Annotated in this window: 54 protein-coding genes (1 of these 54 only partly in view); 21 read left to right on the forward strand and 33 right to left on the reverse strand. The window is 72.2% G+C overall.

Going from position 1 to position 55,617, the window contains the following annotated elements; translation table 11 throughout:
* Positions 1-541 precede the first annotated feature (541 nt).
* The 9 genes from proC to ACIQZN_RS31715 all read right to left on the reverse strand — a co-directional run bounded on the left by proC (position 542) and on the right by ACIQZN_RS31715 (position 9,038).
* A complete protein-coding gene (proC, locus tag ACIQZN_RS31675; RefSeq protein ID WP_330312540.1) occupies positions 542-1,351 on the reverse strand; it encodes a pyrroline-5-carboxylate reductase in 810 nt (269 codons plus the stop codon).
* A 74-nt stretch (positions 1,352-1,425) separates the two neighbouring features.
* Positions 1,426-2,181 carry an ABC transporter permease gene (locus ACIQZN_RS31680; RefSeq protein WP_404001312.1) on the reverse strand — a complete coding sequence of 252 codons (756 nt, stop codon included), beginning with the start codon at positions 2,179-2,181 and terminating at the stop codon, positions 1,426-1,428.
* A complete protein-coding gene (locus tag ACIQZN_RS31685; protein WP_404001315.1) occupies positions 2,178-2,945 on the reverse strand; it encodes an ABC transporter ATP-binding protein in 768 nt (255 codons plus the stop codon). Before ACIQZN_RS31685 ends, ACIQZN_RS31680 begins: the two co-directional genes overlap by 4 nt.
* A 61-nt stretch (positions 2,946-3,006) precedes the next feature.
* Positions 3,007-3,795, reverse strand: coding sequence for a class I SAM-dependent methyltransferase (locus tag ACIQZN_RS31690; RefSeq protein WP_404001318.1), 789 nt, complete (start codon positions 3,793-3,795; stop codon positions 3,007-3,009).
* A 31-nt stretch (positions 3,796-3,826) separates the two neighbouring features.
* Complete coding sequence (locus ACIQZN_RS31695; protein WP_404001321.1) at positions 3,827-4,369, reverse strand: hypothetical protein; 543 nt, start codon at positions 4,367-4,369, stop codon at positions 3,827-3,829.
* A gap of 70 nt (positions 4,370-4,439) precedes the next feature.
* Positions 4,440-6,293: a dihydroxy-acid dehydratase gene (gene ilvD, locus ACIQZN_RS31700; RefSeq protein ID WP_404001324.1), complete on the reverse strand. Its 1,854-nt coding sequence runs from the start codon at positions 6,291-6,293 to the stop codon at positions 4,440-4,442.
* 264 nt (positions 6,294-6,557) lie between these two features.
* Positions 6,558-7,181 (reverse strand): TetR family transcriptional regulator, encoded by a 624-nt coding sequence (locus ACIQZN_RS31705; RefSeq protein ID WP_404001326.1) that lies wholly within the window; start codon positions 7,179-7,181, stop codon positions 6,558-6,560.
* Positions 7,178-7,993 carry a sugar phosphate isomerase/epimerase family protein gene (locus ACIQZN_RS31710; protein ID WP_404001574.1) on the reverse strand — a complete coding sequence of 272 codons (816 nt, stop codon included), beginning with the start codon at positions 7,991-7,993 and terminating at the stop codon, positions 7,178-7,180. The genes ACIQZN_RS31705 and ACIQZN_RS31710 overlap by 4 nt, the downstream gene beginning before the upstream one ends.
* A gap of 94 nt (positions 7,994-8,087) precedes the next feature.
* Complete coding sequence (locus tag ACIQZN_RS31715; protein WP_404001328.1) at positions 8,088-9,038, reverse strand: Ppx/GppA family phosphatase; 951 nt, start codon at positions 9,036-9,038, stop codon at positions 8,088-8,090.
* Positions 9,039-9,339: 301 nt separating this feature from the next.
* Here ACIQZN_RS31715 and ACIQZN_RS31720 point away from each other — a divergent pair, with 301 nt between their 5' ends.
* A complete protein-coding gene (locus tag ACIQZN_RS31720; protein WP_404001577.1) occupies positions 9,340-10,113 on the forward strand; it encodes a hypothetical protein in 774 nt (257 codons plus the stop codon).
* A 28-nt stretch (positions 10,114-10,141) separates the two neighbouring features.
* Here ACIQZN_RS31720 and ACIQZN_RS31725 read toward each other — a convergent pair whose 3' ends face one another.
* Entirely contained in the window at positions 10,142-12,001 is a 1,860-nt protein-coding gene (locus tag ACIQZN_RS31725) for a hypothetical protein (RefSeq protein ID WP_404001331.1), read from the reverse strand.
* A gap of 134 nt (positions 12,002-12,135) precedes the next feature.
* On the opposite strand from ACIQZN_RS31725, the gene radA reads away from it, so the two are divergent.
* Positions 12,136-13,548 carry a DNA repair protein RadA gene (gene radA, locus ACIQZN_RS31730; protein WP_404001334.1) on the forward strand — a complete coding sequence of 471 codons (1,413 nt, stop codon included), beginning with the start codon at positions 12,136-12,138 and terminating at the stop codon, positions 13,546-13,548.
* A gap of 125 nt (positions 13,549-13,673) precedes the next feature.
* Entirely contained in the window at positions 13,674-14,798 is a 1,125-nt protein-coding gene (disA, locus tag ACIQZN_RS31735; protein ID WP_404001337.1) for a DNA integrity scanning diadenylate cyclase DisA, read from the forward strand.
* 25 nt (positions 14,799-14,823) lie between these two features.
* Here the strand turns inward: disA and ACIQZN_RS31740 are convergent, their stop codons facing one another.
* Positions 14,824-15,591 (reverse strand): hypothetical protein, encoded by a 768-nt coding sequence (locus ACIQZN_RS31740; RefSeq protein ID WP_404001580.1) that lies wholly within the window; start codon positions 15,589-15,591, stop codon positions 14,824-14,826.
* A gap of 333 nt (positions 15,592-15,924) precedes the next feature.
* On the opposite strand from ACIQZN_RS31740, the gene ACIQZN_RS31745 reads away from it, so the two are divergent.
* The 5 genes from ACIQZN_RS31745 (at position 15,925) to cseC (ending at position 20,448) form a co-directional block, all read left to right on the forward strand.
* On the forward strand, positions 15,925-16,827 hold the full coding sequence (locus ACIQZN_RS31745; protein ID WP_404001340.1) for an A/G-specific adenine glycosylase: 903 nt from the start codon (positions 15,925-15,927) through the stop codon (positions 16,825-16,827).
* Between the two features lie 307 nt (positions 16,828-17,134).
* Positions 17,135-17,683 (forward strand): SigE family RNA polymerase sigma factor, encoded by a 549-nt coding sequence (locus ACIQZN_RS31750; protein ID WP_391265009.1) that lies wholly within the window; start codon positions 17,135-17,137, stop codon positions 17,681-17,683.
* A complete protein-coding gene (locus ACIQZN_RS31755) occupies positions 17,671-18,396 on the forward strand; it encodes a hypothetical protein (RefSeq protein WP_404001343.1) in 726 nt (241 codons plus the stop codon). Before ACIQZN_RS31750 ends, ACIQZN_RS31755 begins: the two co-directional genes overlap by 13 nt.
* Before the next feature lie 10 nt (positions 18,397-18,406).
* Positions 18,407-19,111 (forward strand): two-component system response regulator CseB, encoded by a 705-nt coding sequence (gene cseB, locus ACIQZN_RS31760; protein ID WP_404001346.1) that lies wholly within the window; start codon positions 18,407-18,409, stop codon positions 19,109-19,111.
* On the forward strand, positions 19,108-20,448 hold the full coding sequence (cseC, locus tag ACIQZN_RS31765; RefSeq protein ID WP_404001349.1) for a two-component system sensor histidine kinase CseC: 1,341 nt from the start codon (positions 19,108-19,110) through the stop codon (positions 20,446-20,448). Before cseB ends, cseC begins: the two co-directional genes overlap by 4 nt.
* A 59-nt stretch (positions 20,449-20,507) precedes the next feature.
* Here the strand turns inward: cseC and ACIQZN_RS31770 are convergent, their stop codons facing one another.
* The gene (locus tag ACIQZN_RS31770; RefSeq protein ID WP_404001352.1) at positions 20,508-22,091 is read right to left on the reverse strand and encodes an MDR family MFS transporter; all 1,584 of its coding nucleotides are present in this window, start codon (positions 22,089-22,091) and stop codon (positions 20,508-20,510) included.
* Positions 22,092-22,212: 121 nt separating this feature from the next.
* Between ACIQZN_RS31770 and ACIQZN_RS31775 the strand changes: the two genes are divergently transcribed.
* Positions 22,213-22,797, forward strand: coding sequence for a TetR/AcrR family transcriptional regulator (locus ACIQZN_RS31775; RefSeq protein WP_404001355.1), 585 nt, complete (start codon positions 22,213-22,215; stop codon positions 22,795-22,797).
* Between the two features lie 45 nt (positions 22,798-22,842).
* Here the strand turns inward: ACIQZN_RS31775 and ACIQZN_RS31780 are convergent, their stop codons facing one another.
* The 3 genes from ACIQZN_RS31780 to ACIQZN_RS31790 all read right to left on the reverse strand — a co-directional run bounded on the left by ACIQZN_RS31780 (position 22,843) and on the right by ACIQZN_RS31790 (position 27,996).
* The gene (locus ACIQZN_RS31780) at positions 22,843-23,568 is read right to left on the reverse strand and encodes a M23 family metallopeptidase (protein WP_404001359.1); all 726 of its coding nucleotides are present in this window, start codon (positions 23,566-23,568) and stop codon (positions 22,843-22,845) included.
* Positions 23,569-23,985: 417 nt separating this feature from the next.
* Positions 23,986-25,179, reverse strand: a complete 1,194-nt coding sequence (locus tag ACIQZN_RS31785) for a PQQ-binding-like beta-propeller repeat protein (protein ID WP_404001583.1) — start codon at positions 25,177-25,179, stop codon at positions 23,986-23,988.
* A gap of 291 nt (positions 25,180-25,470) precedes the next feature.
* Entirely contained in the window at positions 25,471-27,996 is a 2,526-nt protein-coding gene (locus ACIQZN_RS31790) for an ATP-dependent Clp protease ATP-binding subunit (RefSeq protein WP_404001362.1), read from the reverse strand.
* Positions 27,997-28,438: 442 nt separating this feature from the next.
* On the opposite strand from ACIQZN_RS31790, the gene ACIQZN_RS31795 reads away from it, so the two are divergent.
* On the forward strand, positions 28,439-29,059 hold the full coding sequence (locus ACIQZN_RS31795; protein ID WP_404001365.1) for an SCO3374 family protein: 621 nt from the start codon (positions 28,439-28,441) through the stop codon (positions 29,057-29,059).
* Here the strand turns inward: ACIQZN_RS31795 and ACIQZN_RS31800 are convergent.
* The 10 genes from ACIQZN_RS31800 to ACIQZN_RS31845 form a co-directional block, all read right to left on the reverse strand.
* Positions 29,038-29,373, reverse strand: coding sequence for an Lsr2 family protein (locus ACIQZN_RS31800; RefSeq protein WP_018102272.1), 336 nt, complete (start codon positions 29,371-29,373; stop codon positions 29,038-29,040). The two genes, ACIQZN_RS31795 and ACIQZN_RS31800, sit on opposite strands and share 22 nt — an antisense overlap.
* 156 nt (positions 29,374-29,529) lie before the next feature.
* Positions 29,530-30,087 (reverse strand): amino-acid N-acetyltransferase, encoded by a 558-nt coding sequence (locus ACIQZN_RS31805; protein WP_404001368.1) that lies wholly within the window; start codon positions 30,085-30,087, stop codon positions 29,530-29,532.
* A gap of 9 nt (positions 30,088-30,096) precedes the next feature.
* Entirely contained in the window at positions 30,097-30,549 is a 453-nt protein-coding gene (locus tag ACIQZN_RS31810; protein ID WP_404001371.1) for a BlaI/MecI/CopY family transcriptional regulator, read from the reverse strand.
* A 121-nt stretch (positions 30,550-30,670) separates the two neighbouring features.
* Positions 30,671-30,850 (reverse strand): hypothetical protein, encoded by a 180-nt coding sequence (locus ACIQZN_RS31815; RefSeq protein ID WP_018102269.1) that lies wholly within the window; start codon positions 30,848-30,850, stop codon positions 30,671-30,673.
* Positions 30,851-30,904: 54 nt separating this feature from the next.
* The gene (locus ACIQZN_RS31820; RefSeq protein ID WP_404001586.1) at positions 30,905-31,477 is read right to left on the reverse strand and encodes a hypothetical protein; all 573 of its coding nucleotides are present in this window, start codon (positions 31,475-31,477) and stop codon (positions 30,905-30,907) included.
* A gap of 137 nt (positions 31,478-31,614) precedes the next feature.
* Positions 31,615-32,412 carry a type III pantothenate kinase gene (locus ACIQZN_RS31825; RefSeq protein ID WP_018102267.1) on the reverse strand — a complete coding sequence of 266 codons (798 nt, stop codon included), beginning with the start codon at positions 32,410-32,412 and terminating at the stop codon, positions 31,615-31,617.
* Positions 32,412-33,443, reverse strand: coding sequence for a carboxylating nicotinate-nucleotide diphosphorylase (nadC, locus tag ACIQZN_RS31830; RefSeq protein ID WP_404001375.1), 1,032 nt, complete (start codon positions 33,441-33,443; stop codon positions 32,412-32,414). Before nadC ends, ACIQZN_RS31825 begins: the two co-directional genes overlap by 1 nt.
* A 2-nt stretch (positions 33,444-33,445) precedes the next feature.
* Positions 33,446-35,176, reverse strand: a complete 1,731-nt coding sequence (locus tag ACIQZN_RS31835; RefSeq protein WP_404001378.1) for an L-aspartate oxidase — start codon at positions 35,174-35,176, stop codon at positions 33,446-33,448.
* Entirely contained in the window at positions 35,173-36,186 is a 1,014-nt protein-coding gene (gene panC / locus ACIQZN_RS31840) for a pantoate--beta-alanine ligase (protein ID WP_404001381.1), read from the reverse strand. Before panC ends, ACIQZN_RS31835 begins: the two co-directional genes overlap by 4 nt.
* Positions 36,186-37,148, reverse strand: coding sequence for a Rossmann-like and DUF2520 domain-containing protein (locus ACIQZN_RS31845; protein WP_404001384.1), 963 nt, complete (start codon positions 37,146-37,148; stop codon positions 36,186-36,188). Before ACIQZN_RS31845 ends, panC begins: the two co-directional genes overlap by 1 nt.
* 167 nt (positions 37,149-37,315) lie before the next feature.
* Between ACIQZN_RS31845 and ACIQZN_RS31850 the strand changes: the two genes are divergently transcribed.
* Together ACIQZN_RS31850 and ACIQZN_RS31855 are read left to right on the forward strand one after the other, a co-directional pair.
* Positions 37,316-38,512: a threonine aldolase family protein gene (locus tag ACIQZN_RS31850; RefSeq protein ID WP_404001387.1), complete on the forward strand. Its 1,197-nt coding sequence runs from the start codon at positions 37,316-37,318 to the stop codon at positions 38,510-38,512.
* Positions 38,509-39,627 carry a DUF5937 family protein gene (locus ACIQZN_RS31855; protein ID WP_404001390.1) on the forward strand — a complete coding sequence of 373 codons (1,119 nt, stop codon included), beginning with the start codon at positions 38,509-38,511 and terminating at the stop codon, positions 39,625-39,627. Before ACIQZN_RS31850 ends, ACIQZN_RS31855 begins: the two co-directional genes overlap by 4 nt.
* A gap of 5 nt (positions 39,628-39,632) precedes the next feature.
* Here the strand turns inward: ACIQZN_RS31855 and ACIQZN_RS31860 are convergent, their stop codons facing one another.
* Both ACIQZN_RS31860 and ACIQZN_RS31865 read right to left on the reverse strand, forming a co-directional pair.
* Positions 39,633-40,307: a response regulator gene (locus ACIQZN_RS31860; protein WP_404001393.1), complete on the reverse strand. Its 675-nt coding sequence runs from the start codon at positions 40,305-40,307 to the stop codon at positions 39,633-39,635.
* A 24-nt stretch (positions 40,308-40,331) separates the two neighbouring features.
* A complete protein-coding gene (locus ACIQZN_RS31865) occupies positions 40,332-41,549 on the reverse strand; it encodes a sensor histidine kinase (RefSeq protein WP_404001396.1) in 1,218 nt (405 codons plus the stop codon).
* Positions 41,550-41,643: 94 nt separating this feature from the next.
* Here ACIQZN_RS31865 and ACIQZN_RS31870 point away from each other — a divergent pair, with 94 nt between their 5' ends.
* Positions 41,644-42,612: an SAM-dependent methyltransferase gene (locus tag ACIQZN_RS31870; protein ID WP_404001400.1), complete on the forward strand. Its 969-nt coding sequence runs from the start codon at positions 41,644-41,646 to the stop codon at positions 42,610-42,612.
* Positions 42,613-42,685: 73 nt separating this feature from the next.
* Positions 42,686-43,828, forward strand: coding sequence for an NADH-quinone oxidoreductase subunit D (locus ACIQZN_RS31875; RefSeq protein ID WP_404001403.1), 1,143 nt, complete (start codon positions 42,686-42,688; stop codon positions 43,826-43,828).
* Positions 43,829-43,860: 32 nt separating this feature from the next.
* Here ACIQZN_RS31875 and ACIQZN_RS31880 read toward each other — a convergent pair whose 3' ends face one another.
* The 4 genes from ACIQZN_RS31880 to ACIQZN_RS31895 all read right to left on the reverse strand — a co-directional run bounded on the left by ACIQZN_RS31880 (position 43,861) and on the right by ACIQZN_RS31895 (position 47,397).
* Positions 43,861-44,721 carry a hypothetical protein gene (locus tag ACIQZN_RS31880; RefSeq protein ID WP_404001589.1) on the reverse strand — a complete coding sequence of 287 codons (861 nt, stop codon included), beginning with the start codon at positions 44,719-44,721 and terminating at the stop codon, positions 43,861-43,863.
* 230 nt (positions 44,722-44,951) lie between these two features.
* Positions 44,952-45,929, reverse strand: a complete 978-nt coding sequence (locus ACIQZN_RS31885) for an ABC transporter substrate-binding protein (RefSeq protein ID WP_404001406.1) — start codon at positions 45,927-45,929, stop codon at positions 44,952-44,954.
* Between the two features lie 84 nt (positions 45,930-46,013).
* On the reverse strand, positions 46,014-46,688 hold the full coding sequence (locus ACIQZN_RS31890; RefSeq protein ID WP_164628367.1) for an ABC transporter permease: 675 nt from the start codon (positions 46,686-46,688) through the stop codon (positions 46,014-46,016).
* A 1-nt stretch (position 46,689) separates the two neighbouring features.
* The gene (locus tag ACIQZN_RS31895) at positions 46,690-47,397 is read right to left on the reverse strand and encodes an ABC transporter permease (RefSeq protein ID WP_404001410.1); all 708 of its coding nucleotides are present in this window, start codon (positions 47,395-47,397) and stop codon (positions 46,690-46,692) included.
* Between the two features lie 131 nt (positions 47,398-47,528).
* Between ACIQZN_RS31895 and ACIQZN_RS31900 the strand changes: the two genes are divergently transcribed.
* On the forward strand, positions 47,529-48,716 hold the full coding sequence (locus ACIQZN_RS31900; RefSeq protein ID WP_404001413.1) for a betaine/proline/choline family ABC transporter ATP-binding protein: 1,188 nt from the start codon (positions 47,529-47,531) through the stop codon (positions 48,714-48,716).
* A gap of 15 nt (positions 48,717-48,731) precedes the next feature.
* Here the strand turns inward: ACIQZN_RS31900 and ACIQZN_RS31905 are convergent, their stop codons facing one another.
* Positions 48,732-49,853 (reverse strand): alpha/beta hydrolase, encoded by a 1,122-nt coding sequence (locus tag ACIQZN_RS31905; RefSeq protein ID WP_404001416.1) that lies wholly within the window; start codon positions 49,851-49,853, stop codon positions 48,732-48,734.
* A gap of 140 nt (positions 49,854-49,993) precedes the next feature.
* Between ACIQZN_RS31905 and ACIQZN_RS31910 the strand changes: the two genes are divergently transcribed.
* The 6 genes from ACIQZN_RS31910 to ACIQZN_RS31935 all read left to right on the forward strand — a co-directional run bounded on the left by ACIQZN_RS31910 (position 49,994) and on the right by ACIQZN_RS31935 (position 55,193).
* Complete coding sequence (locus tag ACIQZN_RS31910) at positions 49,994-51,823, forward strand: phosphatidylglycerol lysyltransferase domain-containing protein (RefSeq protein WP_404001419.1); 1,830 nt, start codon at positions 49,994-49,996, stop codon at positions 51,821-51,823.
* Positions 51,824-52,125: 302 nt separating this feature from the next.
* Complete coding sequence (gene folP, locus ACIQZN_RS31915; protein WP_404001592.1) at positions 52,126-52,923, forward strand: dihydropteroate synthase; 798 nt, start codon at positions 52,126-52,128, stop codon at positions 52,921-52,923.
* Positions 52,924-52,982: 59 nt separating this feature from the next.
* Entirely contained in the window at positions 52,983-53,462 is a 480-nt protein-coding gene (locus ACIQZN_RS31920; RefSeq protein ID WP_404001595.1) for a nuclear transport factor 2 family protein, read from the forward strand.
* A 210-nt stretch (positions 53,463-53,672) separates the two neighbouring features.
* Positions 53,673-54,032, forward strand: coding sequence for a dihydroneopterin aldolase (folB, locus tag ACIQZN_RS31925; RefSeq protein WP_073966343.1), 360 nt, complete (start codon positions 53,673-53,675; stop codon positions 54,030-54,032).
* Positions 54,029-54,640, forward strand: coding sequence for a 2-amino-4-hydroxy-6-hydroxymethyldihydropteridine diphosphokinase (folK, locus tag ACIQZN_RS31930; RefSeq protein WP_026171402.1), 612 nt, complete (start codon positions 54,029-54,031; stop codon positions 54,638-54,640). The genes folB and folK overlap by 4 nt, the downstream gene beginning before the upstream one ends.
* 67 nt (positions 54,641-54,707) lie before the next feature.
* Complete coding sequence (locus ACIQZN_RS31935; protein ID WP_404001423.1) at positions 54,708-55,193, forward strand: DUF3180 domain-containing protein; 486 nt, start codon at positions 54,708-54,710, stop codon at positions 55,191-55,193.
* A gap of 21 nt (positions 55,194-55,214) precedes the next feature.
* On the opposite strand, the gene ACIQZN_RS31940 is transcribed toward ACIQZN_RS31935, so the two are convergent.
* A protein-coding gene (locus ACIQZN_RS31940) for a hypothetical protein (protein ID WP_404001426.1) crosses the window boundary here: on the reverse strand, positions 55,215-55,617 show its final stretch. The gene runs 497 nt beyond the window's last position; only the last 403 of its 900 coding nucleotides appear in the window; its start codon lies off the right edge, out of view — the gene reads right to left on this strand; its stop codon occupies positions 55,215-55,217.

The raw sequence follows: 55,617 nt of genomic DNA on the forward strand, positions 1-55,617 counted from the left end.
TGCCGAAGCAGGCCGGGGTATCAACATATCTGGCGTTGACTTTTGGCACGCTGTTGAGTTCTCAAGGAACGGACGCTTCCTTTGTACTCACCCTCTCGGGCTTTCCTCCGGGCGCTTCCCTTCGTTCTTGCGTTTCCGACTCTATCAGACTCTTTCGTGTCCGATTCCCGGTCGAAGCGGGTTTCGCTTTCCAGTTCTTCGCTTTCGCGTTTCCCTTTCCGGCGAGTCCGACTCTATCAGATCCTTTCGGGCCTGATTCCCAGTCAGCGGGCTTGTCCTCCGGGCCGTTGGGCCCTTCCGACGAGTGAGACATTAGCGGAATCCTGGGCCCCGACGCTAATCGGGGTCACGTTCCTTCGAACGCGGATTCCTCATTTCGCATAAGCGCACGCCGAGACATGCGACAGCTGTCGCGTGCTCGTTGTGGTTCTTGCGGAATGGCTGTCCGGGGACCGACCGGGGTCGGCGCTCACGTCGGACAACTCGGAGCACACTACGGATGCCCGGGGGTCGTGTCAACCCCCGGCTCCGCAGGGGTAGGTCAGCCGTTGCCGGAGGCCAGTGCGCGGCTGCGGTCGCGGGCGGCTTCGAGGGCGGCGATGAGGGCCGCGCGTACGCCGTGGTTCTCCAGCTCGCGGATGGCGCTGATCGTGGTGCCGGCCGGGCTGGTGACGGCCTCGCGGAGCTTGACCGGGTGCTCGCCGCTGTCCCGGAGCATCACGGCGGCGCCGATCGCGGCCTGGACGATGAGGTCATGGGCCTGGGCGCGCGGCAGGCCGAGCAGGATGCCGGCGTCCGTCATAGCCTCGACCAGGAAGTAGAAGTACGCCGGGCCCGAGCCGGAGAGGGCGGTGGCCGCGTCCTGCTGGGACTCCGGGACGCGCAGTGTCTTGCCGACGCCCTTGAAGATGGCGTCCGTCGAGGCGAGGTGGTCCCCCGTGGCGTGGCTGCCCCCCGAGATGACGGACATGCCCTCGTCCACCAGGACGGGGGTGTTCGGCATGACGCGGACGACCGGGGTTCCGGCGGTGAGGCGGTCCTCGATGAACGCGGTCGTGATGCCGGCCGCCGCGCTGATGACCAGGCGGTCCGCGGTGAGGTGCGGGGCCAGCTCGTCCAGGAGGCGGCCCATGTCCTGGGGCTTGACCGCGAGGATCAGGATGTCGGCGCGCTTGGCGGCCTCCGCGTTGGTGACGGCGTCCACGCCGTAGCGGTCGCGGAGTTCGGCGGCCCGGTCCGAGCGGCGGGTGGTGACCAGCAGGTTCGACGGGCGCCAGCCGGCCCGGATCATCCCGCTGAGCAGGGCCTCGCCGATCTTGCCGGTACCGAGGACTGCAACTGTCTGGGTCATGCCGTTCACCCTCCGGGCGGTGCTCGATGTGCGCGGTGCTCAGTGCTCGTCGGCGCCATCTTCGCACCGCCCCGTCAGGCGGTGCGGCGGCGGAGGGTGGCCGCGCCGAGGCCCAGAACCAGCAGCGCGCAGCCCGCCACGACGAGGAGGTCGCGCACGAAGTCCCCGGTGACGTCGGTGTGGTCAAGGACCTCGTTCATCCCGTCCACGGCGTACGACATCGGCAGCACGTCCGAGATCGCTTCGAGGAACGGCGCCATCTGGTTGCGCGGGATGAAGAGACCGCAGAGGAGCAGCTGCGGGAAGATCACCGCGGGCATGAACTGCACGGCCTGGAACTCGGAGGCCGCGAACGCCGAGACGAACAGGCCGAGTGCCGTGCCGAGCAGCGCGTCGAGCAGGGCGACCAGGAGCAGCAGCCACGGCGATCCCATGACGTCCAGGCCGAGGGCCCACACCGACAGGCCGGTGGCCAGGAGCGACTGGAGGACGGCGACGGCGCCGAAGGCGAGCGCGTAACCCGCGATGAGGTCGCCCTTGCCGAGCGGCATCGAGAGCAGGCGCTCCAGGGTGCCGGAGGTGCGTTCGCGCAGGGTGGCGATCGAGGTCACCAGGAACATCGTGATCAGCGGGAAGATCCCGAGCAGTGAGGCGCCGATCGAGTCGAAGGTCTGCGGGCTGCCGTCGAAGACGTACCGCAGCAGCGTGATCAGGAGGACCGGGATCAGCAGGAGCAGCGCGACCGTACGGGGGTCGTGGGCGAGCTGGCGCAGGACGCGGGCGGCGGTGGCGAGGGTACGGGCCGGGGTCAGGGGGGCCGTGGTGCTCATCGGGCGTTCTCCTTGCGGTGGGCGGCCGCGTCGACCAGGTGGAGGAAGGCCGCTTCGACGGTGTCGGTGCCGGCGGCGGTGCGCAGGGCGTCCGGGGTGTCGTCGGCGAGGATCTCGCCCTCGCGCATGAGGAGGAGGCGGTGGCAGCGCTCGGCCTCGTCCATGACGTGGGAGGAGATGAGGAGCGCGGTGCCTTGTTCGGCGGCGAGGGAGTGGAAGAGCTGCCACAGGTCGCGGCGCAGGACCGGGTCGAGGCCGACGGTCGGTTCGTCCAGGACGAGCAGGTCGGGGGTGCCGAGGAGGGCGACGGCGAGCGAGACGCGGGTGCGCTGGCCGCCGGAGAGGTTGCCGGCGAGGGCGTCCTCGTGGCTGGTCAGGTCGACCTCGGTGAGCGCGCGGGTGACGGCCTCGTGGCGGGCGTCGCGGTGGGCGCGTCCGGGCTGGAGGACCGCCGCGAAGTAATCGAGGTTCTGGCGGACGGTGAGGTCGGTGTAGACGGAGGGCGCCTGGGTGACGTACCCGACGCGTGGGCGGAGGGAGGGGTGTCCTGCGGGGCTGCCGAGGACCCGGAGGGTGCCGGTGACCTTGGCCTGGGTGCCGACGACGGCACGCATGAGGGTGGATTTGCCGCAGCCGGAGGGGCCGAGGAGGCCGGTGATCCTGCCGGGTTCGACGGTGAAGTCGAGGCCCTTGAGGACCGTGCGGCTGCCTCGTTGGACGGTGAGGCCACGGGCCTCGACGGCGACGCCCGAAGAATTCATCATGTGATGAATATTGGCTCCGGCGGGGCATCGCCGTCAAGGGACGGGGCGGGGAGGGCGCGGCTCAGCGCACGGCCGCGTGGAGCTCCACGACGTACGCCTCCTCCACCATGCCGTCCGGGAACTCCGCCAGGAGCCGGTCGCGCTCCTCGGCGAGGAAGCCCCGGGCCGGCCCGTCGTCGATGGTCAGGAACGCGGAGTGGCTGCCGAGGTTGTCGAGGTGGGTGGCGAGGGGGACGCGCCGGGTCCACGGAACGCGGCGGTACGTGAAGTCGAGGTCCGGCGGCAGGCCGCGGTCGTGGTCGGCCGGGCCGTGGGCGCCGCGGCCCAGCTCCTCCGGCCCGGCCTCGAAGAACCGCAGCAGCCGTTCCTCCTGGGCGCCGATCCACGGGACCGTGCGGTCGGAGACGTTCCACCAGAGGGCGAGCACGCCGCCCGGCCGCAGGACGCGCCGGACCTCGGCGGCCGCGCGGACGTGGTCGGTCCAGTGCCAGGACTGGGCGTACGTGATCAGGTCGGCCGAGGCGGTCGCGAAGGGGAGCCGGTTGCCGTCGCCCTGGACGAGCGGGACGTCCGGGAGGTCCCGGCGCAGTTGGGCGGCCATGCCGGGCCCGGGTTCGACGGCGACGACGCGGGCGCCCCGGTCGAGGAGGCGGCGGGTCGAGATACCGGTGCCCGCGCCCACGTCCAGGGCGCGGGCTCCTCGCAGGGGGCGGCCCGCGATGTCCTCGACGGCGTCGAACAGCGCGTCCGGGTAGCTGGGGCGGGCGGCGGCGTACTGGGCGGCGGCCCGGTCGAAGGAGAGGGCGCGCGTGGGGCCCGGGACGGCGTCCGGTGAGTGTGTCGTGGTCATGGGGCCATCGTGCCCGGTGGCCCCGGACGCGTCAGCCGCGGCGGCCCTTCTTCTTGCGGGCGGCCGGGTTGCCGGTGCGGGAGGCGCGGCGCTTCGCGTACCGGGCGACGGCCTCCTCGTACTCCGTGCGCCGCAGCTTCTCGCCGGGCGCCTCGGTGAACGTACGGAAGAAGTACGCGAGCAGCGAGCCGATGAAGCCGATGGCCTTCAGGCCGCGCAGGTTCTCCTCGCGGGCCGGGTCGGCGGGGCGGCTGCTGAAGCCCTCCCAGGTCTTGCGGAAGGCGATCGCGCTGCAGATGGCGAACATCGCGACGACCAGCACGCCGACGAAGCCGCCGACGTCGGCGATCTCCAGGCCCTGGTACGCGAACCGCAGGACGAAGCAGGCGGCGGCTGCCGCGAGGAGGGAGCCGACGGCAGCTCCGGCGCGGCGCAGACCGTAGTGGCCGTCGTGGGCGACCCAGGTGGTGCCGAAGAAGCGGAGGGGCTCGGGCTGCGGGCCCTGCGGGGTGCCGGCCACGGGCTCGGACGGGCCGGGGGCCGCGCCTTCGGGGGTCTCGCTGTTCTCGCTCACGGGGACGATTATCCCGCAGGTTCGGGAGCGGCCGGGGGGCCGTGCGTGCGGCCCCCCGGTACTGCCTGGGTCAGCCCAGCTTCGAGACGTCGCGGACGGCGCCGCGGTCGGCACTGGTCGCCATCGCGGCGTACGCGCGGAGGGCGGCCGAGACCTTGCGGTCGCGGTTCTTCGGGGCGTACACGCCGTTCAGTGCCTCGCGGCGGGCGGCCAGCTCCTCGTCGGGGACCAAGAGGTCGATCGAGCGGTTCGGGATGTCGATCCGGATCCGGTCGCCGTCCTCGACGAGCGCGATCGCGCCGCCGGAGGCCGCCTCGGGCGAGGCGTGGCCGATGGACAGGCCCGACGTGCCGCCGGAGAAGCGGCCGTCCGTGATCAGGGCGCAGGTCTTGCCGAGGCCGCGGCCCTTCAGATACGAGGTCGGGTAGAGCATCTCCTGCATGCCGGGGCCGCCCTTGGGGCCCTCGTAGCGGATGACGACGACGTCGCCCTCGTTGACCTGCTGGGTGAGGATCTTCTGGACGGCGTCCTCCTGCGACTCGCAGACGACGGCCGGGCCCTCGAAGGTCCAGATGGACTCGTCGACACCCGCCGTCTTCACGACGCAGCCGTCCACGGCCAGATTGCCGCGCAGGACCGCGAGGCCGCCGTCCTTGGAGTAGGCGTGCTCCACGGAGCGGATGCAGCCGCCCTCGGCGTCCTCGTCCAGGCTGTCCCAGCGCTCGGACTGGGAGAACGCCTCCGCCGAGCGGACGCAGCCGGGAGCGGCGTGCCACAGCTCGACCGCCTCCGGCGCCGGGGACCCGCCGCGCACGTCCCAGGTCTTCAGCCAGTCGTCCAGCGACGGGCTGTGCACGGAGTGCACGTCCTCGTTGAGCAGGCCCCCGCGGTGCAGTTCGCCGAGGAGGGCCGGGATGCCGCCGGCGCGGTGCACGTCCTCCATGTAGTACGTGCGGTCCTTGCCGACGTTGGGGGCGACCTTGGCCAGGCACGGGACGCGGCGCGACAGGGCGTCCATCTCGGTCAGGCCGTAGGGGACGCCCGCCTCCTGGGCGGCGGCCAGGAGGTGCAGGATCGTGTTGGTGGAGCCGCCCATCGCGATGTCGAGCGCCATGGCGTTCCCGAAGGCGGCGGCCGTGGCGATGTTGCGGGGCAGGACCGATTCGTCGTCCTGCTCGTAGTAGCGGCGGGTCAGGTCCAGCACCGTGCGGGCGGCGTCCTCGTAGAGCGCCTTGCGTGCGGTGTGGGTGGCCAGGACCGATCCGTTGCCGGGGAGGGAGAGGCCGATGGCCTCGGTCAGGCAGTTCATCGAGTTGGCGGTGAACATGCCGGAACAGGATCCGCAGGTGGGACAGGCGTTCTCCTCGATGCGGAGGATGTCCTCGTCGGAGATCTTGTCGTTGACCGCCTCCGACATCGCGTCGACCAGGTCGAGCGTGCGCACCGTGCCGTCGACCAGCGTGGCGCGGCCCGACTCCATCGGCCCGCCGGAGACGAAGACGGTCGGGATGTTCAGGCGCAGGGCCGCGTTGAGCATGCCCGGGGTGATCTTGTCGCAGTTGGAGATGCAGATCAGGGCGTCGGCGCAGTGCGCCTCGACCATGTACTCCACGCTGTCCGCGATGAGGTCGCGGGAGGGGAGGCTGTAGAGCATGCCGCCGTGGCCCATGGCGATGCCGTCGTCGACGGCGATCGTGTTGAACTCGCGCGGGATGCCTCCGGCGGCGACGACCGCCTCGCTGACGATCCGGCCGACGGGGGCCAGGTGGGTGTGGCCCGGCACGAACTCCGTGAAGCTGTTGGCGACGGCGATGATCGGCTTGCGGCCGATGTCCGCGCCGGGTACCCCGGAGGCGCGCATAAGGGCGCGGGCGCCCGCCATGTTGCGGCCGTGGGTGACTGTGCGGGACCTCAGCGTGGGCATCGTCTTTTCGCTCCTTCTGCGTTGAAGACTGCTCTCGAGCGTACGCCGTTGGTGCCAGGATGTGGACCGGGCGTCCGCTATGCGGAAGCGTTGGGGGGCGGGGGGCGCCTGCGGCGGGCCTGTTCCCCTACCCGCCCCTTCCCGAAACCGGGGCTCCGCCCCGGACCCCGCGCCTCAAACGCCGGCGGGGCTTACAGGTAAGCCCCTGCGGCGATTGAGCAGCGGGGGTTCGGGGGCGGCGCCCCCGACCACGGAGGCGCGGGCTTACGCGGACGGCTCCGCCAGATACCGCTGGAGTGTCGGGGCCACCATCGCGACGATCTTCTCCGGCGGAGCGGACGCCAGTGGCTCGGCCTTCAGTACGTACCGCACGATCGCGATCCCCACCATGTGCGAAGCCGCAAGCTCCGCCCGGAACGTCGCGTCCGGGATGTCCAGGCTCGCCGCCACACGCTCCAGCAGGCGGCGGAGCACGAAGCTCCGGAGGACCTTCGCGGCGGCCTCGTGGGTGAGGGCGGAGCGGAGGACCGCCAGGAGGGGGGCCCGGGTCGTCGGGTTCTCCCAGATGCCGATGAAGGCGCGGGCCAGGCGTTCGCCCACGTCGTCGGGGTCGCCTTCGAGCACGGCCGGGACGAGCAGGGCCGGCTCGAAGGACAGCTCGATCGCGGCGGCGAAGACCTCGTCCTTCGTACCGAAGTAGTGGTGGACCAGCGCGGAGTCGACGCCGGCCGCCCGCGCGATGCCCCGGACCGAGGTCTTGTCGTACCCGCGCTCGGCGAACTCCGTGCGGGCGGCCTCCAGGATGCGGGTGCGCGCGTCCGGGCCGGTGTCCGACGCGGCGCGGGCGGGGCGGCCCCGACGCCTGGGGCCCGGTGCGTCGGGGGTCATGGGCGGGGGGCGTGCTCGGTGGACGCGGCGAGGTGGAGCCGGGTGAAGGCGAGCGCCTCGGCGAGGTCGGCCTCGCGTTCGGCGGTGGACATCGCGCGGCGGGTGTTGACCTCGATGACCACGTGCCCGTCGAAGCCGGAACCGGCCAGCCGCTCAAGGAGTTCCGCGCAGGGCTGGTCGCCCCGGCCGGGCACCAGGTGCTCGTCCTTGTTGGAACCCTTGCCGTCGGCCAGGTGGACGTGGGCCAGCCGGTCGCCCATCCGGTCCACCATCGCCAGGCCGTCCGTGCGCGCGGTGGCGGTGTGCGACAGGTCCACCGTGAAGTGCCGGTAGTCGTCGTTGGTGACGTCCCAGTCGGGGGCGTACGCGAGCATCTCGCGGTCCCGGTAGCGCCACGGGTACATGTTCTCGACGGCGAACCGGACGTCCGTCTCGTCGGCCATCCGCCAGATTCCGCTGACGAAGTCACGGGCGTAATTCCGCTGCCACCGGAACGGCGGGTGCACGACGACCGTCGACGCGCCCAGCTTCTCGGCGGCGGCGCGTGCCCGCTGGAGCTTGACCCACGGATCGGTCGACCAGACCCGCTGGGTGATCAGCAGACACGGCGCGTGGACGGCGAGTATCGGCACCTGGTGGTAGTCGGAGAGCCGGCGCAGCGCCTCGATGTCCTGGCTGACCGGGTCGGTCCAGACCATGACCTCGACGCCGTCGTAGCCGAGGCGCGCGGCGATCTCGAAGGCCGTCGCCGTCGACTCCGGATAGACCGAGGCCGTCGACAGGGCGACCTTCGCATCCGGGACGCGCACCACTGGTTCTGCCACGCAGACAGCGTACGGGCAGTGCCGCGCCCCGCCGAGGGAGAGCGGCGGAAAGTGACCAGGGCCGCACCACCGGCCGCCCCGCTCAGTCCAGCGCCGCTTCCCCGTCCGAGGGCAGGTGGTCCAGGCGGCGCAGGATCACGCCCTCACGCAGCGCCCACGGGCAGATCTCCAGCTCGTCCACGTCGAGCAGGTCCATCGCGCCCTCCGCGACGAGCGCCCCGGCCAGCAGCTGCGCGGCCCGGCCCTCGGACACGCCGGGCAGGGTCCCGCGCTCCTCGGCGGTCATCGCGGCCAGCTTCGGCACCCACTCCTCCAGCGCCTTGCGGCTGAGGGTGCGCGGCACGTACTGGCCCTCGGCGGAGCGCGCCGCGCCCGCGATCCTGGCGAGCTGCTTGAACGTCTTGGAGGTCGCCACCACGTGGTCCGGGCGGCCGATCCGGGCGAAGTCGCCGACGCTGCGGGCGATGCGCGCCCGTACGTGCCGGCGCAGCGCCTTGACCTCGGCCGGGTCCGGCGGGTCGCCCGGCAGCCAGCCGGCGGTGAGGCGTCCGGCGCCCAGCGGCAGCGAGACCGCGGCGGCCGGTTCCTCGTCCATGCCGTACGCGATCTCCAGGGAACCGCCGCCGATGTCGAGGACCAGCAGCTTGCCCGCCGACCAGCCGTACCAGCGGCGGGCGGCGAGGAAGGTGAGCCGCGCCTCCTCCGTACCGCTGAGGACCGCGAGGTCGACGCCCGTCTCCTCCCGTACCCGCTCCAGCACCTGGTCGGCGTTGCTCGCGTCGCGTACCGCGGAGGTGGCGAAGGCGAGGACGTCCTCGCAGCCCTTGTCCTCGGCGGCTTCGAGCGCGCCCGCGATGGTCCCGACCAGCCGGTCCACGCCGAGCGGGCCGATCGCGCCGTCCTCGTCGAGGAGTTCGGCGAGGCGCAGCTCGGCCTTGTGCGAGTGCGCGGGCAGCGGGCGGGCGCCGGGGTGGGCGTCCACCACCAGCAGATGAACCGTGTTCGACCCCACGTCGAGGACTCCGAGTCTCATGCAGGGCACGCTACTGCCGGTGGCGGACTCAGGCCGACCGTCAACTGGAGGGCGGCGTCGCGGGGCTGGGCACGCACATCTGCGGCGTTGTCGTCAATCACCATGGCTCCGCCATGCCTCAATCCTCCGCCTTGCAGCTGCACGCGCCCAGCCCCGCTCCTTGACCCGCCCTCCAGTTGACGGTCGGCCTTACTCTGGGCCCGTGCCAAAGACGAAAAAGGCGAAGCCGGGCAAAGCCACGAAGAAGCGGGACATCGAGGCCGAGACCCCGCAGGACATCAAGCACGTCGAGAAGGTGGAGATGCACACGCCGGCGGCAGAGCCGGATCCCTCCGACGAGACGGAGCTGGACTTCGCGCGCGCCTGGGTGGAGTTCCCCGACCCCGCCGACGACGAGCAGGTCTTCCGCTGCGATCTGACCTGGCTGACGTCCCGGTGGACGTGCATCTTCGGCAGCGGCTGCCAGGGCATCCAAGCGGGCCGCGCCGACGACGGCTGCTGCACGCTGGGCGCCCATTTCTCGGATGAGGACGACGAGAAGCGCGTGGCCGGTCATGTCGCGCGCCTCACTCCGGAGCTGTGGCAGTTCCACGACGTGGGTACGGAGACGGGCTGGACCCAGACCGACGACGACGGGGACCGCCAGACGCGGCGCTGGCAGGGCTCGTGCATCTTCCAGAACCGGCCGGGCTTTGCCGCAGGGGCGGGCTGCTCGCTGCACATCCTGGCGCTGCGTGAGGGCCGGGAGCCGCTGGAGACCAAGCCGGACGTGTGCTGGCAGCTGCCCGTACGGCGTACGTACGAGTGGATCGACCGGCCCGACGACACCCGGGTGCTCCAGGTGTCGATCGGTGAGTACGACCGGCGGGGCTGGGGCCCGGGCGGCCACGACCTGCACTGGTGGTGCACGTCGGCGACCTCGGCGCACGGGGCCGGTGAGCCGGTGTACGTGTCGTACCGGCCGGAACTCATCGAGCTGATGGGCAAGGAGGCGTACGCCACGCTGACCGAGCTCTGCGAGCAGCGGCTCGCCTCGCTGCTGCCGATGGCCCCGCACCCGGCGGACCCGGCGTAGGGCCTTCTCTTCGGACCGGGCCGCACGGTCAGTCCGCGCGGGGCGGGGTGCTCGGGCCCTTCGGCGGGGCGGGCGGTCCGGAGGAGGAGTCGGCCGGGTCCGGGGTCGGGCTCGGGTCGGACTCCGTCGGCGTCGGTGTCGGCGTGGGGTCGGTGGGGTCCGGCGTCGGCGTGGACGGGTCCGGCGTGGACGGGTCCGGCGTGGACGGGTCCGGGTCCGGCGGGGTGGTCCTCGGCGGGGCCGGGCGCGGGTGCAGACCGCGCGGCGAGGCGCCGGGGGTGGGCGCCTTGGCCCCGTAGCCGTGCAGCGCGACGACCGCGCCCGAGGGGGCGAGGGTGAGGTGCGCGGTCCAGGGTCCTGCGGGCTGCCGCGCGTGGTCCACGAGGGCGCGGATCGTGACGCTGCCGCCGGCCGGGAGCTTCCCGGAGGTACGGCTCAGGCTCACCCAGGACCGGTCGGTGGCGGCGGACCAGGAGACCGGTCCGGCCTTCGACGCGGTGAGGGTGATCAGGGTGGCGGAGCCGGCGGTGCCGGTCCGCACGGTGAGCCGGCCCCCGCCGTGCGCGCCGGGCTCGCCGGAGGGGTCGGCGCCCTTGCTGATGATCTCCGCGGAGACCTCGGGCAGGGAGTCCTTGCCGGTGAAGCGGGAACCGGCGTCCGGGCGGGCGTTGCCCGCGTTCTCGTAGTCGTCGTAGGGGGCCTGCGCCGCACCGGTCCCGTTGTCGGCGGCGCTGACCGCCGGGCCCTCGCGGCCCTCGCCGGTCAGGGGCGCGCCCCGGTAGGCGGACCACAGGGCGATGACCGGGGCGGCGACCACGGTGGCGACGACCGTCGTCGTCATGACCCGGGAGCGCAGCCGGTCGCGGCGGGCCGCGTGGTCCTTGGGGTCCATGGGGAAGCCGGTGCGGTCGAAGCGTGGTGTGGCGGACCGATTCTTCTGGTGTTTCTGCGCGTGCAGCATGGCCACGTACGCGGACGGCCTCGGGGCCTCCACGACCGGCAGCACGGCGGCCGGGGTCACCGTCTTCCCGGGCCACGGCCCCTCGGCCCCGGCGCGCTCGGCGGCGCGGCGGCAGCGCGGGCAGTCGTCCACGTGCCGGACGAGCTCGCGGCGGAGCGTGGGCGAGAGGAGCGCGCGGTGGTCGCCGGTGAGCCGGCCGGCCGTGGGGCAGTTGCCCGTCTCCACGACGGCGAGGGCGGCCCGGGTGCGCTCGACCTCGCAGGCGGCGCCCGCCAGCAGCTCGCGGGCGGCCGTGCGGTCGAGGCCGAGGACGGCGGCGACGGCGCGCGGGGTCAGTCCGTGCCGGACGGCGAGCTCCAGGGCCTCGCGCTGCTCCGGTGTGGTGCCCGCGGCCTCGGGCCAGGCCAGCTGGGCCAGCTCCCGGCGGTGCGCCTCGGCGACGGGGGCGCTTTCGGGCGGGGCGGGCGCGGTCGCGGCGGTGTGCGGGGCCGGCGACGGCGCGGTGCGGCCCGCGCGGCGGGCGGGGCGGGCGGCCGCCGGGGCGTGGCGGTCCTCGTCGGCGGGCCTGCGGTGCGGGGGGCGGGCGGGGTCGGGGCGGCGGTGGGCGCGGCGGCCCTGCTTCTGCTCGGTGAGCCGGCGCAGACAGGTCCACCTGGCCAGGGCGTACAGCCAGGTTTTACGTTCCTCCTCGCCGGCCGGGCAGCGGGAGCCCTGCCGTTCGGCCAGGGCCAGGACGCCGCCCAGCGCCTCGGTGGCGGCGTCGTGGTCGCAGAGGACGGAGAGGCAGTAGGTGAAGAGGCCGTCGAGATGCGGCTCGTAGCGGGCGGGCGGCTTCTTCGGGGCGGCGTGCGAGGAGTGGGGCGCGCGATGCTGTCCCCGGTGCGCGCCGGGGGTGTTCGTCGGAGTCTCCAGCCTGCTGCTCGTCACCTTGCGACCGTAGGCGTGGCGCCTCACCCGCTCGCGCCGCTTGAGTAGATTTAACCCTTACGGGTGAACGTATGGCGCGATAAGGGGCGGGCGTTCCCGGCCGCGCTGTCAGACCCCACCGATACGGTGGCGCCATGGCTGCCCGTACGAAATCCGCGAAGGACCGGCCGTCCTACCGCTGCACCGAATGCGGCTGGACCACCGCGAAGTGGCTCGGGCGCTGCCCCGAGTGCCAGGCGTGGGGGACGGTCGAGGAGTTCGGCGGCGCCCCCGCCGTCCGGACCACGGCCGCGGGGCGGGTCTCCACCGCCGCGCTGCCCATCGGCCAGGTGGACAGCCGGCAGGCCACCGCCCGGCCGACCGGGGTGAGCGAGCTGGACCGGGTGCTGGGCGGCGGTCTGGTGCCCGGGGCCGTCGTGCTGCTCGCGGGCGAGCCGGGCGTCGGGAAGTCCACGCTGCTGCTCGACGTCGCGGCGAAGGCGGCGACCGACGAGCACCGGACGCTGTATGTGACGGGTGAGGAGTCCGCGTCCCAGGTCCGGATGCGGGCCGACCGCATCCATGCGATCAGTGACCACCTGTATCTGGCGGCGGAGACCGATCTGTCGGCGGTCCTCGCCCACCTCGACGCGGTCAAGCCCTCGCTGCTGATCCTGGACTCGGTGCAGACCGTGGCCTCGCCGGAGATCGAGGGCGCGCCGGGCGGGATGGCGCAGGTCCGCGAGGTGGCGGGGGCGCTGATCCGGGCCTCCAAGGAGCGCGGGATGTCGACGCTGCTCGTGGGCCATGTCACCAAGGACGGCGCGATCGCCGGGCCCAGGCTCCTGGAGCACCTGGTGGACGTGGTGCTGTCCTTCGAGGGCGACCGCCATGCCCGGCTGCGTCTGGTGCGCGGCATCAAGAACCGGTACGGGGCGACCGACGAGGTCGGCTGCTTCGAGCTGCACGACGAGGGGATCACCGGCCTCGCCGATCCGTCCGGCCTGTTCCTCACGCGGCGCGACGAGCCGGTGCCGGGCACCTGCCTGACCGTGACGCTGGAGGGCAAGCGGCCCCTGGTCGCGGAGGTGCAGGCGCTGACGGTGGACTCGCAGATCCCGTCGCCCCGGCGGACCACGTCGGGCCTGGAGACCTCCCGGGTTTCGATGATGCTCGCGGTCCTGGAGCAGCGCGGCCGGATCAGCGCGCTGGGCAAGCGGGACATCTACAGCGCGACGGTGGGCGGGGTGAAGCTGACCGAGCCGGCCGCCGACCTGGCGATCGCGCTGGCGCTGGCGAGTGCGGCGAGCGACACACCGCTGCCGAAGAACCTGGTGGCGATCGGCGAGGTGGGGCTCGCGGGCGAGGTCAGACGGGTCACGGGGGTGCAGCGCCGGCTGGCCGAGGCGCACCGGCTGGGGTTCACGCACGCCCTGGTCCCGACCGATCCGGGCAAGGTCCCGGCCGGTATGAAGGTGACGGAAGTGGCCGACATGGGCGACGCGCTCAGGGCACTCCCGCGCCGGACCCGCGCACAGGCCCCCCGGGAGGACGACGCACGCCGGTAGACTTTGCCCTGGTCTCGCCCGTCCGTACGAACGGTACGAGGGACGTAGGGTCCTTCGATGGAATTGGGCCTGCTCCGTAGCGACAGGCCACGAGGGCACCGCAGACCTGTGACCGGAGGAGTGCAGTGGCAGCCAGCGACCGGGCAGCATCGCCCGGAAAGTCCGGCCAAACCACGGGCAACGAGGCGCTGATCCGCGCCTCGTTGAGCGCCGTCGCGCCCGGAATGGCCCTGCGGGACGGCCTGGAGCGCATTCTCCGCGGCAACACCGGGGGGCTGATCGTGCTCGGCATGGACAAGACCGTCGAGTCGATGTGCACGGGCGGCTTCGTGCTGGACGTGGAGTTCACCGCGACCCGGCTGCGGGAGCTGGCCAAGCTGGACGGCGCCCTGATCCTCGACAAGGACATGACCAAGATCCTGCGCGCCGGTGTGCAGCTGGTCCCGGACGCGTCGATCCCCACCGAGGAGACCGGCACCCGGCACCGCACGGCGGACCGGGTCTCCAAGCAGTGCAATTTCCCGGTCGTCTCGGTCTCCCAGTCGATGCGCCTGATCGCGCTGTACGTGAACGGGGAGCGGCGGGTCCTGGAGGAGTCGGCGGCGATCCTGTCCCGCGCCAACCAGGCCCTCGCCACGCTGGAGCGGTACAAGCTGCGGCTGGACGAGGTCGCCGGGACGCTCTCCGCGCTGGAGATCGAGGACCTGGTGACCGTCCGGGACGTGACGGCGGTGGCCCAGCGCCTGGAGATGGTCCGCCGGATCGCGACGGAGATCGCGGAGTACGTGGTGGAGCTCGGCACCGACGGGCGGCTGCTCTCGCTCCAGCTGGACGAGCTGATCGCGGGCGTGGAGCCGGAGCGCGAGCTGGTCGTGCGGGACTACGTGCCGGAGCCGACCGCGAAGCGTTCGCGCACGGTGGCGGAGGCGCTGACCGAGCTGGACTCGCTGTCCCACACGGAGCTGCTCGAACTCCCGGTGGTGGCGCGGGCGCTGGGCTACAGCGGCTCGCCGGAGACGCTGGACTCGGCGGTGTCGCCGCGCGGTTTCCGGCTGCTGGCGAAGGTGCCCCGGCTGCCGGGCGCGATCATCGACCGGCTCGTGGAGCACTTCGGCGGCCTGCAGAAGCTGCTCGCGGCGAGCGTGGACGACCTCCAGACGGTGGACGGGGTCGGCGAGGCCCGGGCGCGCAGCGTGCGCGAGGGCCTGTCCCGGCTGGCCGAGTCGTCCATCCTCGAACGGTACGTGTAGCCCCCGGCGGTCGGTCCTTCGGCGCTCAGTCCTTCGCGAGGACGAACGAGGCGCGCTGCACGGGCTGACCCGGCGCCTTCGCCTCCACGAGGTACGTGCCCGGCTTGGCCTTGCCCGCGGGCGGCGTCGCGCACTTGGGGGCGCTGCGGTCGCGGTCCCACTCCACGGTGTGCACGACGGTCGTCCCGGCGGGCACCTCGATCAGGGCGGGCTTCGGGTTGCGCGGGCAGTCCTCGGACGACCAGACCTCGTCGTCGTCCCCGCCCGCCTCGGTGACGGTGAGCACCGCGCTCTTCGGCCCGAAGTCGGCCTTGCAGGCGGTGGACGAGGTGTTCGTGACGAACAGCCGGAACTTCGGCTTCTCGTCGGGGGCGTAGCTGAGTTCGGTCTTCAGGGTGAGCCGGATCGCGCCGGCGGTGCAGTCGGCGAGCGAGGAGCCGGCCGGGACCGGGCGCGCGGTCTGGGCCCCCTCGCCCGTGCCGGAGCCGGTGGAACCGGAAGCGGAGCCCGAACCGGTTTCCTGGCCACCGCCGTTGGTGTCCGAGGAGCCCGAGGAGCCGCCCGTACCGGCGGAACCGCCGCCCGAACTGCCGTCCTTGCCACCGTCGCTGCCGCCGGAGCCGTCCGAATCGCCGCTCCCGCCGGGCTGTTCGGTGATCGCGGGGCCGGAACCGGAGGGTCCGGGTGTGATCGATCCGGCGGGCCCTGAACTCGGCGGCTTGGAGTCGTCGTGGTGATCCCCATTGCCGTCACGGGAGGTGACGGCCCATGCGATCAGCAGCGCGAGCAGCACGACCAGGGCCGCCGCGACCGCCCTCCGTCGCCAGTAGATGCTGGAGGGTAGCGGACCGATCGGATTGCGCAGAGATCCCACGGCGCAAACTGTACGAGAGATCCGGCCCAACTCCCGCCCCACCCGCCGCCTTGATCCCCAAGTTTTCCGGATCATCATTCCGCGAAGGCCAGTTCGGCCGCCGAGCACGCCCGATATGACCCTGTGCGATGAAACGTTTGCGCAGGGTCAGCACCCCCGGCCGGGCGGAAAACGGGCCATCGGCCAGTTGCCGCAACGGCTCGCGGGGCGTGGGGCCTCCGACCGGAACGCCGTGTCAGGATCGAAGGTGCGATGACTGCCACGACTGCGACACAGACGCCCCCCGCCTCCCTCCACACCCCCGTCATCGGGTGGTTCGACCAGCACGCCCGCGATCTGCCCTGGCGCCGCCCCGAAGCGGGTGCCTGGGGTGTGATGGTGAGCGAGTTCATGCTGCAGCAGACCCCCGTCAGCCGGGTCCTCCCGGTGTACGAGCAGTGGCTCGCCCGCTGGCCGCGCCCCGCCGACCTCGCGGCCGAGCCGCCCGGCGAGGCGGTCCGCGCCTGGGGCCGGCTCGGCTACCCGCGCCGCGCCCTGCGCCTGCACGGGGCCGCCCAGGCGATAACGGAACGCCATGGCGGTGACGTACCGAGTGAGCACGCCCAGCTCCTCGCCCTGCCCGGCATCGGCGAGTACACGGCGGCGGCCGTGGCCTCGTTCGCGTACCGGCAGCGTCACGCCGTCCTCGACACCAACGTCCGCCGGGTCTTCGCACGGGCCGCGACCGGCATCCAGTACCCGCCGAACGCGACGACCGCCGCCGAGCGCAGGCTCGCCCGGGAGCTGCTGCCCGACGAGGACGAGCGGGCGGCCCGCTGGGCGGCGGCCACGATGGAGCTGGGCGCCCTCGTCTGCACCGCGAAGAACGAGGACTGCTCGCGCTGCCCGATCGCGGAGCAGTGCGCCTGGCGGCTGGCCGGGAAGCCCGCGCACCAGGGGCCGCCGCGCCGGGGCCAGACCTACGCCGGCACGGACCGGCAGGTGCGCGGCAGGCTCCTCGCCGTGCTGCGCGAGGCGGTCGGCCCGGTGCCGCAGGCGGCGCTGGACGCGGTGTGGGACGAGCCGGTGCAGCGCGCCCGGGCGCTGGACGGGCTGGTCGCCGACGGCCTGGTCGAGCCGCTGGCCGGCGCCCGCTACCGGCTGCCGCTGACCTGAGGGACCGGGCCGTCCCACCCGCGTAACAGCGTCCGCCCGCCTTCGTAACAACGGCCGACAGGGTCCGTCCGCTCCGTGACAATGACGGGGTGGGCGGGCCTTTCGCGCGTCCGGCGCGGGATCGTTTGTCCGGTCTCCTCCCCGCGCTGTTACACAACCGATGGACAGCCGTGCGCCCGCCTACGGCTGCCCCGCACAGCCTCGTGACAACCGCTCCGTAGCGTCTGCGACGTCAGCCGGAAACGACCACCGGCGGACGGCGGTACGAGCGGTTCAACGGGGATCCACGGGGATGGAGGCGGTTGTGATGGCGCAGGGCGAGGTGCTCGGCTTTGAAGAGTACGTACGGACCCGGCAGGAGGCGCTGCTGCGCAGTGCGCGCCGGCTCGTCCCGGACCCGGTGGACGCCCAGGACCTGCTCCAGACCGCGCTGGCCCGGACCTACGGCCGCTGGGACCGCATCGAGGACAAGTCCCTCGCCGACGCCTATCTGCGCCGCGTCATGATCAACACCCGCACCGAGTGGTGGCGGGCGCGCAAGCTGGACGAGGTGCCCACCGAGCAGCTGCCCGACGCGAGCATCGAGGACGGCACCGAGCAGCGCGCCGACCGCGCCCTGCTGATGGACATCCTGGGCGTGCTGGCTCCCAAGCAGCGCAGTGTCGTCGTCCTGCGACACTGGGAGCAGATGAGCACGGAGGAGACGGCGGCGGCGCTCGGCATGTCGGCCGGTACGGTGAAGAGCACGCTGCACCGTGCGCTGGCGCGGCTGCGCCAGGAGCTGGAGAACAGGGAAGCGGCGAGCCGGGAAGTCCGGCTCGCCGAGGAGCGGGGGCGGGAGCGGTGCGCGGCCTGACAGGCAGCGGTGACGACGGCACGGTCACCGGCACAACGGGCGGGGGAACGGCCGGCGCCGGCAGACGCCGGCTGACCGGCTGGGCGGCGAGCAGCGCGGCCCTGGCCGGCCTCGCCGTCTTCGGGCTGTTCGCCGTCAGCTGCTCCACCGGCGGCACGGGGACCCGGGACGAGGGCCCGGCGGGCGCCGAGCCGGTCGCCCAGGTCACCCCGAGCAGCACGGCCGCCGCCACGGCGAAGCCCGCGCCCCGGGTGGACGCCGTGGCGCTGCTCAAGGCCGACCCGAAGGTGAGCGGGCGGGTCCGGATGGACCTGAAGGCGTGCAGCGGCGACGAGTATCCGGTGGACACCTCGTACGGCAGGATCACCGGCGGCCAGTCCGCCGACGTCGTGGTGAACGTGATGACCTGCGGTGACTCGGTGGGGGTCGGCACCTACGTCTACCGGCCGCGCGCCAATGGGACGTACGAGAACGTCTTCGCCGTCGAGCAGCCCGCCGTCTACGGCACCATCGACCGCGGGGACCTGGTGGTGACGACCCAGGTGTACGAGAAGAAGGACTCGGTGGCCTATCCCTCGGGCGACGAGGTGATCACGTACCACTGGGCGGGCGGCCGGTTCAACGAGCAGGACCGGGTGCGCAACGACTACAACCGAGCCGTGGGCGCGGGCGACGGGGACCTTCCCGAGCCCTCGGAACCGCCCAGGAACTGAGAGCTTTCCGATGGCCGAGACCCATGTGCTGTTCGTCGAGGACGACGACGTCATCCGCGAGGCCACCCAGCTCGCGCTGGAGCGGGTCGGCTTCGCGGTCACCGCGGTGCCCGACGGGCTGGCCGGCCTCGAAGCCTTCCGGGCGGACCGTCCCGACATCGCGCTGCTCGACGTCATGGTCCCCGGTCTGGACGGGGTCAGCCTCTGCCGCCGCATCCGGGACGAGTCGACGGTCCCCGTGATCATGCTGTCGGCGCGGGCCGACTCGATCGACGTGGTCCTCGGCCTGGAGGCCGGCGCGGACGACTACGTGACCAAGCCCTTCGACGGGGCGGTCCTGGTGGCCCGGATCAGGGCGGTGCTGCGCCGCTTCGGCCATGCGTCGGGCGGCCGGGCGGACGGCGGGCAGCCGGAGACCGAGGCCGTCGGCGGGGTGCTGGTCTTCGGGGACCTGGAGGTCGACACCGAGGGCATGGAGGTCCGCAGGGGCGGTGCGCAGGTGGGGCTGACGCCGACCGAGATGCGGCTGCTCCTGGAGTTCTCCTCGGCGCCCGGCACCGTGCTCTCCCGGGACAAGCTCCTCGAACGGGTCTGGGACTACGGCTGGGGCGGGGACACCCGGGTCGTGGACGTCCATGTGCAGCGGCTGCGCACGAAGATCGGCCAGGACCGGATCGAGACGGTCCGCGGCTTCGGCTACAAGCTCCGGGCATGAGGCGGCCCGCCCTGCGGACGGGTGTCCGCTGGAAGATCAGCATCGCCATCGCGGCGGTCGGCGCCCTGATCGCGGTCGCGCTGAGCCTGGTGGTGCACAACGCGGCCCGCGTCTCGATGCTGGAGAACGCCCGCGAGGTCCAGCTGGAGCGGCTGACCTACGCGCAACTGCTGTTCGAGGCGAAGAAGACGAAGAAGGCCGACCCCCGGTTCGGGGCGAAGCTCAACGATCCGACGATGCCGCAGAGCCTGCGCGAGGAGGTCCGGCGCAACCGCCGGGCCACGCATGTGGAGGAGTCCGGCGGGGTGCCCGACGTCTGGGCGGCCGTGCCGGTGGGCAACGGGAACGTGCTGTCGCTGCACACCCGGTTCGCGGACCGCTCGACCACGATCATGGGCGACCTGGACCGGGCCCTGATCATCGGTTCGGTCTCGGTGGTCCTCGGCGGCTCCGCGCTGGGCGTGCTGATCGGCGGCCAGCTCTCGCGCCGGCTGCGCAAGGCGGCCGCGGCGGCGGGCAGGGTCGCCCAGGGCAACACGGACGTCCGGGTCAGGGACGCGGTCGGCGGGGTCGTGCGCGACGAGACGGACGAGCTGGCCGGCGCGGTGGACGCGCTGACCGACGCGCTGAACGGGCGGATCGAGGCGGAGCGCCGGGTCACCGCGGACATCGCGCACGAGCTGCGTACGCCGGTGACCGGGCTGCTCACGGCGGCCGAGCTGCTGCCGCCGGGCCGCCCGACGGAGCTGGTACGCGACCGGGCCCAGGCGATGCGCACGCTGGTCGAGGACGTGCTTGAGGTGGCCCGGCTGGACAGCGCTTCGGAGCGGGCCGAGCTCCAGGAGATCGCGCTCGGCGAGTTCGTCAGCCGGCGGGTCGCGCTGCTGGACCCGGAGGTCCGGGTGCAGGTCGTCCACGACTCCTGGGTCAACACGGACCCCCGCCGCCTGGAACGCATCCTCGGCAATCTGCTGGGCAACGCGGCCAAGCACGGGGCGACCCCGGTGGAGGTCACGGTCGAGGGCCGGGTGGTCCGGGTCCGCGACCACGGGCCCGGTTTTCCGGCGGCGCTGCTGCGGGAGGGGCCGAGCCGGTTCCGTACCGGGTCGACCGACCGGGCCGGGCGCGGGCACGGTCTTGGGCTGACGATCGCGGCGGGCCAGGCCCGGGTGCTCGGGGCCCGGCTGACCTTCCGGAACGCGGCGCCGGAGGGCGCGGCGGAGGGCAGCGGCGGGGCGGTCGCGGTGCTGTGGCTGCCCGAGCACGCGCCGACGGCCACGGGCAGCTATCCGATGCTCCAGTTCGCGGAGCAGCGGAGCCCGGAGCCGGGGAGCTGATACGGGCGAGGGCCCCAGGACGCGTGGTCCCGGGGCCCTCTTCGTACAGCCGTGTCCGGTCAGATCTCCGCGACCACCGGGGCGGCCTTCGCCTCGGGGCCCGCGCCCCGCAGCGGGACCTCCTTGACGAACAGGGAGGCGACGACCGCGACCAGGCCGACGGAGGCGCCGACGAGGAACGCGATGTGGGTGCCGGACGACACCGCGAACTCGTACGCCTCGCGGACCGGCACCGGCAGCTTGGCCAGGCTCGCCGCGTCCAGCTGGGCGGAGTGCGCGGTGGCCGCGCCGCCGCCGTGGGCCGCCATCTCGTCCTGGACCTTGCCGGTGAACAGCGCGCCCATGATGGCGACGCCGAAGGAGCTGCCGAGCGTACGGAACAGGGTGGTCGAGGAGGAGGCGACGCCCATGTCCTTCAGCTCGACGCTGTTCTGCGCGACGAGCATCGTGATCTGCATCAGGAAGCCCATGCCGGCGCCGAGCACCGCCATGTAGAGCCCGGAGGTGAAGCGGCTGGTGCCGGTGTCCATCTGCGCGAGCAGGAAGAGGCCGACGACCATGAGGATCGAGCCCACGACGGGGAAGACCTTGTACTTGCCGGTGCTGGTGGTGACCCGGCCCGCGATGAGCGAGACGACCATCATGGAGAGCAGCATCGGCAGGAGCAGCAGCCCCGAGTTGGTCGCGGAGGCGTGCTGCACGGACTGCTGGTAGAGCGGCAGGAACAGCACCGCGCCGAACATCACGAACCCGGCCATGAAGCCGACCACGGACATGAGCGTGAAGTTGCGGTTGCGGAAGATGTGGAGCGGGATCATCGGCTCGGCGGCCTTGGTCTCCACGAAGAGGAAGCCGGCCAGCGCGGCGACGCCGATCGCGATGAGCTCCATGATGACCGCGGAGTTCCAGTCGTACTCGGAACCGCCCCAGGTGGTGACCAGCACGATCGCGGTGATGCCGATGGTGAGCAGCGCGGCGCCGAGGTAGTCGACGTTCCGCTTGGTGCGCTCGCGCTTGGGCAGGTGCAGCACGGCGGTGATCATGATCAGTGCGACGGCGCCGAGCGGCAGGTTGATGTAGAAGCTCCAGCGCCAGCCGAGGTGGTCGGTGATGGTGCCGCCGACCAGCGGGCCGCCGATCATGGCGATGGCCATCACGCCGGCCATCATGCCCTGGTACTTGCCGCGCTCGCGGGGCGGCACGAGGTCGCCGATGATCGCCATGACGCCGACCATCAGACCGCCGGCGCCGAGGCCCTGGACGGCCCGGAAGCCGATCAGCTGGCCCATGTCCTGGGCCATGCCGCTGAGGACCGAGCCGATCAGGAAGATCACGATGGACGTGAGGAAGATGCCCTTGCGTCCGTACATGTCGCCGAGCTTGCCCCAGATGGGCGTGGAGGCGGCGGTGGCCAGGGTGTACGCGGTGACGACCCAGGAGAGGTGTTCGAGGCCGCCGAGGTCACCGACGATCGTCGGCATCGCGGTGCCGACGATCAGGTTGTCGAGCATCGCGAGCAGCATGGCGATCATCAGGGCGAGCACCACCACCCGGACACTGCGCTGCGGCGGAGCCGACGGCTCCGCCTTCGTGGCCGGTGGTCCGCCCGCCTTCCCGTCCGCCGTCTTCATCAGGTCCGCCATCTTCCCCAACTCCCCAGTCACCCGCCACCGAGCCCTTACTTGCCGCCCGGCTAGTTGCTTACACTGGAGGAAGGTAGCCCCGTAACTAGCCGGGCGTCAAGTAAGTTAATGGGAGAGCAGCATGGGCAGCACGTCGCAGCCGCGCCGGGGCAATACTCGCCAGCGCATCCAGGACGTCGCCCTGGGGCTCTTCGCCGAGCAGGGTTACGAGAAGACCTCGCTCCGGGAGATCGCCGAGAAGCTGGACGTCACCAAGGCGGCGCTCTACTACCACTTCAAGACGAAGGAAGACATCCTCGTCTCCATCTTCGAGGACCTGAACCGGCCGGTGGAGGAGCTGATCGCCTGGGGCGAGACGCAGCCGCGCACCCTGGAGACCAAGACGGAACTGCTCCACCGCTACAGCGACGCGATGGCCGACGCCGCCCCGCTCTTCCGCTTCATGCAGGAGAACCAGGCGACGGTACGGGATCTGAGCATCGGCGACACGATCAAGCACCGGGTGCTCGGCCTGGTGGACCTCATCAAGGAACCGGACGCCCCGCTCACCGACCAGGTGCGGTGCTTCAGCGCGCTCTTCACCCTGCACGCCGGGATGCTCGCGCTGAGGGACGTCGAAGGCGACCCCGAGGAGAAGCGCAAGGCCGCTCTCGAAGTCGCCGTCGAACTGGTCACCCGGGCCCACGACCCGGAAACCCCCCGGTAGCCCTGCTCGGGAGCAGGGGCCGGGGGGCCGGGAGCACGGGCCGGATCAGACGTTGATGCCGTGCTTGTGCAGGAAGTTGACCGGGTTGACCGCCGAACCGTAGTTCGGGGTGGTCCGGATCTCGAAGTGCAGGTGCGGGCCGCTGGTGTTGCCGGTGTTGCCGGACAGGGCGATCTTCTCGCCCTTCTTCACGTGCTGGCCGATGTGCACGTCGATCTTGGACAGGTGCGCGTACTGCGAGTACGTGCCGTTGCCGTGCGAGATCACGATGGCGTTGCCGTACGCGGGGCCGTCGCCGCCGCCGTTCGGGCCGGCCTTCACGATCGTGCCGCTGTGGGCGGCCTCGACCTTGGTGCCGATCGGCACGGCGAAGTCCTGGCCGGAGTGCTTGTGGGCCCAGCGGCTGCCGTCGTTGCCGAAGCTCGCGGTCAGGCTGTAGTGGCTGACCGGGGTCTCCCACGGAAGCTTGGCGATGGCCTTCTTCTTCGCGGCGGCCTTCTTCTTCGCGGCTTCCTTCTTCTTCGCCGCGTCGGCCTTCTTCTCGGCCGCGTGCTTGGCCGCGGCCTTGCCCTGCGCGGTGGCCTGCTGGGCGACCGAGTCGGCGGTGGCCGAGGAGACCAGGGCGGGGGCCTGGGGGGCGTCCGCAGTGCCGGCCGCGAACGCAGCGCCCGCACCGAGAACCATCGACGTCCCCAGGCCGGCTGCCACGACGGCTCCACGGACACGGGAAACGGACGGGCGGCGGGACTGGAACGTAACGCGCTTCGACATAAGCGGAAATCCTCCGGAGATGACTGGACCCGGCGGCGTGCCGGGCTGGCCATACCTTGGTAACCCGCACCCCCGCCGGTACTCAAACACCCCATCTACGATCAAAAGCCGTAGAAGGCACCCCGGGAATTCACCGGCGGGACCCCCACCGAAACCCCACCGGAGGGCTCCCGAAAGTCCTCCCCGGAACAGGTTTAGGCCCAGTTCCAAACCGCCCTAACCAGACAAACGCCCTCTGTACGGGCATACGCCCCCGAACACGCCGAGGGCCCGGCCGCCGCAGGGCCGAAAGGCCCCCGACGGATCGGGCCCGTTGCTCCTAAGGCGGCTAGTAGGCCCCGAATGGCCTGTGCGCCTTGTCACCGGCGGTGGGACCGAAGGCCGTCCGTTTCGGGACCTTCGGCCCGGTGCCGATCGCTATGCGACGGGCAGCGCGGTCACCTTCTTGGCGTGCACGGCGACCACATGCTTGCCGCCCGCGGCCAGGTACCAGCGGTCGAGGTCGCCGGAGCCGTCGTTGTACGTCCACAGCAGCTTGCCGTCCGCCGGGTCGAAGGCGTGGATCCCACCGTTCTTGTCGAACGTGGTCGCCCCGTAGAGGACGCCGCCCACCTTGGCGAACTGCCAGGGGGCGTCGATGTCCAGGCTCTCCGGGTTGTGCCAGTGGCGCTTCCCGGTCGCCGGATCGACCGCCCACAGGGCGTGGGCGGTGTCCGAGGCGTAGAGGACGCCGTCCAGCACGGCCGGGTCGTTGAAGCGGCTGTACTTCTCGGTCGCGAGGGACCAGCGCTCGGCGCCCGTCTCCAGGTCGAGGGCGCGCAGCTGCTCACCGGTCGCGAAGATGACCAGGCCCTCGTGGACCTCGAAGCCGCGGTTGCTGCTGCGGCCGATCTTCTTCGTCCAGACCTGGTGGCCGGTGGCGGTGTCGCGGACCGTGAGGTTCTCGCGGAAGTCCGTGTAGACGAGGCGCTTGCCGGAGACCCGCGCCGTGAGGCCGTTGTCCTCGGTGCCGTGGTCGCGCTGCTCGCGCCAGACGACCTTGCCGGAGGAGGTGTCGATGGCGGCGATCACGTTGTCCGGGGTGCGGAAGTCCTTGTCCAGGATCCCGGCGACGACATAGACGTGGTCGGCGTCGGCGGCGATGACCCGGGGCTGGGAGTACTCCTTGTCGCCGAGCCGGCTGCGCCAGGTGTCCTTGCCGGTCCTGGGGTCGAGCCCGATGATGTTGCCGTCGTAGTGCGCACTGGCCAGGTAGAGCGTCCCGCCGCCGACCAGCATGCTCGCGCCCGGGGTGGTCACCTCGGCGCGCGACCAGAGCTCCTTGCCGGTGGACAGGTCGCGGGCCACCAGCGGGTCACCGGAGACCAGCACCACGTTGTCGACCACGGCGACCGCGGATATCCAGGCCAGCCCGTCGTACGTGGTGGCGTGCTGCCAGGACGGCTTCGGCTTCCCGCCCGGCGCGGGGGCGGCACCCCCGGGCTTCCCGGACTCCCCCGGCTTCGGCGAACCGGAGCCGCCGCCCTCGACCGGCTCCTCGACCGGGCCGCAGGCCGCGGTCCCGGCGCCCAGCAGGGCCAGCCCCGCCCCGGCTCCGGCCAGCTTGATCATCCGCCTGCGCGACACATCGACTCTGCCCATGGTGTGCCCGTCCCCCTCGTTCCTTGCGCGATCCCGGGCTCCTCGTTCGCAATCGAAAAGCCCCACCCCGAGCCGATCGCCCGAGGCGGGGCCAGATTAACCAGGGGTTTTCGGTCCACGCGCGTAGCGAACGCGACCGGAACGTTCCTGTGACGCCGCTGTCACCGTGTCCGCGACGCGAAAAAGAGGCGGCCCCGGCCGGTCGAAACCGGTCGGGGCCGCCTCTGGGTCGCTACTGCCCCGAGGGGCGGAAAGCGCCTGTCACGCTTCCTTCGTCATGTTCGGGCCGCCGCCCGCCGCCTGCTCGATCGGCGGGACGTCGGGCAGAGCCGACTTCTCCTCGCCGCGGAAGGTGAACTTCTCGTCGTCGCCCTCGCCCTCGCTGCCGACGACCACGATGTGGCCGGGACGCAGCTCGCCGAAGAGGATCTTCTCCGAGAGGATGTCCTCGATCTCGCGCTGGATCGTCCGGCGCAGCGGCCGGGCGCCCATCACGGGGTCGTAGCCCTTCTTGGCGAGCAGCTTCTTGGCCTCCGTGCTGAGCTCGATGCCCATGTCACGGTCCTTGAGGCGCTCGTCCACCTTCGCGATCATCAGGTCGACGATCTCGATGATGTCTTCCTGGCTGAGCTGGTGGAAGACGACGGTGTCGTCGACACGGTTGAGGAACTCGGGCCGGAAGTGCTGCTTGAGCTCTTCGTTGACCTTGACCTTCATCCGCTCGTAGTTCGTCTTGACGTCGCCCTGGGCGGCGAAGCCCAGGTTGAAGCCCTTGGAGATGTCCCGGGTCCCGAGGTTGGTCGTCATGATGATGACCGTGTTCTTGAAGTCCACGACCCGGCCCTGGGAGTCGGTCAGGCGACCGTCCTCCAGGATCTGGAGCAGGGAGTTGAAGATGTCGGGGTGGGCCTTCTCGACCTCGTCGAAGAGGACGACGGAGAACGGCTTGCGGCGCACCTTCTCGGTGAGCTGGCCGCCCTCCTCGTAACCCACGTAGCCGGGGGGCGAACCGAAGAGCCGCGAGACCGTGTGCTTCTCGCTGAACTCCGACATGTCGAGGGAGATCAGCGCGTCCTCGTCGCCGAACAGGAACTCGGCGAGCGTCTTGGACAGCTCGGTCTTACCGACACCGGACGGGCCGGCGAAGATGAACGAGCCACCGGGGCGCTTCGGGTCCTTCAGACCGGCCCGCGTACGGCGGATGGCCTGCGAGAGCGCCTTGATGGCGTCCTTCTGCCCGATGACGCGCTTGTGGAGCTCGTCCTCCATGCGCAGCAGCCGGGAGGACTCCTCCTCGGTCAGCTTGAAGACCGGGATGCCGGTGGCGGTGGCGAGGACCTCGGCGATGAGCTCGCCGTCGACCTCGGCCACGACGTCCATGTCGCCGGCCTTCCACTCCTTCTCGCGCTTGGCCTTCGCCGCCAGCAGCTGCTTCTCCTTGTCGCGGAGGGAGGCTGCCTTCTCGAAGTCCTGGGAGTCGATGGCCGACTCCTTGTCGCGGCGCACGCCCGCGATCTTCTCGTCGAACTCGCGGAGGTCCGGCGGCGCGGTCATCCGGCGGATGCGCATCCGGGAACCGGCCTCGTCGATCAGGTCGATCGCCTTGTCCGGCAGGAAGCGGTCCGAGATGTACCGGTCGGCCAGCGTCGCGGCCTGGACGAGGGCCTCGTCCGTGATGGACACGCGGTGGTGGGCCTCGTAGCGGTCGCGCAGACCCTTGAGGATCTCGATGGTGTGCGGCAGCGACGGCTCCGCGACCTGGATGGGCTGGAAGCGGCGCTCAAGAGCGGCGTCCTTCTCCAGGTGCTTGCGGTACTCGTCGAGCGTGGTGGCACCGATGGTCTGGAGCTCACCGCGCGCCAGCATGGGCTTCAGGATCGAAGCCGCGTCGATGGCGCCCTCCGCGGCACCCGCACCGACCAGCGTGTGGAGCTCGTCGATGAACAGGATGATGTCGCCGCGGGTGCGGATCTCCTTGAGGACCTTCTTCAGGCGCTCCTCGAAGTCACCGCGGTAGCGGGAGCCGGCGACCAGGGCGCCGAGGTCGAGGGTGTAGAGGTGCTTGTCCTTGAGGGTCTCGGGCACCTCGCCCTTGACGATGGCCTGGGCCAGGCCCTCGACGACCGCCGTCTTGCCGACGCCGGGCTCGCCGATGAGCACCGGGTTGTTCTTCGTACGGCGGGAGAGCACCTGCATGACCCGCTCGATCTCCTTCTCGCGCCCGATGACCGGGTCGAGCTTGGATTCGCGGGCGGCCTGCGTGAGGTTGCGGCCGAACTGGTCGAGCACCAGCGAGGTGGAGGGCGTGCCCTCCGCGGGGCCGCCTGCGGTGGCCGCCTCCTTGCCGCCGGAGTACCCGGACAGCAGCTGGATGACCTGCTGGCGCACCCGGTTCAGGTCGGCGCCGAGCTTCACGAGGACCTGGGCGGCGACGCCCTCGCCCTCGCGGATCAGGCCGAGCAGGATGTGCTCCGTGCCGATGTAGTTGTGGCCGAGCTGGAGGGCCTCGCGGAGCGACAGCTCCAGGACCTTCTTGGCTCGGGGCGTGAAGGGGATGTGGCCGGACGGGGCCTGCTGGCCCTGGCCGATGATCTCCTCCACCTGCTGGCGGACCGCCTCGAGCGAAATCCCGAGGCTCTCCAGGGCCTTAGCGGCGACACCCTCACCCTCGTGGATCAGGCCCAGGAGGATGTGCTCGGTGCCGATGTAGTTGTGGTTGAGCATCCGGGCTTCTTCCTGAGCCAGGACGACAACCCGCCGCGCGCGGTCGGTGAACCTCTCGAACATCGTTAATCGCTCCTCAGAGCGGTCAGGCAGTAAGGGGTCGGTCCCCTCCCTGTCCTTCCGCAGCTTAGTCCCGCAAGCGGGGACCGCTCATTTCGACTGCCGACACCCGGCCCTGCTTCCCGGGGGGATCGCCCGCCCCGAACGCCGACAACTGCTCCAACCCGATGGTGCGAGACGATGTTCCCGCAGGCCAGGCCAATACCCCAGTCGCCAGTACGCCGATGGCGAACGTGAGACGTGCATGGCTTGCGTGTCGCCCCTCCCCACTAGGGATGTCTTACCCGCAATTACAGACAGTCCATGCGGCGTACGCGGGTTCCCTCCGCTACGGGCGAACATCTTCGTACTCCTGAATGCGCCCGTACGCCCCCAACCCGGACACCCTATGCGGTCGCATGTGCGCGGTACGTAACCTGGAGGGCCGGTCGGGGGTTGTTCCGTCATGGCCCTCACCGTCCCGCCGCCCCGTGTCCCGCCCGCCGTCGAGCTGGGCGGTGACGCCCGGGGCGAGCCGTGGGACGGCTGGGCCGGGTGGTACGAGCGGGAGATGGGCTGGGCCACGGCGGGCGGTGCGCCGGTGCGGCTGCTGACCGGGTTGCGGTTCGACGTGCTCGTCGTCCCCGCCGTCGCCGGTCACGCGGCGCTGCGGCGGGTGGGCCCGACGGGGCCGGTGGCGCTCATGGGGCTGCGGATGAGCCTGCTGGTGGCGCCGGGAAGCGCGGAGGAGCTGCCGGGGCTGCTCGACTGGCTGGAGTGGGGCGGGGTCGCGCTGTCGCTGACCGGTCTGGGCGCGGGCGGCCGGATCACCGCTCCGCCGCCGCCCGGACGTCCGGCGGAGCCGGGGGCCGCCTCCTGGCTGCGGCCCCCCAGGCCGTCACGGGAACAGGACGAAGCGCCGGTTCTCCCGGCTTTCTCCGGCTTCGGGAGCAGGCGTCGCGATGCTCCCGACCTCGTCCGGCTCGTGGACGCCGTGGCGACGGAATGCCACCGGGCCCGGCTGGCACGTGCCCGGGCCGGCTTGTTCCACGATGAGCCCGTGGCTCAGCCGTTGGCCTTCTCGTAAGCCTCGCGGATCTCGGCGGGAACGCGGCCGCGGTCATTCACATTGTGGCCGTTCTCGCGGGCCCACTTACGGATCTCGGCGGTGTCCTTGTTGCCACCGGAGACGGCGCGGCCCTTGCCACGTCCCGACGCCGCACGGCCACCGGTACGCCGGCCGTTCTTCGCGTAGGGCTCGAGAAGGGAACGCAGCTTGTCCGCGTTGCTGGTGGTGAGGTCGATCTCGTACGTCTTGCCATCCAGCGCGAACGTCACCGTCTCGTCCGCCTCGCCACCGTCGAGGTCGTCAACAAGAAGGACCTGAACCTTCTGTGCCACCGGATTTCCTTTCATCGAAAATGGAGTACGCGGAAAGGAAACCGCTTTTCACCGGAAAACACAAACCCCCGGGAGAGGTTCAGCAGCTCAAGGAGACGGGAAACGTGCGCGATTCGGACATAGGGGCGTGCGCCCCTCTTCCTGCTCTTCGCGCGGTCACAGGTGCAGAAGCATCCGGCTGTTGCCCAAGGTGTTCGGCTTCACTCGTTCGAGACCGAGGAACTCCGCGACTCCCTCGTCATAGGAACGCAGCAGCTCGCTGTAGACATCTCCGTCGACGGGCGTCTCTCCGATCTCCACGAAGCCGTGCTTCGCGAAGAAGTCGACTTCGAAGGTGAGGCAGAAAACCCGGCGCACGCCCAGCCAGCGGGCGGTCCGCAGCAGCTTGTCGAGGACCTGGTGGCCCACTCCGGCGCCCTTGAGGCCGTGGTCGACGGCGAGCGTACGGACTTCGGCGAGGTCTTCCCACATGACGTGCAGCGCACCGCAGCCGACGACCGAGGCGTCCTCGTCCCGTTCGGCGATCCAGAACTCCTGGATGTCCTCGTAAAGCGTCACCGTGGCTTTGTCGAGGAGGATGCCTTCCCGCACGTAGCCGTCGAGGAGACGGCGGACGGCGGGCACATCGCTCGTCCGTGCGCGCCGGATGGTGATGGCCACGTTTATAACCGACGGTTCGGTCTGGGAATCGGTTTGCGGAAGCTCTGAGGACATACGCAGACGCTATCGCCCGGTCTCCGGCTCCGCGCCATCGGCCGCTTCACCGGCTTCGTCATCCCCGGCTTCGTCGGCGGGGGCCGCGCCGTCCTCGGGAAGAGTGGGCAGAACGATCCGCATCGCGTCGCGCAGAGCCTCGCGCTGCTCGGCCGACATCATCCCGAAGAACGCGACGAGCGCGGCCGCCGGGTTGTCGCTGAGCGACCAGGCTTCGTTCATCAGGGCGGCGGCGTATGCGGCGCGGGTGGAGACGGCCGTATATCGATATGCGCGGCCCTCCACTTCGCGGCGGACCCAGCCCTTCTGATGGAGATTGTCCATTACCGTCATGACGGTGGTGTAGGCGATGGACCGCTCCTGCTGAAGGTCCTCCAGGACTTCCCGCACAGTGACCGGACGGTTCCATTCCCAGACCCGTGTCATCACGGCGTCTTCGAGCTCTCCCAATTGACGGGGCACAGCGTCACCTTAGTGCCAGATGTCTGGAATGCGTAGCTATTCACACAACAAAAGGGCGTACGACTCCTCGGGAGTCGTACGCCCTTTCGCATACGGGAGCGCCTGGCGCGCCCCGGAGGGGTCAGGCCCCTTCGGTGCGCGGGGTCTGCTGGACCGACTCGGCGCGGCTGATCGCCGCGTCCACGGCCGCGTCCTCCTTGGCCTTGTTGGGGCCGCCCTGGCTCTTGACGATCGTCACGACCAGGCCGATGAAGAAGGCGGCCATCACCACGGGGGGCACGAGCGCGGATACGTAGTCCATGCCCTCCAGAGTAGCGAGCCGCCTTCCGGTTCCCGGAGAGGCCCCTGGGGATTCCTACCCCGCGCGGCGCTGCGGCGGCTGCGGTACGGGGCGGCGCGGCGGGAAGACCTCGGAGGGCTTCGGGGCCGGGCGCTCGGCCGGCGGTACGGGGCGGGCCGGCGCCGGCGGCGTCTTCGGCTTGTCCGGCTCGGCGGCGCGCCCGCCGGGCAGAGCGAGCAGCCGGCTGCGGGGCGCCGGGGCGGCCGCGGGCACGACGCGTCCGGCGAGCCGGGCGCGCACCGAGCGCTCCGCGATCATCTGGCAGCGCTCCAGGAGGGCCGCGGCGATCGGGCCGCCGCGCAGGGCGCGCAGCGCGGCCAGGTCCTCGGGGCGGGGGTCGTATCCGGCGGCCAGGGCGTCCTGGAGGAGTTCCAGATAGCCGGTGAGGGAGCCGGGGAGGGCGTCGCGGTAGCGGACGAGGTCGGCGAGGAGGAAGGCGCGCAGCCGTCCGGCCTCGGCGACGGCCTCGTCCACGCTGCCCGCCAGCCGCAGGCAGTCCTGGACATCCTCGTCGGGCAGGGGCGCGGGGTGCAGCGCGAAGGCGAGGGCGCGTCGGAGCACTCGCAGCTCGTCCGCGCTGAAGGCCATACCGCCGCGTGATCCGTAGGGCGTGGGCATGACGCGACAATACGTGCTAAAGGGACAAAATCGGCTTAACTGGTCGTCGGTGGCGCGGCGGCTCCGGAGCGTCGTCACACCCGGAGCCGCCGGTCAGAGGCCCTTCGCTACAGCCGGGACACGTTGCGCTCGTACACCAGGCGGAGTCCGATGAGGGTCAGCCAGGGCTCGTGCTCGTCGATGACGGAGGACTCGCCCAGCACCATCGGAGCAAGGCCGCCCGTCGCGATGACGGTGACGTCGTCCGGGTCGGCCGCCAGCTCCTTCTTCATCCGCTCCACGACGCCGTCGACCTGGCCGGCGAAGCCGTAGATGATGCCCGCCTGCATGGCCTCGACGGTGTTCTTGCCGATGACGCTGCGCGGCCGGGCCAGCTCGATCTTGCGGAGCTGGGCGCCCTTGACGCCCAGCGCCTCGACGGAGATCTCGATGCCGGGCGCGATGACACCGCCGGTGTACTCGCCCCGGGCCGACACCGCGTCGAAGGTGGTGGCCGTGCCGAAGTCGACCACGATCGCCGGACCGCCGTACAGGTCGACGGCGGCGACCGCGTTGATGATGCGGTCCGCGCCGACCTCCTTCGGGTTGTCCATCAGGATCGGCACCCCGGTCTTGATGCCGGGCTCCACGAGCACGGCGGGGACGTCCCCGTAGTAGCGGCGGGTCACCTCGCGCAGCTCGTGCAGCACGGCCGGGACCGTGGAGCAGATCGCGATGCCCTCGATACCGTCGCCCAGCTCCATGCCGAGCAGCGGGTGCATGCCCATCAGGCCCTGGAGCAGCACGGCGAGCTCGTCGGCGGTGCGGCGGGCGTCCGTGGAGATCCGCCAGTGCTCGACGATCTCCTCGCCGTCGAACAGGCCGAGGACGGTGTGGGTGTTCCCGACGTCGATGGTGAGCAGCATCAGGCGCCGGCCCCGTCGGTGTCGCGGAAGTCCAGGCCGATGTCCAGGATCGGCGAGGAGTGGGTCAGCCCGCCCACGGCCAGGTAGTCGACCCCGGCCTCCGCGTACGCGCGGGCCGAGTCGAGGGTGAGCCGGCCGGAGGACTCCAGGATCGCGCGCCCGCCGGTCAGGGCGACCGCCTCGGCGGTCTCGGCCGGGGTGAAGTTGTCCAGCAGGACCAGGTCGGCGCCCGCGTCCAGCACCTCGGTGAGCTGGGCCGGCGTGTCCACCTCGACCTCGATCGGGACGTCCGGGAACTCCTCCCTGACCCGCTTGAACGCCTCGGCGACCCCGCCCGCCGCGATGACGTGGTTGTCCTTGACCAGCGCGGCGTCGGACAGCGAGAAGCGGTGGTTGACGCCGCCGCCGCAGCGCACCGCGTACTTCTCCAGGGCGCGCAGCCCGGGCGTCGTCTTGCGGGTGTCCCGGACCTCGGCCTTGGTGCCCTCCAGCACATCGGCCCAGGCGCGGGTGGCGGTGGCGATGCCGGAGAGGCGGCAGAGCAGGTTGAGGGCGCTGCGCTCGCCGGTGAGGAGGTCGCGGGTGCGGGTGGTGACGGTCAGCAGCTTCTGGCCGGGGGCGACGCGGTCGCCGTCCTCGACGTGCCGCTCGACCTCGAACTCGGAGGTGCAGACGATCGACAGGACCGCCTCCGCCACGCGCAGCCCGGCCACCACACCGGCCTCGCGGGCGGTGAAGTCGCCGGTGGCCACGGCGTCCTCGGCGACGGTGGCGACGGTCGTGACGTCCACCCCGCCGTCCAGGTCCTCGGCGATGGCGAGGTGCGCGATGTCCTCGACCTGGATCGGGTCCAGGCCGGATTCGGCGAGGAGCTGGGCGAGCGCGGGGTCGAGCCCGCACTCCTCGTACTCCTCGTCGCCGCCGCAGCCGCAGCCGTCCCCGCAGCCGCCCGCGGCGGGGGCGGGCGCGCCGACCCGGATCAGCGGGACGTCCACGGGAGTGGGGCGCGGATTCTCTTCGGGCGTGCTCACGGTTACGGCTCCTCGGGAGTGGGGTGGGTGGTGCTCGTCGCTGCGCAGTCTGGTGCCCCGGGCGCGTCCACGGGCCCGAATGCCTCGGTATCCGTCCGACGGAGGACGAGACCGCCGTCCGGGCCGAGCCGTACGACGAGGTGGCGGCGCCACTCCGCGTCGTCGCGCTCGGGCCGGTCCTCGCGCCAGTGGCAGCCCCGGGTCTCCTCGCGGGCGCGGGCGGCGGCGACCAGGGCCCGGGCGACGAGCAGCAGGTTGGTGGCCTCCCACGCCTCGACGCCGGGCACGGCGGGCTTGGTCCCGGCCGCCCCGGTCTCGCGGGCTGCGAGCCGCAGCTCCTCCAGCTCGGCGGCGGCGGTGGCCAGGCTCTCGGCGGAGCGCAGCACCCCGGCGCTCCGGCTCATGGCGCGCTGCACCGTGAGCCGGGTCTCGGGGGCGAGGAGCGGGACGGGCGTCCCGGCGGCGCCCACCGCCTCGCCGGCGTGGGGGCGGTCGGTGATGATGTCGGCGGCGATGTGCTCGGCGAAGACGAGTCCTTCGAGCAGCGAGTTGGACGCCAGCCGGTTCGCGCCGTGCACCCCGGTGCAGGCGACCTCGCCGCAGGCGTACAGGCCGGGGACGGTGGTACGGCCCCGCAGGTCGGTGCGGACGCCGCCGGACGCGTAGTGCGCGGCGGGGGCGATGGGGATGGGCTCGGTGACCGGGTCGATGCCGTGGGAGCGGCAGGCGGCCAGGATGGTCGGGAAGCGGTTCTCCCACATCTCGGCGCCGAAGTGGCGGCCGTCGAGGTACATGTGGTCGGTGCCGTTCAGCTGCATCTGGCGCGTGATGCCCTTGGCGACGATGTCGCGCGGGGCCAGCTCCGCCAGTTCGTGCTGCCCGAGCATGAAGCGCGTACCGGAGGCGTCCACGAGGTGGGCGCCCTCGCCGCGTACCGCTTCGGAGACCAGCGGCTGCTGGCCCTCGGAGCCGGCGCCAAGGAAGAGGACGGTGGGGTGGAACTGGACGAACTCCACGTCCGAGACCTCCGCACCGGCCCGCAGCGCGAGCGCCACGCCGTCGGCGGTGGAGACCGAGGGGTTGGTGGTGGCGGAGAAGACCTGGCCCATGCCGCCGGTGGCCAGGACCACGGCCGGGGCGTTGACCGCGCCGACGCCGTCGTGCTGGCCCTCGCCCATGACGTGCAGGGTGACCCCGGCGGTACGGCCTTCGGCGTCGGTGAGGAGGTCGAGCACGAGGGCGTTCTCGATGGTGTGCAGGGCGGCCTCGCGGACCGCCTCCACCAGGGCGCGGGAGACCTCGGCGCCGGTCGCGTCGCCGCCCGCGTGGATGATGCGGCGGCGGTGGTGGCCGCCCTCGCGGGTGAGGGCGACGGAGCCGTCGTCGTCGGTGTCGAAGCGGGCGCCGGTCTCCATCAGCCGGCGCACCGCGCCCGGGCCGTCGGTGACCAGGGCCCGCACCGCGGACTCGTCGCAGAGGCCGACGCCGGCGACCAGGGTGTCGTCCAGGTGCTGTTCGGGCGTGTCCCCCTCGCCGAGGGCCGCGGCGATGCCGCCCTGGGCCCAGCGGGTGGAGCCGGCGTCCAGGCGGGCCTTGGTCACCACGACGGTGGCGAGGCCCGCGGCGGCGCAGCGCAGGGCGGTGGTGAGCCCGGCGACGCCGGAGCCGACGACCACGACGTCGGCGTCGATGGACCAGCCGGGTGCGGGGGCGGTCAGCCGTATTCCGGTCACGGGGTCGCTCCGAAGGTGAGGGGGATGTTGTCGATGAGGCGGGTGGCGCCGACCCGGGCGGCGACGGCGAGGATGGCCTCACCGGCCGCGCGGTCGTCGGGGATCTCGGTGAAGTCGGCCGGGTCCACGAGCGCCACGTAGTCCAGAGCGAGCGGCGTGCTCGCGGCCTCCGCCTCCTCCAGGATCGTGCGGGCGGTGGCGCGCACGGCGGCGGGTCCGGCGTCCGGGCGGGCCCTGGCCACCGCCTGGGCGTCGGCCGCCAGGCGGGCCTCGCCGAGCCGGTTGAGCCCGGCGGCCCGGTCCTCGGTGGCGCCGGTGGCCTGCGCGCGGGCGTGCAGGGCGGCCTGGGCGGCGAGCCGGTCGCGGGCCGCGAACAGGGCCCGGGACAGGGCGAGCGCGGTGCGGCGCTCGTGCGGATCGAGGAAGCGGTTGCGGCTGGACAGCGCGAGGCCGTCCGGCTCTCGGACCGTCTCCACGCCGGTGATCTCCACCGGGAAGTTCAGGTCGCGCACCATGCGCCGGATCAGCGCCAGCTGCTGGGCGTCCTTCTGCCCGAAGAACGCGGTGTCCGGGCGGGTGAGGTGGAGCAGCTTGGCGACGACGGTGAGCATGCCGTCGAAGTGGCCGGGGCGCGAGGCCCCCTCCAGGCGCTCGCCCATCGGGCCCGCCGAGATCCGGACCTGGGGCTCGCCGCCCGGGTAGACCTCGTCCACGGACGGCGCGAAGACCACGTCGGCGCCGGCCGCGCCGGCCACCGCGAGGTCGGCGTCGAGCGTGCGCGGGTAGCGGTCGAGGTCGGCGGCCTCGCCGAACTGGAGCGGGTTGACGAAGACGGTGACGACGACCTGCCCGGCGGGGCCCGCGTGGGCGCGGGCGGCGCGGATGAGCGAGGCGTGACCCTCGTGCAGGGCGCCCATCGTCATGACGACGGCCCGCTTGCCCTCGGGGGCGTACGCCTGAAGTTCGGCGGCGGTGTGCAGCAGGGCCGGGGTTGAGGTGGTGACGGTCATCAGGACTCCTCCGGTCCGCTGCCGTGGGAGCCGGGCCGCGACGGGCCGGACGCGCCGTCCGCCAGGGCGTCGAGCAGGTCCTCGGCCAGCTCCGGCTTGAGCAGGCCGTGGGCGAGGGCGCGGTCCGCCGTGGCGCGGGCCATCGCCACGTACCCGGCGACCGTCTGCGGGGCGTGGGCGCGCAGCTCGCCGAGGTGCGCGGCGACCGTGCCGGCGTCGCCGCGCGCGACCGGGCCGGTGAGCGCCGCGTCGCCGGAGCGCAGGGCGTTGTCCAGGGCGGCGCCGAGCAGGGGGCCGAGCATCCGGTCGGGGGCGGTGACCCCGGCGGTGCGCAGCAGCTCCATCGACTGGGCGACCAGGGTGACCAGGTGGTTCGCGCCGAGGGCGAGGGCCGCGTGGTACAGCGGACGGGACTCCTCCGCGATCCACTCCGGCTCGCCGCCCATCTCGATGACCAGCGCCTCCGCGGCGAGCCTCAGCTCGTCCGGCGCGGTGACCCCGAAGGAGCAGCCGGCCAGCCGCTGGACGTCCACGGAGGTGCCGGTGAACGTCATCGCGGGGTGCAGCGCGAGCGGCAGGGCGCCGGCCCGGCGCGCGGGGTCCAGCACCTTCGTCCCGTACCGCCCGGAGGTGTGGACGAGGAGCTGTCCGGGGCGGACGGCCCCGGTCTCGGCCAGCCCTTCGACCAGCCCGGGGAGGGCGTCGTCGGGGACGGTCAGCAGGACGAGCTCGGCGCGCGCGAGGACATCGGCGGGCGTCACGACGGGGACGTCGGGCAGGAGGTCGGCGGCACGCCGCCGGGAGGCGTCGGAGACCCCGGAGACGGCGACCGGGCGGTGCCCGGCGAGGGCGAGGGACGCGGCCAGGGCGGGGCCGACACGGCCCGCCCCCACCACGCCGACGGTGAGCCGGGCGGGGCGGTCCCGGGCGTCGAGCGGGTCCTTGGGAGCTGTTGCGTTCACACTGCGGGCCTTCCGTTCCAGTCCGCGGGGGGTACCGGACGATTCCCTTGCATGCTACGCCAGCGGCCGCCCCGTGCTCGCGACTTGTCCACAGCCTGTGGATACCGCTCCGGGCGCGCCCCGGAAACGCGGTGGGCAGGCCCGGCGTTCTGCGTGATGATCGTCCCATGGCAGACATGAACACGCAGGTGACGGACGAGACGGCGGAGCCGGGGAGCGAGGAGGCGTGGCGGCTGCGGCGGCTCACCGCCTGGCGGGAGGCCGGGCGCGTGCTGTCCCGTCTCCCCCAGGACCGCACGCTCGGCGAGCAGCTGGCCGCCCTGGCGGCGGACGCCGGGACGGTCACCGATCTCGGCCTGCCCGCGGACATCTACGGCAACGGTGTCGTCGGCGAGCTGGAGCAGCGGGTCGCCGGGCTGCTCGGCACGGAGGCCGCCGTGTTCTTCCCGACCGGGACGATGGCGCAGCAGGTCGCGCTGCGCTGCTGGGCCGCCCGCACCGGCAACCCCGTCGTGGCGCTGCATCCGCTCGCCCATCCGGAGGTGCACGAGAGCGGCGCCCTGGGGACGGTGAGCGGGCTGCGCACGGTCCACCCGACGACGGACCCGAGGCTGCCGACCGCCGACGAGGTCCGCGACTTTCCGGAGCCGTTCGGCACCCTGATGCTGGAGCTGCCCCTGCGCGACGCCGGTTTCCTGCTGCCCACCTGGGAGGAGCTGGAGGCCGTGGTGGCCGCCGCGCGCGAGCGGGACGCCGTCGTCCACTTCGACGGGGCCCGGCTGTGGGAGTGCGCCACGCGCTTCGGGCGCGGGCTGCCGGAGATCGCCGCGCTCGCGGACAGCGTGTACGTGTCGTTCTACAAGTCCCTGGGCGGGATCTCCGGGGCCGTGCTCGCCGGTTCAGCCTCGCTGGTCGAGGAGGCCCGCCTCTGGCGGCACCGGTACGGCGGTCAGCTCTTCCAGCAGTTCCCGGCGGCGGTCGCGGCGCTGGCCGGGCTCGACCGGGAGCTGCTGAAGCTGCCGTCGTACGTGGCGCACGCGAAGGTGGTGGCCGGGGCGCTGGCCGAGGGCTTCGAGGCGGGCGGCGCGGGCTGGTTCCGGGTGCATCCCGAGGTGCCGCACACCCACCAGTTCCAGGTGTGGCTGCCGTACGACGCGGAGGTGCTGACCGAGGCGTCGGTGCGGCAGGCGGAGGAGACGGGCACGGTGCTCTTCCGCCGCTGGTTCACCCCGGACGCGGGGGCGCCGGGAACGGCGTTCACCGAGGTCACGGTGGCGGAGGCCGGGCTGGAGTGGAGCGCGGACGACGTACGGGACGCGGTGGCCGCGTTCCTGGAGCGGGTGAAAGGCACCATGGACCGGTGAGCGTCACCATCGGCATCGCGGGGCTCGACCCCGACCGCATCGTCTTCCGGACCTCCCCGCTCGTGGAGCTGGGCGTCGCCCTGCACGCCCTCTCCGAGCCGGGCCACCACCCGGGCCTGCACGGCTGGACGACGGCCACCGCCACGGCCCTGGAGCCCGATCTCGCCGACCGGCTGCATGAGGCCGAGTTCCTGTGGCGGAACACCTTCTCGGACATCTTCATGCCGTCCGCCGGGGTGATCGGGGGCGACGGCATGCCGGGCGACAGCCTCGCCGCCGAGCTGGACATCCTGGACCGTCTGGACGACGACCGGTTCGTCTCGGCCGCCCTGGAGTTCACCTGCGCCGCCTTCTACGGGACCGGCGCGGCCTCCCCGCTGCGCAACGCCGACGCGCGCGGCCGGGCACTGGACATGGCGGCGGCGCGCGGCCCGCGCCAGGTGGACTTCACCGAGCGGCTGCTGGGCGACCCCGCTCCCGTACGCCGTTGGCTGCGCCGCCTGTTCGAGGACTGCGACCAGGCGTTCTTCGCGGACACCTGGGAGCGGACGCGCATCCAGCTGGTGGCGGACGCACGGCACAAGACGGATCTGCTGCGGCGCAAGGGGCTCGCCGAGGCGATACGGGCGGTCTCGCCGGCGCTCTCGCTCGACGCGGACGGCGGCCGGATCAGCGTCGACAAGCTGGCCGAGGGGGCGACCACCGCGACGGACCCCGCCGTCGGCCCCGGGCTCACGCTGATCCCGACCAGTTTCGGCTGGCCGCATCTGATGGTGCTGCACGCCCCGGGCTGGCGTCCGGTGATCCACTACCCGGTGCACCGGCCGGAGCTGCCCGCGCCCGCCTCGGTGGAGCTGCTCCAGCTGCGGATGGAGGCGCTGGCGCACCCGATGCGGATGCGGCTGTGCCGGAACATCGCGCGGTCCCCGTACACCACCGGTGAGCTCGCCGACACGAACGGGATCACCGCGCCCGAGGTCTCGCGCCATCTGGCGGTGCTCAAGAAGGCCGGTCTGGTCACGACCCGGCGCCGGGGCCGGTACGTCCTGCACCAGCTGGACCTGACGGTGGTGGCCCGGCTCGGCAGCGACTTCCTGGAAGGGATTCTCCGCTAAGGCTTTCAGCCCGCGCCGCCGCCGGCGCGGACCAGCCCGGTCTCGTACGCCAGGACGACGACCTGCACCCGGTCGCGCAGGGACAGCTTGGTCAGGATGCGGCCGACATGCGTCTTCACGGTCGCCTCGGAGAGCACCAGGCGCCCCGCGATCTCGCCGTTCGACAGGCCCTGGGCGACGAGCAGCATCACCTCGCGCTCGCGTTCGGTGAGCTTGGCGATGTCCTTGTGCTGCGGTTCCGGGGTGCCGCTGGGCAGCATCGGCGAGAACCGGTCGAGGAGCCGGCGGGTGGTGGACGGGGCGACGACCGCGTCCCCGCTGTGCACGGAGCGGATCGCGGCGAGCAGTTCGCCCGGCGGCACGTCCTTCAGCATGAAGCCGCTGGCCCCGGCCTTCAGCCCGGAGAACGCGTACTCGTCCAGGTCGAACGTCGTCAGGATCAGCACCTTCGGCGGCTCGGGCTGCGCGCAGATGCGGCGGGTGGCCTCGACGCCGTCCAGCCTCGGCATGCGGACGTCCATCAGCACCACGTCCACGGCGGTGGCCCGCAGGATGTCGATCGCCTCCGCGCCGTCACCGGCCTCGGCGACCACCTCCATGTCGGGCTGGGCGGCGAGCACCATGCGGAAGCCGGTGCGCAGCAGCACCTGGTCGTCGACGAGCATCACGCGGATCGCCATGGGGGCTGTTCTCTCCTCGTTCGTTCAGCGGTCGGCGGCCTTGAGGGGCAGCAGCGCGCTGATCCGGAATCCTCCGCCGGGGCGCGGCCCGGCGTCCAGTGTGCCGCCGACCATGCCGACCCGTTCCCGCATGCCGATCATGCCGTGGCCGGCGCCGTCGGCGCCCCCGTCCTCGTACAGCTCGTGCGCGGCACCCCGCCCGTCGTCCTCGACCAGCAGGCCGAGCCCGTCGTCGAAGTAGACCAGCCGCACACTGGCCCCGGCGTGCGGGCCGCCGTGCTTGCGGGTGTTGGTCAGGGCCTCCTGCACGATGCGGTACGCGGTCAGCTCGACGCCGCTCGGCAGCGGGCGGGCGGTCCCCTCGACCTTGAAGTCCACCGCCAGGCCGGCCTTGCGGACCTGGTCGATCAGGTCCTCGATCTGCTCGACGTCGGGCTGCGGGACGTACTCCCCGCTCTCCTCCGCGTCACCCGTCCGCAACACCCCGAGCAGCCGCCGCATCTCCGCGAGCGCCTGGCGGCCGGTGCTGGAGATGGTCTCCAGCGCCTGCCGGGCCTGGTCGGGCGCCGCGTCCATGACGTAGGCGGCGCCGTCGGCCTGCACCACCATCACGGAGACGTTGTGCGCGACGACGTCGTGCAGTTCGCGGGCGATACGGGCCCGCTCGGCGGCCACCGCGACCTTCGACTGGGCCTCGCGCTCCCGCTCCAGGCGGGCCGCCCGCTCCTCCAGCTGGTCGAAGTAGGCCCGCCGGGTCCGCATCGAGTCGCCGAGCACCCAGGCCAGCACGAAGGGCACCGTCAGCACGGCGACGAGGAACAGCGTCTGCGCCCAGTTGCGCGGGGTGCCCTCCTCGTTGGGCCAGCGGAGCTGGGACAGCGTGGCGGCGGTCAGGCTGCACGCCAGGGCGAGCCGCGAGGCCCAGCGCTCACCGACGGTGGCGACGGTGAAGGTGATGACGAGCATCGCGAAGTTCGCGACGTTCGGCCGGACTCCGCAGATCAGCTGGACCACGCCCATCGCGATGGCGAGCAGCAGCATCTTCTCCGGCGCGCGGCGCCGCAGCGCGACGACGAGGCAGAGGCCGAGGACGACCGGCACGATCGCGATCCGTTCGAGACGGCCGCCGTGCCCGACGTCGCCCACCACGATGGTCATGCCGGAGAGCCCGAGGAGGAAGACAGCCCAGAAGCTGTCGACGCCCGTCGGGTGTCTGCGGATGAAATCGTAGAGGCGCTGCACGTAACCCAGCGTAAAGAAGGCCGAGGGCCGCCGGGTCAACCGGAGGGCCGATCCGGGTCCCCGGACCGTACTCCCCAAGGTGGAGACTGGGCCCGTGACGGATGAGTGGCGCGGGTGGCAGGAGGCGGCGGAGACCGCTCTCTACGGCGACGAGGGTTTCTACCGGCGCCCCGAGGGCCCCGCGGGCCACTTCCGTACCTCGGTGCACGCGTCCCCCCTCTTCGCCACCGCCGTCGCCCGCCTCCTGGTCCGCACGGCGGCGGACCTCGGCACCGCGCACGTGGACCTGGTCGACATGGGCGCCGGGCGCGGGGAACTCGTCACCGGCGTCCTCGCCGCGCTCCCGGCCGAGGGCGGCGCGGACCTCGTGGTGCGCGCGTACGCGGTGGAGCTCGCCGCCCGCCCCGAGGGCCTGGACCCCCGGGTGGAGTGGTGCGCGGCGCCGCCGCCCGGTGCGCGCGGGCTGCTCTTCGCCAACGAGTGGCTGGACAATGTGCCGCTCCCCGTCGCGGAGACCGACGCCGAGGGCGTCGAACGGTACGTCGAGGTCCGCACCAGTGACGGCGCGGAGCGGCTGGGCGCTCCGGTGACCGGGGCGGACGCGGAGTGGCTGCGCCGCTGGTGGCCCTCGGCGGGCCCGGGCAGCCGGGCGGAGATCGGCCGCCCGCGCGACGAGGCGTGGGCGGCGGCGGTGTCCTCCCTGTCCGCCGGGCTCGCGGTGGCGGTGGATTACGCGCACGTACGCGGGGAACGCCCGCCCTTCGGCACGCTCACCGGCTTCCGCGCGGGCCGCGAGGTCCGGCCCGTGCCGGACGGGAGCTGCGACCTGACGGCCCACGTGGCGCTGGACGCGTGCGCGGCGGCCGCCCCGGACGCGACCGTACGCACCCAACGCGAGGCCCTGTCCGCCCTGGGCATCACGGGCGAACGCCCGCCCCTGACCTTGGCGTCGACCAACCCGAAGGCGTACCTCCACGCCCTGTCCACGGCAGGCGAGGCAGCAGAACTGACGGCGAGGGGCGGCCTGGGCGACTTCGGCTGGCTGGAGCACAGAAGATTCTGAGCCCCTCCGGCGATTGAGGAGCGGGGTCCGGGGCGGAGCCCCGAGCAACGGCGCGGCACGCGATACTGACCCCATGACGGAGACGACCATCGGCATCGGCGGCGCAGCCGAAAGCACCGACATGGTGCTCAACATCGGCCCCCAGCACCCCTCCACCCACGGCGTGCTCCGCCTCCGCATCGTCCTGGACGGCGAGCGCATCCAGCACGCCGAACCGGTCGTCGGCTATATGCACCGAGGCGCGGAGAAGCTGTTCGAGGCCCGCGACTACCGCCAGATCATCATGCTCGCCAACCGCCACGACTGGCTCTCCGCGTTCTCGAACGAGCTGGGCGTCGTGATGGCCGTGGAGCGGATGCTCGGCATGGAGGTCCCGGAGCGCGCGGTCTGGACCCGCACCCTGCTCGCCGAGTTGAACCGGGTCCTCAACCACCTGATGTTCCTCGGCTCGTACCCGCTGGAACTCGGCGGGATCACCCCCGTGTTCCACGCGTTCCGGGAGCGCGAGGAGCTCCAGGCGGTGATGGAGGAGGTCTCCGGCGGCCGCATGCACTACATGTTCAACCGGGTCGGCGGCCTCAAGGAGGACCTGCCGGCGGGCTGGCTCGGCCGCGCCCGGGACGCCGTCGCCTCGGTGCGCTCGCGGATGGACGTGTACGACGGACTGGTCCTCGGCAACGAGATCTTCCGGGCCCGCACCCGGGGCGTCGGCGTGCTGTCGGCCGAGGCGGTGCACGCGTACGGGGTGTCCGGGCCGATCGCCCGCGCCTCGGGCGTCGACTTCGACCTGCGGCGCGACGAGCCGTATCTCGCGTACGGGGAACTGGCGGAGACGCTGAAGGTCGTCACCCGGACCGAGGGCGACTGCCTGGCCCGGTTCGAATGCCTGCTGGAGCAGACGCACAACGCCCTGGACCTCGCGGACGCCTGCCTGGACCGGATGGCCGACCTCGCACCGGGGCCCGTCAACCAGCGGCTGCCGAAGGTCCTCAAGGCCCCCGAGGGCCACACGTACGCCTGGACCGAGAATCCGCTCGGCGTCAACGGCTACTACCTGGTGTCCAAGGGCGAGAAGACCCCGTACCGGCTGAAGCTGCGCTCCGCGTCCTTCAACAACATCCAGGCGCTCACCGAACTGCTGCCGGGCACGCTGGTCGCCGACATGGTGGCGATCCTGGGCTCGCTGTTCTTCGTCGTCGGCGACATCGACAAGTAGGGCGCCGGCGCCACCTACCGGGCGCCGCCGCTCTACGAGATCGCGCTGCGCAGCTCCGCGACGTCCAGTTGCTCCGTCTCGTCATGCGCGGTGAGGTCGATGACCTTGCCGACGGCGCGGTCCCCCGGCGCGTCCGGGCGGTGCGCGGCGAGGACCTCCTCGCCGACCACGTCGGCCAGGTCCTCGTTCTGCACGGACTCTATGGCGGCGCGCTCGGCCGCGGCGGGCGCGGCCTTCTGCGTACCGAAGAAGTCGAAGTTGCCCTGCGGCACCGGATGGCGGCGGGACGCCGCGTACGGGACGACCGCGCTGGCGGCCGGGACCGGGCGCATGGCGGGCGGCTGGACGGCGGGCCGGGTGGCGGGCAGGGCGGCCTGCGCCTGCTTCTCCGCCCGGGCGCGCTCCGCGAGATCCCGCTGCGCCTCGTCGGCGATCCGGCGGGCCTTCTGGAGCGCCGCGTTGCGCGGGAGGTCGGCCAGCGCCCGGGCGGCGCGGGCGTAGGAGTCCGGGGTGGGCGTGGAGCGGGCGGGGGGCAGGGCGCGGGCGGGCGCGGACGCCTCGATCGCGAGCTGCCGCCGGCTCTCCAGGACGCTGGCGCGCTCGGTCTCCGCGTTGGCGTACCGCCGCAGCAGCGCGGCGTGTTCGCCCCGGAGGCCGGCCAGCTCGACGCGCTTGCGGCGCAGCTTCGTCTCCAGGCGGGCGCGGATCTCCCGCGCCTCCTCCAGGTCCGCTTCGAGCTCCGCCGCGCGCTCCTCGGCGCGCCACTCGTCGCTCGCGCGGGCGCGGGTCAGCTCGGCGACGCGACGGCCCGCCTCGCGGTCCCAGCCGCGCATGAGGACCGCGCCGGTGACGGCGGCCGCAGCCGCGGCCGCGACCAGCGCGCGCAGGACCATGGTTTCGGTCGGCAGCCAGGCTCCCGCCGCACAGGCCACCGCCGCTCCGGCGACGGCCGAAGGCGGAAGGATTCTGTGCAGTGGTGGCGAATGGCGATGGCGTCCACGGGGCATGGCCCGAAATTTACCGTGTGCGCGGCGTACTTGGGGAGCCGCCCGGCAATCTGTGCCCGGCAAGTTACCCGGCGGCTCCCGCGGCCCGTTCTCCGGGCGCCTCCCCGGGGGCCTTTCTACTTCTTGATCAGTCCCTTCGACTGAAGGTATTCGCGGGCCACATCGGCCGGCTTGGCGCGCTCGGCGTCGACCTTGCGGTTCAGTTGTGCGAGGTCCTCGGTGGTGAGTGCGCCGGTGAGCTTGCCGAGGGCGTCGGCTATCTCCTGGTCGCCCGCGTCCTTCGCGTTCAGGACGGGCAGCACGTTGTCCGCGTTCTGGAGCTTCTTGTCGTCGTCCAGGAACACCAGGTCGTAGGTGTCGAGCACGGCGTCGGTGGTGGTGGTCAGGACGAGCTGGTCCTTGCCGTCCTTCACCGCCTGCTTGGACTGCGGGGTGCCGACGCCCTTGGGGTCGATTCCGGTGACGTCGATGCCGTACGTCTTCTTGAGCCCGGGTGCGCAGAAGGGCCGCACCTCGCACTCGTCGCCCGCCGCGACCTTGACGCCGATCTTCGCCGCGCCGAGATCCGAAAGGGTCTTCAGCTTGTGCTTGTCGGCGAATTCCTTGGTCACCGCGAACGCGTTCTGGTCGACGGCCTTCCCCGCCGGAAGGACCTTCAGTCCGCGCGGCTCGGCGAGCTTCTTCAGGGCGGCGACGGTCGCCGCCGTGTCACCCGAGGCGACCGGCTTCGACTCGGCGGCCTTCGCCCCGTTCACCTTCGCGTTGAGGAATTCCGCGATCGTCGCCGCGTATTCCGGAACGACGTCGATCTCGCCCTTCTCCAGGGAGGGTTCGTACAGTTCGCGGTTCTTCACGGTGGTGACCGAGGTGCTGTATCCGGCGTCCTTGAGGACCTGCGCGTACAGCTCGGCGAGCACCTTGGACTCGGTGAAGGCGGCGGCGCCGACGACCAGCGAGCCCTTCTTGCCGGAGTCCTGGCCCCCGGCCGGGGCGCCCTTGTCCTTCTCCAGGCTGTCCCCGCCGCACGCGGCGAGCGAGCCCGCCAGCGCGAGGATGCCGATGACGGCGCCGGCGACGCGTGAGGTGCTGGTCATGTTCTTCTCCGTCCACGGCGGCGAGGCCGTATGTGACAAGTGGTGCCTATGCGACAGGATTTACGGGTGGGGCGAGTCGGTTCCCTATGCGGTCCGGCGGCGGCGCAGCGGGGACAGCAGGCGGTCGACGGCCACCAGGACCGCTTCCACCAGCAGGGCGAGCACGGCGACCAGCAGGGCCCCCGCCACCACCTGCGCGGTGTCGTACGTGTTGAAACCGGCGGTGATGATGCGGCCGAGGCCGCCCTGGCCGACCATGGCCGCGATGGTCGCCGTGGCCACGACCTGGACGGCGGCCGACCGCAGCCCGGTCATGATCAGCGGGTAGGCGAGGGGGAGCTCGACGCGCAGGAAGAGCTGGCCGCCCGACATACCCATCCCGCGCGCCGCCTCCGCGACCGAGCGGTCCACCTCGGTCATCCCCACGTAGGCGTTGGTCAGCAGCGGCGGCACGGCGAACAGCACCAGGGCGATGATCGTCGGTATGTACCCCGCGTTGCGCAGGGGCGAGACCATGAAGAGGGCCAGCACCGCGAAGACGGGCACCGCGCGCCCCACGTTGGCCAGGTTGACCGCGAGGGCGCCGCCCTTCCTGATGTGGCCCAGGTACAGCGCGAGGGGCAGGGCGATGGCGCAGGCCAGGGCGAGCGCCACACCGCTGACGTACAGGTGCTCGCTCAGCCGGTGGGCGGCCCCGCTCTCCCCGGACCAGTTGGCACCGGTGGTGAGCCAGGTCCAGGCGTCCCCTAGAACTCCCATGTCAGACCGCCTCCGCCTTCGCCGGGCCGGGCGCGGCGGCGGCACGTATACGTGTCCAGGGCGTCAGCAGCCGCTGGAGACCGAGCAGCAGCAGGTCCGCCACGACCGCGAGCAGGACGCAGAGCACCGAGGCGGCCAGCACCTGGGCCTTGAAGAAGCTCGGCAGCGCGTCCTCGATGAGATTGCCGAGACCGCCGCGGCCGACGATGGAACCGACCGTGGTCAGCGCGATCGTGGACACCGTGGCGATCCGTATCCCCGCCATCAGCGCGGGCAGCGCGAGCGGCAGCTCCACCTCCCACAGCAGGCGGACCGGCCCGTAGCCCATGCCGTGCGCGGCCTCCTTCGCCTCCTCGGGCACCGCTTCCAGGCCCGCCAGGATGTTGCGTACGAGGATGGTCAGCGAATACAGCACCAGACCGGTCACCACCAGGGCGGCGGAGAGCCCGAACAAGGGCAGCAGGAGCGAGAACATCGCGAGCGACGGCACGGTGTAGAGCACCGTCGTCAGCCCGAGGACCGGTCCGGCGAATCCGCGGCCCCTGCGTGCGAGGAGCGCCAGCGGGAAGGCGACGGCCACACCGATCGCGACCGAGACGGCGGTGATCCAGATGTGCTGGACGGTGGCGTCCGTCAACTCCTGGCTCCGGGAACGGAGATACTCCCCGCAGATCCAGTCGTTCGTCACCAGGCAGTTCTGTCCGGCCATCCGTTCCCCCACCTCCCGTTCGCCTTCTCGTACTGATGTCCGGCGAGCCTATCCTCGACCACTGACAATCGCCGGAGCCGTTGTGTTCCAGCAACATGTCCTTCACAGAACACCCGCGACAATGGGGAACCATGATCCGTTTCGAGCACGTCACCAAGCGGTATGCGGACGGCACCACCGCCGTCGACGGCCTTTCCTTCGAGGTCGCCGAGGGTGAACTGGTCACGCTCGTCGGACCGTCGGGATGCGGCAAGACGACCACCATGAAGATGGTGAACCGGCTGATCGAACCGACCGAGGGCCGGATATTCCTCGACGGGGACGACATATCCGCCATCGACCCCGTCCAGTTGCGCCGCCGCATCGGCTATGTGATCCAGCAAGTGGGCCTCTTTCCGCACAGGACGGTCCTGGAGAACACCGCCACCGTTCCCCATCTCCTCGGGTGGAAACGCCAAAAGGGCCGCGCCCGCGCCGCCGAACTCCTCGACCTCGTCGGACTCGACCCTTCCGTTTATGGCGACCGCTATCCGGAACAGCTCTCCGGCGGTCAGCGCCAACGCGTCGGGGTGGCCCGGGCACTGGCCGCCGACCCGCCGGTCCTGCTGATGGACGAGCCGTTCGGCGCGGTCGACCCCGTGGTCCGCGAGCACCTTCAGAACGAATTCCTGAAGCTTCAGGAACAGGTCCGCAAAACCGTGCTGTTCGTCACGCACGACATCGAGGAAGCGGTCCGCCTCGGCGACCGCATCGCCGTCTACGGGCAGGGCTCGATCGAGCAGTTCGACACCCCCGCGACCGTGCTCGGCGCCCCCGCCAACGCCTATGTCGCCGACTTCGTGGGCGCCGACCGGGGCCTCAAGCGGCTCTCGGTCACCCCCGTCGAGGAGAGCGACCTCGACCGCCCGCCCGTCGTCCACCTGGACGACCCGCTCTCCACCGCGACCGAACGCCTCCGCGCGGAGGGCGCCCGCTGGGCCGTCGTCCTGGACGGCGACGAGCATCTGCACGGCTGGATCGCCGCCGACGACACGCGTACCGGCGCCAAGGGCACCGTCCGCGACCACGCCCGCCGCATGGAGGCGTGGCTTCCGCTCGGCGCCCCGCTCAAACAGGCATTCGCCACCATGCTCCAGCACGACGCGGGCTGGATCGCCGTCATCGACGAGGCGGGCGAGGGCCGCTTCCTGGGCGTGCTCACCCCGGCCCGGCTGCACGAGGCGCTGCGCCGCTCGGTCGGCGCGGACGGCCGCGCGGTGCCCCGTGCGGAGGTGACGGTCGAAAGCGTCACCGGCGTGGCGGAGACGGCGGCGGGCTGAGACGCCGGGCAGGTCTCAGCTCTCGCTCAGCCGGCTGCTCAGCCACTCCAGCGCCGCCGGGATCTCCCGGCGCCAGGTGTTGAAGTTGTGCCCGCCGCTGTCCAGCACGATCGAGGAGACCTGCGCCGGCCGCTTCACCTTGGCCACGAACCTCTGCGTGTCGGCGTAGTTCGCCTCGCCGTACCGCGAGGTCGTCACCAGGAACGAGGAGTCCGGCTGCGGCCGGCTGTCCAGCGTCCACAGCAGGTCGGCCCGGTGCCGCGCCGCCTCGTCACCGCGGAAGAGGTCGCCCGTCGTCGGGTCCTCGGCCGCCTTGTAATACGCGGAGAGCCCCGCGCTCGCGGCGTACCGGCCCGGGTGGTGCAGCCCGATCTTCAACGCGCAGTAGCCGCCCGTCGAGTTGCCGATGATGCCCCAGTTCCGGGCCCGCTTCCCGACCCGGTACCCGGCCGACACCGCCCGGGGCACGTCGTCCGCGAAGAACGTCTCCGTCTTCGGACCGCCCTTTATGTCCACGCACTCGGTGTCCCGGGGCGGCGCCACCGTCGGACGCAGCATCACCAGGACCATCGGCTGCGCCCGTCCGGCTTTCACCCGTTCGTGTGCCGTGCGCGGATAGCGCAGCCCCTTGATCAGGTTCTCCGAGGTGCCCGGGTAGCCGGTCAGCACCACCACCGCCGGGAACTTCCGCCGGGCGAACGCCGGCTGGAAGTACTCCGGCGGCAGATAGACGTACGCCGAACTCTCGATGCCCGAGTGCTTCCCCGCGATCACGACCTTGTCGATCCGGCCGCCCACCCTCGGCAGCGCCCCGCCCGGCACGTCCGGCCGCTGCGAGCCCACCCGCACGATGTTCTTCGCGGCCAGCGTCCCGGCGGCGTGGTCCGTGACCACGCCCATGTCCTGCTTGCGGCCGAACAGATCGGCCCAGGAGCCGTAGAAGAGGAAGCTGTTGTTGGCCAGCAGGCCGACCGTGGCGAACACCGCCACCTGGGTCGCGAGCAGCATGCCCACCCGGCCGGCCACCGCGGGCGCACTGCGCCGGGCGAGCCTCGGCCAGCACCAGACGGTGACGGTGAACAGCACGACGGCCACCACGATCGCCAGGATCAGCAGTGGCTTGCCCGTAAGGCCCATGACCGGTGAACTTTCTGTCAGGAAATTTCCGGGCAGCGGGTGAACCCACGGCCCGGAAGGATCGTCCTAGAAGTCGCACATCGTCCGCTGGGCTCCGGCCGCCGGACTCCAGGAAATCTCTCGCGGAACCACGGGAAGCGATGTCTGTCACGCTAGATGGGGATAAATCAGGATCGGTTCCGGTTCGCGCACGTGCGTTCGTGCGCGGCCCCCGGCCGGAAGCCGTGCCCGCGCTCGTCGGCACCGCCTGCACCGCCGTCGGACTGATCGACGTCGCCGCCGGGGTGTTCCCGCGCTTCCGGCACAGCCGCATGCACAGTCTGGCCGAGGTCCTTCCCGGGGCCCTCGGCCCGTTCGCGGCCGCGCTCTCGCTCAGCGCCGGGGTCCTGCTGCTGCTCCTGGCCCACGGCCTCAAGCGCCACAAGCGCCGCGCCTGGCGGGCCGCCGTCGTCCTGCTCCCGGCGGGCGCGCTGGCCCAGTTCAGCTACCGGCACTCGGTTCTCGGCGCCCTGGTCTCGCTGACGCTGTGCTACCTGCTGGTACGTCACCGGCGCGAGTTCGCCGCCCTGCCCGACCCGCGCAGCCGGTGGCGGGCCCTGGCCAACTTCGTGCTGCTCGGCGCCGGTTCGCTCGGCCTCGGCCTGGTCATCGTCAGCGCCCACCCGCGCCGCCTGGTCGGCAGCCCCAGCATCGCCGACCGCCTCCAGCACGTGCTGTACGGCCTGGTCGGCTTCGAGGGGCCCGTCGACTACTCCGGGGACACCTCCTGGACCGTTGGCTGCTCGCTCGGCGCCCTCGGCCTGCTGACCGCCGTCACCACCATCTACCTGGCCTTCCGCCCCGAACACCCGGCCGCCCGGCTCACCGAGGACGACGAGGCCCGGCTGCGCGCCCTGCTGGCACGGCACGGCGGGCGCGACTCGCTCGGGCACTTCGCGCTCCGCCGCGACAAGGCCGTCGTCTTCTCGCCCAGCGGCAAGGCCGCCGTCTGCTACCGCGTGGTCTCCGGCGTGATGCTCGCCAGCGGGGACCCGATCGGTGACGTGGAGGCGTGGCCCGGCGCGATCGAACGCTTCATGGACGAGGCGCGGGCGCACTCCTGGGCCCCCGCCGTCATGGGGTGCGGCGAGACGGGCGGCGAGGTCTGGACCCGCGAGACCGGACTCACCGCCCTGGAGCTGGGCGACGAGGCGGTGGTGGACGTCGCGGATTTCTCCCTCGCCGGACGCGCGATGCGCAACGTACGCCAGATGGTGAAGCGCATTGAGCGCAACGGCTACGAGACCCGCGTCCGGCGCGTGGCCGACATCGGCGAGGCAGAACTCGCCCGCATCCGCCGGGCCGCCGGCGACTGGCGCGGCACCGACACCGAACGCGGCTTCTCCATGGCGCTCGGCCGGATCGGCGACACCGCCGACCTGGACTGCTTCGTCGCCACCGCCCACAAGGCGGACGAGCAGAGCGCCGGCTCCCCGTACGGCGACCTGAAGGCCGTGCTCCACTTCGTGCCCTGGGGCAGCGACGGGATGTCCCTCGACCTGATGCGCCGCGACCGCTCCGCCGACCCCGGCATGAACGAGCTGCTGATCGTCGCCTCGCTCCAGGCCGCGCCCCGGCTCGGCGTCAGCCGGGTCTCGCTGAACTTCGCGATGTTCCGCTCCGCGCTCGCCCGGGGCGAGAAGCTGGGCGCGGGACCCGTCCTGCGGGTCTGGCGCGGGCTGCTGATCTTCCTCTCGCGGTGGTTCCAGATCGAGTCGCTGTACAAGTTCAACGCGAAGTTCCGGCCGCGCTGGGAGCCCCGCTTCGTGGTCTACCGCACCGCCCGCGACCTGCCCCGCATCTCCTTCGCCGCGATGCAGGCCGAGGGCTTCGTGCACCTGGCGCTCCCCCGCCCCCTCCGGTTCGCCCCGCGCCGCCCGTGCGCCCACGCGCGGCCCCAGGCGGGCGAGCAGGACGCCCGTACGGCGTAGCGCCTCGCCGTACGGGCCCCAGGGCCTGCCTTCAAGCTCCCCTCTGCCGTGCGACGCCTGGCACGCACTCTCGCTGCACCGGCCGAGATCCCTAGTACGTCCAGTACGAGGGATCGCGGCCGGTGCAGCGAGGAGTGGGGTCTCCCCTGTTCGAGCGAAGCCGAGAACTTGGGGATGCACCAGACGCCGCGCGGCCGCCCTCCGGGCGACGAGGGGAGCTTGAAGGCAGGCCCTAGGCTGGTCGTATGAGTACGTTGCGTCGAACGGTCCAGGGTCTGCCGGAGTGGGACCGCTGCGCGGTCATGGGGGTCGTCAACGTGACCCCCGACTCCTTCTCCGACGGGGGCCGCTGGTTCGACACCACGAGGGCCGTCAAGCACGGCCTGGACCTGGTCGCCGAGGGCGCCGACCTCGTGGACGTGGGCGGCGAGTCCACCCGCCCCGGCGCCAGCAGGGTGGACGAGTCCGAGGAGCTGCGCCGGGTGGTCCCGGTCGTCCGGGGCCTGGCGTCGGAGGGCGTCACGGTCTCCGTCGACACCATGCGTGCCCGGGTCGCCGAGCAGGCCATCGCCGCCGGCGCGGTCCTCGTCAACGACGTCAGCGGCGGCCAGGCCGATCCGGACATGGTCCCCGTGGTCGCCGCCGCCGGCGCCCCGTTCGTCGTCATGCACTGGCGCGGCTTCAGCGAGTCGATGAACAGCCGGGCGGTGTACGGGGACGTGGTCGGCGAGGTCACCGACGAGCTGCGCGCCCGGATGGACGCGGTGGTGGCCGGTGGCATCGCCCCGGAACGCCTCGTGATCGACCCCGGGCTCGGCTTCGCCAAGGACGCCCCGCACGACCTGGCGCTGCTGGCCGGGCTGGACGCGCTGCACGCCCTCGGCCGCCCCCTGCTGGTCGCCGCGTCCCGCAAGCGGTTCCTGGGCCATGTCCTGGCCCGCGAGGGCGCCGCCCCGCCGCCCGCCCGCGAGCGCGACGCCGCCACGGCCGCCGTCTCCGCCCTCTCCGCCCGGGCCGGCGCCTGGGCGGTCCGCGTCCACGAGGTACGGGCCACCGCCGACGCCGTCCGGGTCGCCCGCGCGATCGAGGGAGCCGCGTGACCGGGGCGGACGACGAGGCGACCGGCCCGGGCGACGAGGCGACCGGGCCTGGCGAGGGGGTGACCCCGGGCGACGAGCACGCGGGCGCCGCCGCCGACATCGCGGCCGTCGAGCAGGCCAACACCGCGTACTACGAGGCCGTGGAGCGCGGTGACCTGGACGCGCTGACGGCCGCCTGGCTGCCGGACGAGGAGCTGACGGTCTCCTGCGTCCACCCGGGCTGGCCGGTGCTCAGCGGGCGGCGCGAGGTGCTGCGCAGCTACGCGCTGATCATGGCGAACACCGAGTACATCCAGTTCTTCCTGACCGACGTCGACGTCTCCATGACCGACGACACCGCGCTGGTGACCTGCACCGAGAACATCCTCAGCGGCGGCCCCGCCGAGGAGGGTGCCTCGCTCGGCCCCCTCGTCGGGCAGCTCGTCGTCGCCACGAATGTGTTCCGCCGCACTCCGGACGGCTGGAAGCTCTGGTCGCACCACGGTTCGCCCGTACTGGCCGAAACCGGCGAAGAAGAGGACGAAGACCCCACACCCTGAGCCGGCCCGGCCCTCTTTCGGGCAGGAAAGCCGGTCCGGGGTGATTGGCCCCGGCCACTTCGGGGTATCAGCGGCTATCTGTTCCGCGCCCGCAGGCCCGGCCCCCACGGGGGAGGGCTGTCGGTGCTCGCAGGTAGATTCGAAATCGGGCACCCGGCCGCCCGCACGCGGCCCGGTGCCCCCGGACCAACGACAGCAGGAGTGATTCGCGTGGATCGTGTCGCGCTGCGCGGCCTCAAGGCCCGCGGGCACCATGGCGTCTTCCCCCGGGAACGGGAAGAGGGACAGACGTTCATCGTGGACCTGGTGCTCGGCCTCGACACCCGCCCCGCGGCAGCCACCGACGACCTGACGAAGACCGTGCACTACGGCGTGGTCGCGGAGGAGGTCGTCGCCGTGGTCCAGGGCGAGCCGGTCGACCTGATCGAGACGCTCGCCGAGCGCATCGCCCAACAGTGCCTCAAGCACGACGGCGTCGAGGAGGTGGAGGTCGTGGTGCACAAGCCGGACGCGCCCATCACCGTCCCGTTCGACGACGTCACCATCACCATCACCCGGAGCCGAGCATGACTGCATTTTCCACCGAAGGGCAGAGCGACCCGACCGTACAGCCGGTGCCCGCCTCCGTGGTCGAGCAGGTGGACGCCGCGGACATCACCCTTTCCAACCCCAAAATGGCCGTGCTCTCGCTCGGCGCCAACCTGGGCAACCGCCTGGAGACGCTCCAGGGCGCCATCGACGCCCTGGAGGACACCCCCGGCCTCCGGGTCAAGGCGGTCTCCCCGGTGTACGAGACGGAGCCCTGGGGCGTCGACCCCGGCTCCCAGCCCTCGTACTTCAACGCGGTGATCGTCGTGAAGACGACGCTGCCCCCGTCCTCGCTCCTGGAGCGCGGCCAGGCCATCGAGGAAGCCTTCGAACGGGTCCGCGAGGAGCGCTGGGGTCCGCGCACCATCGACGTCGACATCGTGTCGTACGCGGATGTCGTCTCCGACGACCCCGTGCTCACCCTGCCCCACCCCCGGGCCCGCGAGCGCGCCTTCGTCCTCGCCCCCTGGCACGACGTGGACCCCGAGGCCCAGCTGCCCGGCGCGGGCCCGGTCGCCGATCTGCTGACCGGTGTCGGGCGCGACGGTGTGCTCCCCCGGGCCGACCTGGAACTCCGGCTGCCCGAGTAGTCGTTAGGCTCACAGAACACAGCACGAAGGACACGACGGACACAGGCGGCGAAGGGCGGCTCACGGGGTGAAGCAACTACGGCTCGGAGTCCTGGCCGGCCTCTTCGCCGCCGCCGGAGTCCTCTCCTGGGGCGCCGCCCGCCTCTGGGACTCCTTGGGCACGCTGCCGAGCGTCCCGCTCTTCGCGCCCATCGTCCTGGCGCTGATCGCCGTCGTCCTGCTGGCCACGGCGCTGTCCCTCCGCGCCCGCCTGCGCGCCCAGCGCGAGCGCCGCCCGGACGCGAAGGGTGTCGAGCCCATGATGGCCGCCCGCGCCCTGGTCTTCGCGCAGGCGAGCGCCCTGGTCGTCGCCCTGGTCTCCGGCATGTACGGCGGCACGGCCGTCTTCCTGCTCGGCTCCCTGGACAACCCACCCCGCCGCGACCAGGCCATCTACGCCGCCTTCGCGGTCCTGGCCGGCCTCGCGGTCATCGCCGCCGCCCTCTTCCTGGAGCACATCTGCAAGCTCCCGGACGACAAGGACGACAACAAGCCGGACGCGGCGGCGGCGTAGCGCCGGCCTCCCGGACGCCCGTCACCAAGCCTGGCGGGCAAGGTGCCCGTTGACCAGGAAGGTCGGAAACGGGTCGAGCCGGTAGTCGTAGAACGTGAACGGTTTGCCCGCCGCGGGGCGCTCACGCACTTCGAGCACTTCCACCCATGCTGCCTCCTTGGGCTGAACAGCATGCCGCTCGGGCCTGAACGTCCCACGTGCGGGCCAATTGTCGACAACCACCAGGTGGGAGGCGTTCGCCCCCTGCAGCCTCGGAGTGAACCTCGCTCCGATCACCTGCGCCAACTCGGTCAGGAAGCCGACGTTGGCGCTGACGAGGACGCGTCCGGCCCAGGTCTTGCTCCGGCAGCCGTCACCGTCGGCGTATCCGTCAAGGAAGCCGTCGAACACGTCCCTGTCCCTGAGAACCACACGGGGAAAGCGT

The organism is Streptomyces sp. NPDC097595 (genome assembly GCF_044761525.1).
Lineage (GTDB): Bacteria > Actinomycetota > Actinomycetes > Streptomycetales > Streptomycetaceae > Streptomyces > Streptomyces drozdowiczii_A.

Excerpts from the sequence above, each read along its gene's own strand:
- proC (WP_330312540.1), bottom strand. The coding sequence starts at position 1,351 with ATGACCCAGACAGTTGCAGTCCTCGGTACCGGCAAGATCGGCGAGGCC.
- ACIQZN_RS31680 (WP_404001312.1), bottom strand. The coding sequence starts at position 2,181 with ATGAGCACCACGGCCCCCCTGACCCCGGCCCGTACCCTCGCCACCGCC.
- ACIQZN_RS31685 (WP_404001315.1), bottom strand. The coding sequence starts at position 2,945 with ATGATGAATTCTTCGGGCGTCGCCGTCGAGGCCCGTGGCCTCACCGTC.
- ACIQZN_RS31690 (WP_404001318.1), bottom strand. The coding sequence starts at position 3,795 with ATGACCACGACACACTCACCGGACGCCGTCCCGGGCCCCACGCGCGCC.
- ilvD (WP_404001324.1), bottom strand. The coding sequence starts at position 6,293 with ATGCCCACGCTGAGGTCCCGCACAGTCACCCACGGCCGCAACATGGCG.
- ACIQZN_RS31705 (WP_404001326.1), bottom strand. The coding sequence starts at position 7,181 with ATGACCCCCGACGCACCGGGCCCCAGGCGTCGGGGCCGCCCCGCCCGC.
- ACIQZN_RS31715 (WP_404001328.1), bottom strand. The coding sequence starts at position 9,038 with ATGAGACTCGGAGTCCTCGACGTGGGGTCGAACACGGTTCATCTGCTG.
- ACIQZN_RS31720 (WP_404001577.1), top strand. The coding sequence starts at position 9,340 with ATGCACACGCCGGCGGCAGAGCCGGATCCCTCCGACGAGACGGAGCTG.
- radA (WP_404001334.1), top strand. The coding sequence starts at position 12,136 with ATGGCTGCCCGTACGAAATCCGCGAAGGACCGGCCGTCCTACCGCTGC.
- ACIQZN_RS31745 (WP_404001340.1), top strand. The coding sequence starts at position 15,925 with ATGACTGCCACGACTGCGACACAGACGCCCCCCGCCTCCCTCCACACC.
- ACIQZN_RS31750 (WP_391265009.1), top strand. The coding sequence starts at position 17,135 with ATGGCGCAGGGCGAGGTGCTCGGCTTTGAAGAGTACGTACGGACCCGG.
- cseB (WP_404001346.1), top strand. The coding sequence starts at position 18,407 with ATGGCCGAGACCCATGTGCTGTTCGTCGAGGACGACGACGTCATCCGC.
- cseC (WP_404001349.1), top strand. The coding sequence starts at position 19,108 with ATGAGGCGGCCCGCCCTGCGGACGGGTGTCCGCTGGAAGATCAGCATC.
- ACIQZN_RS31770 (WP_404001352.1), bottom strand. The coding sequence starts at position 22,091 with ATGGCGGACCTGATGAAGACGGCGGACGGGAAGGCGGGCGGACCACCG.
- ACIQZN_RS31775 (WP_404001355.1), top strand. The coding sequence starts at position 22,213 with ATGGGCAGCACGTCGCAGCCGCGCCGGGGCAATACTCGCCAGCGCATC.
- ACIQZN_RS31780 (WP_404001359.1), bottom strand. The coding sequence starts at position 23,568 with ATGTCGAAGCGCGTTACGTTCCAGTCCCGCCGCCCGTCCGTTTCCCGT.
- ACIQZN_RS31785 (WP_404001583.1), bottom strand. The coding sequence starts at position 25,179 with ATGATCAAGCTGGCCGGAGCCGGGGCGGGGCTGGCCCTGCTGGGCGCC.
- ACIQZN_RS31790 (WP_404001362.1), bottom strand. The coding sequence starts at position 27,996 with ATGTTCGAGAGGTTCACCGACCGCGCGCGGCGGGTTGTCGTCCTGGCT.
- ACIQZN_RS31795 (WP_404001365.1), top strand. The coding sequence starts at position 28,439 with ATGGCCCTCACCGTCCCGCCGCCCCGTGTCCCGCCCGCCGTCGAGCTG.
- ACIQZN_RS31805 (WP_404001368.1), bottom strand. The coding sequence starts at position 30,087 with ATGTCCTCAGAGCTTCCGCAAACCGATTCCCAGACCGAACCGTCGGTT.
- ACIQZN_RS31815 (WP_018102269.1), bottom strand. The coding sequence starts at position 30,850 with ATGGACTACGTATCCGCGCTCGTGCCCCCCGTGGTGATGGCCGCCTTC.
- ACIQZN_RS31820 (WP_404001586.1), bottom strand. The coding sequence starts at position 31,477 with ATGGCCTTCAGCGCGGACGAGCTGCGAGTGCTCCGACGCGCCCTCGCC.
- ACIQZN_RS31825 (WP_018102267.1), bottom strand. The coding sequence starts at position 32,412 with ATGCTGCTCACCATCGACGTCGGGAACACCCACACCGTCCTCGGCCTG.
- panC (WP_404001381.1), bottom strand. The coding sequence starts at position 36,186 with ATGACCGTCACCACCTCAACCCCGGCCCTGCTGCACACCGCCGCCGAA.
- ACIQZN_RS31850 (WP_404001387.1), top strand. The coding sequence starts at position 37,316 with ATGGCAGACATGAACACGCAGGTGACGGACGAGACGGCGGAGCCGGGG.
- ACIQZN_RS31860 (WP_404001393.1), bottom strand. The coding sequence starts at position 40,307 with ATGGCGATCCGCGTGATGCTCGTCGACGACCAGGTGCTGCTGCGCACC.
- ACIQZN_RS31875 (WP_404001403.1), top strand. The coding sequence starts at position 42,686 with ATGACGGAGACGACCATCGGCATCGGCGGCGCAGCCGAAAGCACCGAC.
- ACIQZN_RS31880 (WP_404001589.1), bottom strand. The coding sequence starts at position 44,721 with ATGGTCCTGCGCGCGCTGGTCGCGGCCGCGGCTGCGGCCGCCGTCACC.
- ACIQZN_RS31885 (WP_404001406.1), bottom strand. The coding sequence starts at position 45,929 with ATGACCAGCACCTCACGCGTCGCCGGCGCCGTCATCGGCATCCTCGCG.
- ACIQZN_RS31890 (WP_164628367.1), bottom strand. The coding sequence starts at position 46,688 with ATGGGAGTTCTAGGGGACGCCTGGACCTGGCTCACCACCGGTGCCAAC.
- ACIQZN_RS31895 (WP_404001410.1), bottom strand. The coding sequence starts at position 47,397 with ATGGCCGGACAGAACTGCCTGGTGACGAACGACTGGATCTGCGGGGAG.
- ACIQZN_RS31900 (WP_404001413.1), top strand. The coding sequence starts at position 47,529 with ATGATCCGTTTCGAGCACGTCACCAAGCGGTATGCGGACGGCACCACC.
- ACIQZN_RS31905 (WP_404001416.1), bottom strand. The coding sequence starts at position 49,853 with ATGGGCCTTACGGGCAAGCCACTGCTGATCCTGGCGATCGTGGTGGCC.
- ACIQZN_RS31910 (WP_404001419.1), top strand. The coding sequence starts at position 49,994 with ATGTCTGTCACGCTAGATGGGGATAAATCAGGATCGGTTCCGGTTCGC.
- folP (WP_404001592.1), top strand. The coding sequence starts at position 52,126 with ATGGGGGTCGTCAACGTGACCCCCGACTCCTTCTCCGACGGGGGCCGC.
- folK (WP_026171402.1), top strand. The coding sequence starts at position 54,029 with ATGACTGCATTTTCCACCGAAGGGCAGAGCGACCCGACCGTACAGCCG.